The following is a 54680-nucleotide window of genomic DNA, read 5'->3' as shown; positions in this document are numbered from 1 at the left end:
GAACTTCAACCGCGGCTTCCCGATGCTGTACGAGCCGATCGCGGCGGCGGTGGAGGGCAGCCTGGGCAGCGACGGCGCGCACAACGTGCAGGTGATCCGCCGCGCGATGGCCGACGCCCTGCGCGCCAGCGTGCCGGCCAATCCGATGGCCTCGCTGCAGCAGACCCTGATGCTGCTGGCGCACGATGCCGACGTGGTGCTGGACCTGCACTGCTCGCGCGAGTCGCCGATGCACATCTACACCGGCGAGGCAATCTGGGCGGAAGTGGAGCCGCTCGCCCGCTACCTCGGCGCGAAAGCCAGCCTGCTGGCGCTGGACGCCGGCGGCCAGTCCTTCGACGAAGCCTTCAGCTATACCTGGTACCAGCTGCAGCAGCGCTTCGGCGCGCGCTTCCCGATCCCGCACGGCAGCCTGGCCACCACGGTGGAGCACCGCGGCCAGCGCGACGTGTCGTGGCAACTGGCGGAGCAGGACGCCGCCGCCATCCTGAACTACCTGACGCATGCCGGCGCGATCGCGGGCACGGCGCCGCCGCTGCCGCCGCTGCCGCATCCGGCCACGCCGCTGGCCGGCAGCGAATACGTCGCCGCGCCGGTCAGCGGCATCGTGGTGTTCCGCGCCGAGCCGGGCGCGGCGGTGCAGGCGGGCCAGGTCCTGTTCGACATCGTCGACCCGGTCAGCGGCAGCCGCACGCCGGTCGCCGCGAACACGGCGGGCGTGTTCTTCATGGGCCGCGACATCCGCTTCGCGCGGCACGGCGATCCGCTGGCCCGCGTGGCCGGCAACGCGCCGGCCCGCTCCGGCTACCTGCTGAGCGCCTGATCCCTTCGTCCTTCTTCCTCACCATCACTTACCGTCCGATCCATCATGCCTTCTGATTCCCGCCGCGCCACGCTCGCGGCCCTCGCCGGCCTTGCCTCGCTGTGCCTTTGCGCATGCCTGCCGCTCACCGCGGCGGCGCAACCGGCCTGGCCGTCCTCCAAGCCGATCCGCCTGATCGTCGCTTATCCGGCGGGCGGCGTGACGGATGCCGTCGCGCGCCTGGTGAGCGACCGCCTCGGCGCGCAGCTCGGCACCTCCATCGTGGTCGACAACCGCGCCGGCGCGGCGGGCCTGATCGGCATGGACGCGGTGGCCAAGGCCGCGCCGGACGGCTACACCTTCGGCATCTCCACGGTCAGCACGCTGACCCTGACGCCGCACCTGAACAAGATGCCGTTCGACCCCGCCCGCGACATCGCGCCGGTGGTCAGCATCGCGTATTCGCCGGTGGTGATGATGGCCACGCCGATCATGCCGGCGCGCGATTTCCGCGCGGTGCTGGCCGATGCCCGCTCGCGCCCCGGCGCGATCCGCTGGTCCACCTCGGGCCAGGGCTCGCTGGGCCAGATCATGCTCGAGCAGATCAAGCTCGCGGCCCACGTGGACATCACGCACATTCCCTATCGCGGCTCGGGCCAGCAGTTCAACGACGCGATGGGCGGCCAGCTCGAAATGGTGTCGATCAATGCCAGCCAGACCCTGCTGCAGCAGATCCGCAGCGGCAAGCTGCGGCCGCTGGCCATCGGCGCCGCGGCGCGCATGGCGTCGCTGCCCGACGTGCCGACGCTCGCCGAACTCGGCTTCCCGCAGGCCAACCGGTCGTCCACGCTGGGCGCCTTCGCGCCGGCCCGCACGCCGGCGCCGGTGATCGAGCGGCTCAACGCCGAGATCAACAAGATCCTCGCGCAGCCGGACGTGCGCAAGCTGCTGCTCGAAATGGGCAACGTGCCGACTGGCGGCACGCCGGCCGCGTTCGCGCAGGGCATCGCCGCGGAATCGGCCGATAATGCGCGCATCATCAAGGCCGCCAACATCCGCCTCGAATAAACCAGCGGCCGCCGGCCGCGCCGCGCTTTCCCCCGCACCTTAGCCACGGGACACCATCATGAGTCTGTCATCCACCGCCGCATCCGCCATCGTCGAACTCGAGGGCATCGCCCTGTCGCGGGCCATCCACCGGCGCGAAGTATCCTGCCTGGAAGTCATGCAGGCCTTCCTGGCGCAGATCGAGCGCTTCAACCCCGGGGCCAACGCCCTGGTGTCGCTGCAGCCGCCGGAGCTGGTGCTGCAGCAGGCGCGCGAGGCCGATGCCGCGCTCGCGCGCGGCGAGGGCCACGGCTGGATGCACGGCTTTCCGCAGGCGCCCAAGGACCTCACGCCGGTCGCCGGCATGGTGACGACGCGCGGCTCGCCCATCCACCGCGAGCGCGTCACCACCGTGGACGGGCTGTCGGTGGAGCGCATGCGGCGCGCCGGCGCCATCTTCGTGGGGCGCAGCAACTCGCCGGAATTCGGCCTCGGCTCGCACACCTACAACCAGGTGTTCGGCGTGACGCGCAACGCCTTCGATCCGGCGCGCAGCGCCGGCGGCAGCAGCGGCGGCGCGGCGGTGGCGGTGGCGCTGCGCATGCTGCCGGTGGCCGACGGCAGTGACATGATGGGCTCGCTGCGCAACCCGGCGGGCTACAACAACATCTTCGGCTTTCGCCCCTCGTTCGGGCGCGTGCCCAACTGGCCCGCCGACGACGTGTTCTTCGCCCAGTTCAGCACCTGGGGGCCGATGGCGCGCAGCGTGGCCGACATCGCCATGCTGCTCTCGGTGCAGGCCGGCTGGGACGCGCGCGTGCCGCTCTCCAGCCGCGAGCCGGCCGGCGTCTTCGCCAGCCCGCTGGAGCGCGGCTTCAAGGGCGCGCGCGTCGGCTGGCTGGGCGACCTGGGCGGCTACCTGGCGATGGAGCCCGGCGTGCTGCCGCTGTGCGAGGCGGCGCTCGGGCATTTCCGCGAGCTCGGCTGCACGGTCGAGGCCGCCGCGCTCGACTTCCCGCCCGAGACGCTGTGGCGCGCGTGGAACACGCTGCGCAGCGCCTCGGTGGCCAGCAACTACGCCGGCCACTACGAGAACCCGGCCGAGCGCGCGCTGCTCAAGCCCGAGGCGATATGGGAGATCGAGCAGGGCCTGAAGCTGTCGGCGCGCGACGTGCAGCGCGCCTCGGTGGAGCGCTCGTCGTGGTACCAGGCGGTGCTGCGGCTGTTCGCGCGCTTCGACTACCTGGTGCTGCCCACCGCGCAGACGTTCCCGTTCGCCGCCGGGCTCGACTGGCCGCGCAGCGTGGGCGGGCGCGAGATGGACACCTACCACCGCTGGATGGAAGTGGTGGTGCCCGCCACGATGGCCGGGCTGCCGGCGCTCAACGTGCCGGCCGGCTTCAGCGCCGACGGGCTGCCGATGGGCCTGCAGATCATCGGCCCCGCGCAGGCCGACCGCGCCGTGCTGGAGCTGGGCCACGCCTACGACCTGGCCAGCGGCCTGGCGCGCCGGCGCAGCCCGCTGCTGGACGCGGCGCGAGGGAGTTGAGGCATGGCCATCGACGAGACCGACCAGCGCCTGCTGGCCATGCTGCGCGCCGACGCGCGCGCCAGCGTGGCCGTGCTGGCGCACCGCCTGGGCGTGTCGCGCGGCACGGTCAGCAACCGCATCGCGCGGCTGGAGAAAGACGGGATCATCGCCGGCTACACCGTGCAGCTGCGCCCGGACGTGGACCCGCACGACATCGCCGCGTGGATGTCGATCGCGGTGGAGGGCAACCGCACGCGCGAGGTCATCGCCATCCTGCTGGGCGAGCCCGGCGTGGCGTCGCTGCACGACACCAACGGCCGCTGGGACCTGCTGGCCGAGTTGCGCGCCTCCACGCTGACGGACCTGGCCGGCGTGCTCGAGCGCGTGCGGCTGATCGGCGGCATCCGCGACACCGAGACCAGCATTCACCTGCAGACCTACAAGACCTGCTGAGCGGACCGGCTGCGCGGACCGGCCGGGCGGAGATTGCGTGGAGTGTCAGCGCGGGCTGGCAAAGCGGCAGAAAGCCGCGTTTTTCTCGCGGAAAATGGGCTTCTGGCTGACAGGCGGCGCTGCAACAATGTCTGCTGTCCCATTCATCCAACGGAGCACAGACATGACGCGTTTTCTTTCCCCCACCGACGTTTCCCGCATCGTGGCGATCCGCGGCCTGCCGCAGGTGCTCGAGCAGATGGCCCGCTACATCGAGGAAGATTTCCTGCGCTGGAACGACTTCGACAAGAGCGCCCGCGTGGCCAGCCATTCGCCGCGCGGCGTGATCGAGCTGATGCCGATCGCCGACGCGGATCTGTACAGCTTCAAGTACGTCAACGGCCATCCGGCCAACACCGCCGACGGCCTGCCCACGGTGATGGCGTTCGGCACGCTGGCCGCGGTCGCCACCGGCGAGCCGCTGCTGCTGAGCGAGCTGACGCTGACCACCGCGCTGCGCACGGCCGCCACCTCGGTGGTCGCCGCGCGGCGCCTGGCGCGCAAGGATGCCGCCGTCATGGCGCTGATCGGCAACGGCGCGCAGAGCGAATTCCAGGCGCTGGCCTTCCACCACCTGCTGGGCATCCGCGAGCTGCGCGTCTACGACACCGACCCCGCCGCCACCAGCAAGCTGGTGCGCAACCTGCGGCCGGTGCGCGGGCTGGACGTGCAGGTCTGCGCCAGCACCGCTGACGCGGTGTGCGGTGCCGACATCGTCACCACCGTCACCGCCGACAAGGCCTACGCCACCATCATCACGCCCGACATGCTGGCGCCGGGCATGCACCTCAACGCCGTGGGCGGCGACTGCCCGGGCAAGACCGAGCTGCATCCCGAGGTGCTGCTGCGCGCCAGCGTGTTCGTCGAATACGAGCCGCAAAGCCGCATCGAGGGCGACACCCAGCAGATGCCGGCGGACTTCCCCGTGACCGAGCTGTGGAACGTGCTGGCCGGCCGCGTGCCGGGCCGCGCCGGCGAGGCGCAGATCACGGTGTTCGACTCGGTGGGCTTCGCGCTGGAGGACTTCTCCGCGCTGCGCTACCTGCGCGACAGCGCCGAGGCGCTCGGCCTCGGCGTGCCGCTGGCGCTGGTGCCGGCGCAGGACGATCCGAAGGACCTGTTCGGCGTGCTCACCGGCGCCGGCGAGCCTGTCGCCGGCATGGATGCGGATGCGCGCCTGCCGGAGCGCGCCGCGGCACTGGTGGCGTGAGGCCGGCGCCGCGCCGGCGCCAGAACGCGGACACGGCGCGCGGCGGCATCGCGCGCCGTGTCCTTTTTTTTCGTTTCCGGCGACGCGGCGGGCAGGTGGAGGCACGTGGCGGTGCACTGCAATGGCGATAACGCGGCGGAAGCTAAAGTCCCCCGGCATCCTGCCGTAACCAGTGTCATCGTCGTGTCACTGCTGGTCAACCTTCCTCCCATGCTGAACAAACTCTCCATCCGCTTCCGCCTGAACCTGGCCTTGTCCGTGCTGGCCATCCTGCTTACCGTCATCGGCGTCATCGGCGTGCTTGGCATGCGCACCGCCAGCGCCGACCTCCAGGAGATCTACTCGAACCAGCTTGCCTCGATGGGCTTCGTCGCCAAGGCGCAGCAGCACCTGACCGTGATCCGGGTCGGGCTGGACCGCGTCATGTTCCATCCCGACGCCCCCGACGTGGCCGCCACGGTAGACAAGTCGCTGGGCTACAAGACCCGCTCCGATGATGCCTGGAAGGCCTACCAGGCGCTGCCCAAGACGCCCGAGGAGCAGCAACTGGCGGTCAAGATCGACGGCATGCGCACGGCGTACTTCAAGGAGGGCATCGAGCCCCTGGTGGCGGCACTGCGCGCCCACGACACCGCGGCCGCCGACAAGATCGTCATGGATACGCTGCCGCCGCGCAGCGCCGCGCTGCTGGCGGCGATGGAAGAGCTCGAGCACAGCCAGAGCCAGCAGGCCGCGGCGCTGCACGAGGCGGCGTCGGTGCGCTCGCAGGAATTCCTCTGGCTGGTCTCGGTGGCCATCGGCGTCGGCATCCTTGCCGCGCTGGGCTGCGCCATCGGGCTGCATCGCGCCATCTCGGTGCCGCTCAACCGCATGCTCGGCAACTTCGCCGAAATCTCGCGCGGCAACCTGACCGATGCCATCGAGGTGACGAGCGAGAACGAAATGGGCGCGCTCACGCGCGGGCTGCAGGAGATGCAGCAGGGCCTGATCAACACCATCCACGCCGTGCGCAGCGGCAGCGAGGCGATCGCCACCGCCACGCACCAGATCGCGGCCGGCAACGTCGACCTGTCGCAGCGCACCGAGGAGCAGGCCAGCGCGCTGGAGCAGACCGCCGCCAGCATGGAAGAGCTGACCTCCATCGTCAAGCAGAACGCGGACAACGCGGTGCAGGCCAATTCGCTCGCCGTGCAGGCGTCGGACACCGCCGCGCGCGGCGGCGAGGCCGTCAAGCGCGTGGTCGACACGATGGGCGAGATCGACGTCGCCTCGAAGAAGATCGGCGAGATCACCAGCACCATCGAAGGCATCGCCTTCCAGACCAACATCCTGGCGCTGAACGCGGCGGTCGAGGCCGCGCGCGCGGGCGAGCAGGGCCGCGGCTTCGCGGTCGTCGCCGGCGAGGTCCGCAGCCTGGCCCAGCGCACCGCGACCGCCGCCAAGGAGATCGTGCAGCTGATCGCCGACACGGTGCAGCGCGTCGAAGCGGGCGCGCGCCATGCCGAGCATGCCGGCGCGACGATGGGCGAGGTGGTGCAGGCGGTGCGCCGGGTCACGGACACGATGGGCGAGATCGCCGCCGCCTCGCATGAGCAGAGCGCGGGCATCGACCAGGTCGGCCAGGCGGTGAACCAGATGGACCAGGTCACGCAGCAGAACGCCGCGCTGGTCGAGGAAGCGGCCTCCGCCGCGCAGGCGCTGGAGGATCAGGCGGCCACGCTCAAGACGTCGGTGGCCTCCTTCCGCCTGCCGGCGCACGGCGGGCGGCTGGCGCTGGCCTGACGGCCGCGCGGCCGCGCGGCCGCGCGCGCAGGCAAAGACAAAGGGCCGCGCAACGCGGCCCTTTGCCATTGTGCCGGGGCACGATTCAGGCGCGCTCGTCGCGCAGGTGATACCAGCGATACAGCATGGCCTGGCCAAGGCGGCGGAACGGCGTGGCCCAGTGGCCCGGCAGTGGCGAGTCGTAGATCGGCAGCTTGCATTCCGCGCCGCCCTTGCCGGCCACGCGCTCGGCCATGCGCCGCCCCGCATGCGCGGAGAACGCGACGCCGTTGCCGCCGTAGCCCAGCGCGTAGAAGACCGATTGCAGCGGGTCCGGTTGCACGATGCGCGGCATCATGTCGTGGCTGACGTCGACCCAGCCCCACCACGAGTAGTCGATGCGGATGCCGCGCAGCGCCGGGAACTTGCGCGCCAGGCCGTCGACCAGCAACTGGTAGTGCCGCGGATGTTCCGCGTCGGCGCCCGCGATCGCGCTGCGGCTGCCGATCTGCACGCGGCGGTCGGGCAGCAGCCGGTAGTAGAAGCGCAGCGTGCGCGTGTCGGTCAGGAACGTGGTCGAGCGGAAGTTGGTCGCGGCGATCTCCGCGTCGGTCAGCGGCCGCGTGACGATGGAGTTCGACAGCACCGGGAAATAGCGCCCGCGCAGCAGCGGCGAGAGTCCCGGCGCGGTGTAGGCGCCGGTGGCGATCGCCACGGCGCGCGCGCGCACCGTGCCGCCCGGCGTGCGCAGGTGATGGACGCCGTTGCGGGTTTCCCAGCCGGTCACGGGGCTGGACGGATGGACCTTCGCGCCGAGCGCGCGGGCGCGGCGCAGGTAGCCGTAGGCCAGCTTGAGCGGATGCACGCCGATGCCGTCGGGCTCGAGCATGGCGCCGCAGGCATCGCGGTCGTCGCAGAAGCGCTCGCGCAGCTCGGCCTGGGTCAGCATCCTGGTGTCGTAGCCGAACACCTCGCGCATCACGCGCGCCTCGTTGGCGAGGAAGGCCATCTTGCGCGGGCGGTGCGCCGTGTACAGGTGGCCGCCGTCCTGCGCATCGCAGTCGATCTGCGCCACCAGTTCCCTGAAGGTCTCGAAGCCGCCGCGGATCTCCGCGTCGAGCGCCTTGGCCGTGTCGACGCCCCAGCGCTCGATCCACTGCGAGCGGTAGAGCCGCCCGCTGGCGTTCTGGCCCTGCCCGCCATTGCGGCTGGTGCAGCCCCACGCCACCTGGTTGGCCTCCAGCACGGTGGCCTTGATGCCGTGCTCCTGGGCCAGGAACAGCGCCGTCGCCAGGCCGGTGAAGCCGGAGCCGATCACGACCACGTCGGCATCGGTGTCGGCGGCGACGGGACCGTCGTCGGGCGGCGCCTCGCCCGCGCTGTCCACCCAGTAGGTCGGGGCGTAGGCGCGGCCGCGGCCGGGGCCGCGCGACACCAGCGGGTCGTATTGCGGATCGTAGGGGCCGTGCACGGTGGCGGGCGCGGATTCGGGGAGGTAGATCGGGTTCGCGGACATGGTGCGTGCTTGCTCAAAGGGGTTGCGGCAGGGCCGGCAGCAGCGCGCGCTGCTTGCGGTAGGCGCACTTGACGTGGATCTTGCCGTCGCGGAACGTGAACAGGTCCACGCCGTCGGCCTCCATGCGCCGGCCTTCGCCGTCGGTGCCGGTGAAGGTCCATTCGGACACGCCGCGCTCGCCGCTCACCAGGTGGCGGCCGTTGCGCCATTGCGCGTCGGGGAAGGCGCGCCACGCCGACGCGAACGCCTCGCGCACCGCTGCCCGGCCGACGTGGCGCGTGCCGCAGGCGGCGTCGCCGGCGACGGTGTCGAAGATGCAGTCGTCGGTCATGAAGGACATCAGTGCGTCGATGTCGTGGCGGTTCCATGCATCGCTGAACGCTTGCAGCGTGGCGACGGTAACGGCGGGATGGGACATGGTTGCGGCTCGGTGAGTGAACATGCCGCTACGCTAAACCTCGGCCGCGCCGCCGGTTAGAGCCAGCGCGGGGTCTTTGCTCAGGCCAGCCGTGCCGGCGCCGCACTGCGCGAACAGGCGCGCGAGCGCGGCCTTCGGCAGGTCGCCGCGCAGGCCGATGGCGACCACCATGCCGTGCGCCGGCATATCGGCCGCATTGGCCGCATTGGCCGGATTGGCCACATCGGCCACATCGGCTACATCGGCCACATCGGCCGCGGCGTCCGCCGGCAGTCTGCGCAGCGTGCCGCGGCGCCCCGCGAACTGCAGCTCCGTGACGCCGTAGCGGTCCGTGCGCACCACGCCCTTGACGCGCAATACGCCGGGCGGCATGGCGTTGAGCCGCGCGTGCAGGTCGGCCGCGCGCAATACCGCGCCGGCGCTGTCGAGCAGCCAGGTGTCGAACAGCTCGCCGTGGCTGACGGGCTCGCCGCAGCCGCAGCCCGCGTGGTGGCGGTGCGGCAGGCCGCCGGCATGGCCGCCGCGCCAGGCCACGCCGGTCAGCGCGGCCAGCGGCAGGTCGCCGTGGCATGCGTCGAGAATCGGCACGTGGCCAGCCAACTGCCGCAGCCATTGCCGCAGGTCCTCGCGTTCGTGCTCCGGCAGGGTTTCGGCCTTGCTGAGCACGATCAGGTCCGCGGCCCGGAGCTGGCGCGCGATGGTCTCGCCGAGGCGCGCGTCGGCCGCCTGCGCGCGGACGGCGCCGGCGTCGGCCAGCGCCACCACGCCGTCGAGCGAGAGCATCGGGTCGGCCAGTCCGACCTGCGCGATGCGCCACGGGTCCGACACGCCGCTGGCCTCGATCACGATCCATTCGGGCGGCTGCGGCTGTGTCATCACGCGGATCAGCGCGTCGGTCAGGTCGTCGCCGATCTGGCAGCACACGCAGCCGTTGGCCAGGCTGATGGTGTCGGCGCCGCGCCGTCGCACCAGCGCGGCGTCGATGTTGACGGCGCCGAAGTCGTTGACCAGGACCGCGATGCGCAGGCCCTCGGCCTGGCCCAGGATGCGGTTGAGCAGCGTGGTCTTGCCGGCGCCGAGAAAGCCGCCGATGACGGTCAGCGGAATGCGTGCCCGCGCGAGCGGGAGCGGCGCCGCGCTCATTGCCGCGGCGCCTCGAACACGCGGCCGCCGACCACCGTGCCCCACACGCCGATGTCCTTCAGCGCGGCCGGCGCCACGGCGAGCGGATCGTCGTCCAGCACGCAGAAGTCCGCGCGCTTGCGCACCGCGATGGAGCCGATCTCGTGGTCCAGCCGCAGCGTGAAGGCGGCGCCGAGCGTGATGGCCGACAGCGCCTGCGCCACCGTGATGCGCTCCGCTTCGCCCAGCACCACGCCGGCGGCGGTGGTGCGGTTGACCGCGCACCACGCGGTGAACAGCGGCGCCAGCGGCGTGATCGGCGCGTCGGAGTGGATCGCGAACGGCACGCCGAGCCGCAGCGCGGTGCCGCAGGCGTCCATGCGGCGCGCGCGGTCCGGGCCCATCGTGAGCGCCAGGTGCGCGTCGCCCCAGTAGTAGATGTGATTGGCGAACAGGTTGACGCACATGCCCAGCCGCGCCATGCGCGCGAACTGCGCCTCGTCGGCCATCTGGCAATGCTGGAGCGTGTGGCGGTGGTCGGCGCGCGGATGGCGCGTCAGCGCCTGCTCCACGGCGTCCAGCGCCAGCTCGGTGGCCTCGTCGCCGTTGGTGTGGATATGGAGCTGGAAGCCCGCCGCGTGGAAGGTCTGCACGGCTTCGTGGACCGCGTCCGGCGGCAGCACCCAGATGCCGTTGGGCGCGCCGTTGAAATAGCCGGGCCAGCGCACGCGCGCGGTGAAGCCCTGGATCGAGCCGTCCACCACCAGCTTGACCATGCCGGCGTGCAGCCGCTCGTGGTTGGCGCGCATGGCCGCGCGCAGGCGCGCCGGGCCTTCGTCGCCGCGCATCGCGTCGGGCGGCCGGAACGCGGGGACCAGGCGCAGCGGGAAATCCTCCTGCGCGCACACGCGCGCCATGCTGCCCACGCTGTCGTCGGAAAGGTCGTTGACCAGATCGGTGGCGGTGGTCACGCCGGCCTGCACGGCGACCTGGGCGAACATGCGCAGCCCGGTCTCGGACATGCCGACGCGGCGGAACAGGTTGCCGATCAGGCGCGTCACCGGGAACATCGCGGCGAACTCCTGCAGCTCGCCGGTGGGCTCGCCGCCGGGAAACCGCGCGATGCCCTCGATGTCGGTGTCGCGGTCGATGCCGGCGCGCGCCAGCGTCGCGCTGTTGACGTTCATCAGGTGCATGCTCGCGTGCATGATGACGATCGGGCGCGTGGCCGAGACGCGGTCGAGATGGCGTACGCTCATGCGCGCCTCGCCGAAGAAGATCGGGTCGAAGCCCCACGCCAGCAGTGGCGCGTCGTCCGGCACGCCCCGGGCGTCCAGCTCCCGCGCGGCGGCGGCGAGCCGCGCGACCACGGCATCGAAGCCGGTCAGGCCCTGCCACAGCGTGCCGTCCGGGCCGCGGCGCGGGTAGAAGCCGACGTAGGGAAACTGCCAGAGGCCGCCTTCCATCGCGTGCGAGTGGCCTTCCACCAGGCCCGGCATCAGCACCTTGCCGGCGAAGCGGTCGTCGCGCGCGCACGGGCCCCAGGCCTGCGCGTCGGCGGCGCTGCCGACCGCGAGGATGCGGCCGTCGCGCACCGCGACGTGGGTGGCCTCGGGCTGGGCCGGGTTCATGGTGAGGATCTTCCTGGCGGCGAAAACGATGGTGGTCATGGTTGGCGGTGGTGGAATCGCGGGGGGAACGAAAGGAGGCCGGCGGCGCCGGCGGATCGTGCGGTCGTGCGGTCATGCGGTCATGCGGGCATGGCCAGCGGCGGCACCGGCGTGCCGTCCGTCACGGTGACGAGATGGCAGCGCACGAAATGCCCGTCCGCCACCGGCCGCAGCGGCGGGCATTCGCTGTGGCAGACCGGTTGCGCGACGGGGCAGCGGCCGGCGAAGCGGCAGCCGGGCGGCGGATGGAGCGGGCTGGGCGGATCGCCTTCCAGGCGGATGCGCTTGGCCGCGCGCGCGCGGCCGCCGCGCACGGTGGGCACCGCCGAGTTGAGCGCCACGCTGTACGGATGCAGCGGGCGGTCGAAGAACGCTTCGCGCGGCGCGCGCTCGACGATCTGGCCGAGGTACATCACGGCGATGTCGTCGCAGATGTACTCCACCACCGACATGTCGTGCGAGATGAACAGGAACGCGACGCCGGTGTCGCGCTGCAGGCGCCGCAGCAGGTTCAGCATCTGCGCGCGGATGGCGATGTCCAGCGCGGACACCGGCTCGTCGCAGACGATCAGGTCGGGCTCGCTGGCCAGCGCGCGCGCGATGTTGATGCGCTGGCGCTGGCCACCGGAAAACTGGTGCGGGAACAACTGCATCTGCTCGGGCCGCAGGCCCACGGCGTCGAACAGCTCGGCCACGCGCGCCGCGCGCGCGGCGGGCGCGCCGAGCTGCATCAGGTCCAGCGGCGCGCGCACGATGTCGCCGGCGCGCTGGCGCGGATTGAGCGACGAATACGGGTCCTGGAACACCATCTGCACGCGCCTGCGCGCCTGGCGCAGCGTGTCGCCAGACATCAGCGTGAGGTCGCGCCCGCCCAGTCGCACGGTGCCGCCGGTGGCCGGCGCCAGCCGCATCACGGCAAGCGCCGTGGTCGACTTGCCGGAGCCGGATTCGCCGACCAGCGCCAGCGTGCGCCCGCGCTCGATCGAGAACGAGACGCCGTCGACGGCGCGCACCACCTGCGGCGCGCCGAACCAGCCGCCGCGCCGCCTGAAATGCACCTTGAGGTCATCCACTTCGAGCAGTTTCATGCGGCGACTCCCTGGACCGGCGCCGGCATGGCCGCCGGCACGGTGCCGGCTTCCAGCGCCCAGCACGCGGCGCGATGATGGTCGGCCACCGGCAGCAGGTCCGGCGCCGCGCGCGCACACGGCTCGGCCGCGTGCGGGCAGCGCGCGCGGAACGCGCAGCCGGTGCCCAGCTCCCAGATCGACGGCACCATGCCGGGAATCTCCGGCAGCGGCGGGCGCGTGCGCCGCGCCTCGCCCTCGAGCTCGGGCAGGCAGGCGATCAGGCCCCGCGTATAGGGATGCGCGGGGCGCTCGAGCACGTCGCGCGTGCGGCCTTCCTCGACCACGCGGCCGCCGTACATGACGATCACGCGGTCGGCCATCTCGGACACCGCGCCCATGTCGTGCGTGATCAGCACCAGGGCGGTGCCCTCGCGCGCCTGCAGCTCGCGCAGCAGATCGAAGATCTGCGCCTGCACGGTGACGTCCAGCGCGGTGGTCGGCTCGTCGGCGATCAGCACGGCGGGCCGGCACGCCAGCGCCACGGCGATCATCACGCGCTGCTTCATGCCGCCGGACATCTGGTGCGGGTATTCGTCGATGCGCGCCTCGGGCGCGGGGATGCCCACCGCGCGCAGCAGCTCGATGCTGCGCGCGCGGGCCTCGGCCCTGGACATCGCCAGGTGCAGCCGCAGCGATTCGCCGAGCTGGCGCCCGACCGTCATGACCGGGTTGAGCGAGGTCATCGGCTCCTGGAAGATCATGGCGATGCGGTTGCCGCGGATGCGGCGCATGGCGGGCTCGGACAACTGCAGCAGGTCCTCGCCGTCGAGGCGCACGCTGCCGGCGGTGATGCGGCCCGGCGGCGCGGGGAACAGGCGCATGATGGCGAGCGAGGTCATGCTCTTGCCGCAGCCCGATTCGCCGACGATGCACAGCGTCTCGCCGGCGTGGACCTGGAAGCTCACGCCGTTGAGCACGCTGGCCGCGCCGCGCGAGGTGCGGAACTCCAGCCGCAGGCCCGCCACGTCCAGCAGGGGAGGGGAAGAGGTCGACATCAGCGTTCTCTCAGCTTGGGGTTGAGGGCATCGTTCAGGCCGTCGCCGATCAGGCTGATCGACAGCACGCTGGCGAAGATGGCCAGGCCCGGGAACACCACGGCCCACCAGCAGGTCAGCAGGTAGGGGCGCGCCGAGCCGATCATGAGGCCCCAGCTCATGCGGTTGGGGTCGCCCAGGCCGAGGAAGGACAGGCCGGCCTCGAACAGGATCGCCGAGCCGATCGCCATCGTGCCCGACACCACCAGCGGCGGCAGCGCGTTGGGCAGGATCACGCGCCAGATGATGCGGGCATTGCCGGCGCCGATGGCGCGCTCGGCGCGCACGAAGTCGAGGTCGCGCAGGCGCATGAACTCGGCGCGCGTGAGCCGCGCGGTGGCGGTCCAGCTGGTGATGCCGATGGCCAGCGAGATGGTCGTGAGCGAAGGCGAGAACAGCGTCACCAGCACCATCGCGAACAGCAGCGCCGGCAGGACCTGGAAGAACTCCATCACGCGCGTCAGCGCCTCGTCGACGCCGCCGCCGTAGTAGCCGGCCAGCGCGCCGGCCGTCAGGCCGATCAGCGCGGACAGCACCGCGGCCACCACGCCCACGGCCAGGCTGGCGCGGCCGCCGTAGACCAGCCCGGCCAGCACGTCGCGCCCGAGCTGGTCGGTACCGAGCCAGGCGTCGGGGTCGCCCGGCGCGGTCTGCGGCGCGGCCACGATGGCGAACGGGTCGGCGTCGTAGACCATCGGGCCGAACAGCGCGACCGCGACGATGCAGGCCAGCAGCAGCGTGCCGGCCAGCGCGGCGCGGCTGCGCAGGAACATGCGCCAGGCGTCGCGCGCGGGATGGGGAACGGCGGCGGGCGCGGTAACCGGGGCTGCCGCCGGCGCCGTGGAAACGGGGCTGCTCATGCGCGGATCCTCGGATCGATGAGGCGGTAGAGGGCATCGGTGAGCTGGTTCATCAGCACCACGACGATGGCGGAGAACAGCAGCACGCCGAGCACGGTGGGATAGTCGCGCCGCAGGATCGAGTCGAACGCCAGCCGGCCCAGGCCGGGCCAGTTGAAGACGGTCTCGACCAGGATGGCGCCGGCCACCACGTTGCCGAACTGCAGGCCGAGCACGGTCACGACCGGCAGCAGCGCGTTGCGCAGCGCGTGGCGGTACAGCACGTGGTGCTCGGACAGGCCCTTGGCGCGCGCGGTGCGGATGTAGTCCGAGCCCAGCACCTCGAGCATGCTGGCGCGCGACAGGCGGCTGTACTGCGCCAGGTAGACCAGGCTCAGCGTGAAGGTCGGCAGCACCATGTGCCAGGCCACGTCGAGCACCGCCGCGAGGCCCTGGCCGTCGGACGTCATCGAGTGCATGTCGGAGACCGGCAGGATCGGCCAGACCGAGGCGAACAGGATCACCAGCATCATGCCGCTCCAGAACACCGGCGCGGCGTGGCCCGTCATCGACAGCACGGTGATGGCCTGCGAGAGCGGGCCATGCGGCTTGCGCGACGCCAGCACGCCGAGCGCGGTGCCCAGCACGAAGGCCACCGCCACCGACGCGAGCACCAGCAGCAGCGTGGCCGGCACGCGCTCGGCGATCAGCCCGCTGACCGGCAGGTTGAAGAAATACGAATAGCCGAGATCGCCGTGGAGCACGTGCTTGACGTAGGTCGCCAGCTGCACCGGCAGCGGCTGGTCCAGCCCGTACTGGCTGCGCAGTTGCGCGCGCAGCTCGTCGGTGATGCCGCCCATCGACCCGGCGATGGTTTCCACCGGGTCGCCGGGCGCCAGCCGGATCAGCAGGAAGTTGAGCACCACCACCGCCAGCGTCAGCAGCGCCGCGTGGCAGGCCTTTCTCAGCAGCGCGAGCAGATTGTCCATCGGTCGTCCCTACTTGAAGTAGACCTCGTCGAGCGGCGACGCCGGGCCCCAGATGGTGGTGGGCAGGTTGCCCAGCTTCTTGCTGGCCACGGTGTGGTACGGCGTGGTGTTGATGTAGAAGATCGGCAGGTCGTCGGTGACGATCTTCTGGAACGTCGCGTAGTAGGCGCGCCGCTTGGTGGCGTCGAGCGTGCCGGCCGCGGTGTTGAGCAGCTCGTCCACCTTCGGGTTGCGGTACGACTGCGTGTTGGTCCAGACCACCGGCTTGATGTTGGTGGACATGTAGGTGCGGGCCACGCCGATCACCGGGTCGCCCCAGTTGAAGACGTTGTCCATCGTCATGTCGAAATCATGCGCCGAGATGCGCTTGGCCCAGGAAGCGAAATCGGCCGAGGCGCGCACCTGCACCGTGACGCCGATCTTCTTCATCTGCGTGCGGATGTACTCGGCCACGTTCTTCTGCTGCTCGTCGGTGCCGGGCAGGTAGTCGATCGTCAGCGTCATGCGCTCGCCGCCGGCGTTGCGCTTGTAGCCGGCTTCGTCGAGCCATTGCTCGGCCTGCTTGAGGTCGTACGGATAGCGGTGCAGGTCGGTGGTGGCGAACGGGCTGCTGCTCACGATGGGGCCGTCGGCGACCTGGGAGAAGCCGCTGTGCAGCGCCTTGACGATGAAGTTGCGGTCGATCGCGCTGGCGATGGCGTGGCGCACGCGCACGTCGGACAGCGGCTTGCGATCGAGGTTGAAGGCCAGCCAGTTCAGCGCGCCCACGCCTTCGTAGCCCTTGCGCGTGAGCGTCAGGTTGGGGTTGTTCTGCAGGCGCTTGAGGTCGGTCGAGACGGACTCGTAGGGCAGCAGCTGGATGTCGCCGCGCTCCATGCCGAGCGCCAGGCTCTGCGCGTCCGAGTTGACCGTGATGACGATCTTGTCCAGGTACGGCTTGCCGGGCAGGAAGAACTTGTCGAAGCGCGTGAGCACGATGCGCTGGCCCGGCACGAACTCGGCGAAGCGGAACGGGCCCGAGCCCACCACGCCGGCGGAGTTGGCCGGGTGCGTGGTGATCTCGCGGCCGTCGCCGTAGATGTGCTTCGGCAGGATCGGGCACAGCGCCGGCGACATCGCCAGCAGGATCGCCGGGTGCGGCTGGCTCATGCGGATGACGGCGGTGTAGGCGTCGGGCGTGTCGACCTTCTCCACGGGCGCCAGCATGCTCTGGAACGGATGCTTGGCCTTGATCGTCATGATGGAGAACGCCACGTCCTCCGAGGTGATGGGCTTGCCGTCGTGGAACACGGCGTTGTGGCGCAGGTTGAGCGTGAGCGACTTGCCGTCCTCGGCGAGCTTCCAGGACTCGGCCAGGTACGGTTGCGGATTCCATTTGTCGTCGAAGCGCAGCGGGCTGGCGAACAGCTGCGTCGAGGGCACGGCGGTGGCGATGCCGGACTGCACGGCGCCGTTCAGGTGGCGCGGCGACTGCGTGGTGCCGATCACCAGCGTGCCGCCGGGCTTGGGCGTGTCCGCGGCGACGGCCTGGCACACGGCCACGGCGGATAGCGCGCAAGCCATCAGCGCGTGGCGCAACCTGGGTAGGAAGGGGGCAAATCCGGTCATGTCGCTTTTTCTCCGTTGGATAGGTGGCAGGGTTCACGATAAGAGAGGCGATTGCCTCCGACGTAGAGCCAACGCGGAGGATCGATGGCTCCAGCACCGGCGCGCGCCGCGTGCACCGGATGCGCGCTCAGCCAAGCACCGAAAACGCGCCGATCGTTATCAGTGCAAGCTGCACCACGCGGGCGAACACCGCGGACGGCAGGCGCGCAAACAGTGCTTCGCCGGCGACCGCGCCGGCGCAGAAGAACGGCACCAGCAGCGCGCCGGCGCGCACCGTGGGCAGGTCCAGCCGCCCCTGCGCGAGCAGGCCGAGCGAGGCGCCGGCGAACAGCAGCATGAAGTAGGCGAGCAGGTTCGCGCGCACCGAGGCGTCGATGGTGCCCTGGCCGCTGAAGTAATAGACCACGGGCGGGCCGCCCAGCCCGCCCAGCGCGGTGAACACGCCGCTGGCCACGCCCGCCAGCCCGGTGGCGACGGCGCCGCCGCCGTGGCGGATGCGCAGCCCGAGCAGCGCCATCACGCCCATGACCAGCACCAGCGTGCCGATGCCACGGCGCAGCAGGTGCGGCTCCACGCGGCCGAGGCCGAGCAGCGCCAGTTGATGCGCGCACAGCGCGATGGCGGCAAGCACCGCCACCTTGCGCCAGGCCACGCGGCGCCGGCACGCGCGGATGCCCTGCCAGGCGGTCAGGCCGTGCAGCAGCACCGTCAGCATCGCGGCCTGCGCGGGCGCGACCACCAGCGCGAACAGCGGCGTCATGATCAGCGCCGCGCCGAAGCCCGTCAGCCCCTTGGCGATGCCGGCGACGGCGGTGACCGCCGCCAGCACGGCAAAGGCGGAGGCGTTCATGTCAGCGTTGCGCGTCGGGCGCGCGCGCGATGGCGAAGTTGGCGAACGCCTGGCAGGTCGGCATCAGCTCCATCGTGTTGACGTTGACGTGCGCGGGCTGCGCCAGCACCCAGCTGACCGCGCTGGCGATGTCCTCGGCCGTCAGGGCCTGGGTGCCGGCGTAGACGCCGGCCGCGCGCTGCGCGTCGCCGTGGAAGCGCGTGAGCGAGAACTCGGTGCCGCCGCTCAGGCCGGGCTCGATCGAGGTCACGCGCACGTTGCGCCCGACCAGGTCGGCGCGCAGGTTCAGGCTGTACTGGTGCACGAACGCCTTGGTGCCGCCGTACACGTTGCCGCCGGGGTAGGGGTAGGTGCCGGCGATGGAGCCGAGGTTGACGATGGTGCCGAGATCGCGCGCCACCATGCCGGGCAGCACCGCGTGCGTGAGGTACAGCAGCCCCTTGATGTTGGTGTCGATCATGGTCTCCCAGTCCTCGAGGCTGGCCTCGTGCGCCGGGCCCGCGCCCAGCGCCAGGCCGGCGTTGTTGACCAGGGCGTCGATGGGGCCGACGGTCTCGGTGACGTAGGCCACCGCGGCGAAGACCTCCGCCTTGTAGCGCACGTCGAGCGCGAGCGGATGCAGCCTCGGGCCGCAGCGCGCGGCCAGCGCCGCGAGCTTGTCGGCGCGGCGCGCGGTGGCCACCACGGTGTGTCCGTCGCGGCACAGGCGCTCGGCGATGGCCTCGCCGAATCCGGCGGAGGCGCCGGTGATCAGCACGATCATCGCGGCACCTCCGCGCGTGCCGGACGGGATGGCGTGCCCGCGAAGGCGGGGTGATGCGGGGAAATCGGCGGCATGGGCTCACTCGGTAACGATGTGGCGCCATGTTGCCGCGCGTCCGGCTGGCATGGTTAATGCCAGTGGTGGTTTTCGATCGTACCAGTCGGGGTTGTGATGCGCAGTGCTGTCGTTCACCAGTTGATGTGGCACCAGTTGTTCCCCGCGCCCGAGCGCGAGGGGCCGACCTTGCAGAGCCAGCTGCGCACGCACCTCGTCAACGCGGTGCTCGACGGCCGCGTGACGCCGGGCACGCGGCTGCCGTCCAGCCGCGAGCTGGCCGACATGCTGGGCATTTCCCGCAATACCGTGGTGCTGGTCTACGAGCGGCTGGCCGAGGACGGCTACCTCGAGAACCGGCCGCGCAGCGGCTACTACGTGACCCATCGCTACGCCTCGCCGGCGGTGGAGGCGCTGCCCCGCGACGGGGACGGCGCGCCCGCCGCGGCGCCGGGCGGCACCAGCGCAGTGCAGTGGCAGGCGCGCATGCACGGCGTGGCCGCCGACGCCAAGTGGCTGGAGAAGCCGCACGACTGGCAGCGCTACCGCTACCCGTTCCTGTACGGCCAGTTCGATCCCACGCTGTTCCCGATCGCCGACTGGCGCGAGTGCAGCCGCCACGCGCTCGACGTCGGCGCGATCCGCGGCTGGGCGCCCGACGCCATCGACAACGACGACAACTCCCTGGTCGACCAGTTGATCCGCCGCGTGCTGCCGCGGCGCGGCATCGCCGCCAAGCGCGACGAGATCCTGATGACCGTGGGCGCGCAGCAGGCCCTGTTCCTGCTGGCCGAGCTGCTGATCCGGCCGGGCACGCGCGTGGCCGTGGAGGACCCCGGCTACATGGACGCGCGCAACATCTTCCTGCGGCGCGGCGCGGTCCTTGCCGGGCTGCCGGTGGACGCCGACGGCGTGGTGCCCGACGAGGCGGCGCTGCGCGACTGCCGCTATCTGTACTGCACGCCGAGCCACCAGTGCCCCACCGGCGTGACGCTGACCACCGAGCGCCGGCTCGCGCTGCTCGACTGGACGCGCCGCTGCGACGGCGTGCTGATCGAGGACGACTACGATGCCGAGACCCAGTACGCGGGACAGCCGCTGCCGGCGATCAAGGCCATCGACCGCGACGAGCGCGTGATCTACGTCGGCAGCCTGTCCAAGACGCTCTCGCCGGGGCTGCGCATCGGCTACGTGGTCGCGCCCGCCGCCGTGATCGTGCAGCTGCGCCGGCTGCGGCGGCTGATGATCCGGCATCCGCCGGCCAACAACCAGCTCGCGGCGGCGCTGTTCATCGAGCACGGCCACTACGACCGGCTGATGCACCGCATGCGCGAGGCCCTGGCCACGCGCGCGGCCACGCTGTGCGACGCGGTCCGGCAGCACCTGGGCGACATGCGCTTCGCCGCGCCGCCCGGCGGCTCCGCGCTGTGGGGCATGCTGCCCGGGCACGTCGACACCGGCCAGCTCAGGCGCACCGCGATGGCGCACGGCATCCTGATCGAATCGGGCGAGCCGTTCTATCTCGCCGACGCGCCGCCATGCAACAGTCTGCGGCTCGGCTTCTCGTCGATTCCGCTCGAGCGGATCGAGCCCGGCATCCGCGAACTCGCGCGGCTGGTGTCGCCGCAGGGCCGCGTGCGCGAGATCGGGCTGCGCGGGGCGGCATGACGCCGGCGCGCTGCATCGATGCCGTACGGCCTGCTTCGTGCGGAGGCGCCGATAGTTGATGCAGATGGAACGGAGTTGAAAGGATGCGATGAATGATCTTTTTCCCGGCGCAGGGCATCATGTCCGCCTTCATCCAACCACTCATGAGGCACATGCCGTGGCCACAGCCAGGAATGCAGGCATGGCGCCGCTCGCCCGCGGCGGTCTTGCCGTTTCGCCGGAGCGCGGCCCGGGCGTGACGGCAACAGGCGGGCGGGCCGCGGCTGCCGGGCGCGGCCCACGATGAAGGTACTGATCCTGGGGGCGACCGGGCTGGTCGGCCGGAACGCGCTGCGGCAGGCGCTGGAGCACGGCAGCATCGAAACGGTCATCGCGCCGACGCGCCGTGCCTTGCCCGCCCATCCCAAGCTGGACAATCCGGTCTCGTCCGATCTGCAGGCGCTGTTGCCGGAAATGGCGCGGTGGCCGGTGGACGCGGTGATCTGCGCGATGGGCACCACGATCGGCAAGGCCGGCTCGAAGGCGGCATTCCGGCATGTCGACTACGTGCTGCCGGTGGCCTTCGCGAAACTGGCCCGCCAGCAGGGGGCCGGCGCCTTCGCGCTGGTTTCCTCCCCGGGCGCGTCGCTGTCCATACCGCTGTTCTATTGCCGGACCAAGGGCGAGGTCGAGAGAGACATCCGGGCGATCGGCTTCGAATCGCTCACGATCGTGCGCCCGGGCATGATCGGCGGCGAGCGCGACGAGTTTCGCCTTGCCGAGCGCATAATATTCCCGCTCGCGGCGCTGCTTCGCCCGGTGCTGCCGCGGGGCCTGCGCATCAATCCCGCGGCCAATATCGCCAGGGCGCTCGTGGCTGCGGTCGCCGCTGCGCTGCCCGGCGAGCGCATGATCACGTCGCGGGACCTGTCGTGACCGCGCCGCGCGGCCGGCGACCATGAAAAAAGCACCTTCGCGAAGGTGCTTTTTTCTTGGCCCGGCCGATATGTCGACGCGCCATGCGGGTCGACGCGCCATGCGGGCCGATGCGCCAGGCGGGAAAAAGGGATCCGAACCGGGTCGGCAAACGCACCAGGATCCGGTTCGGACGTGCAGGCCTAATCGGCCTGCTCGGCCTTGCTGCCTTGCTGGCGAGCGTGGCCATTCTCCGACCTACCTTCGCTTTGCTGCGGCGTGTCTCAGTCGGCAGACCTTCAGTATAGGACGGCGGTGGCGCGGGTCAACCGGAGTTTGGGCGGGCGCGCCCGCGTGCTACGATCCCGCTGAAAACCGGGAAGAGACAAATACGTGAGTCATGAGAATGCCGCGGCACGCTTCGATGCCGAGTTCGCCCCCCGCATCGCCGAGACGATCGCCGGCCTGTTCAGGCACCGCATCCACGCCGAGCTCGACGGCGGCCAGAGCCCCGCGCGGCTGCACGTCTACGGCGAGCCGTTCGAAGGGGTGCGGCGCTTCGCCCATCCGCTCAACATCTACCTGTCGTGGGACAGCCTCGAGGTGGAGGCGCTGTTCGCCACCGGCGGCGAGGAGAAGTTCGCGCTGTACCTGGCCGCGCTGCCCGGCAAGCTGCATGCGTGGCAGGCGCCGCGGCAGATCGATCTCGGCACGCGCTCCCAGGCCGAGGAGACCGTGCTGCTGGGCGGCCTCGATTTCGAGCATTGAGCACGCCGCGCGCGCGGCCACCGGCGGGCGCTCGTGCTACAGTTGCCGGATGCGTTCTCCGGAGGAGCATCATGTCCAAGGATTCCACGCCGCATCTGCAGGCCATCGTCCAGACCGCGCCGCAGGCCGGCCGCTATGTATGGGTGATCACGCTGGTCGATTTCGATGCGCGTCTGGTCAAGCGCAATATCGTCTCCGACGATACTTTCACCACTTCGGACGCCGCGCGCGTGGCTGGCGACGCCCAGCTCAAGGCGATGGCGGAAGACCGATAGCGGCCGTCCGCGGTACGGGCAATCGTGCCCGCGCCGGTCGCGCCGGCCGCCCTGGCCACGCGCACCGGGCGCGGGAGCAACGATGACGCTTTGCGATGCGTGCGCGCAGATCCGGCCCGGTTCGACCGGCGGCACCGGACACCCGCGGCTGCTGCTGACGGACACGCAGCGCATCAAGCCGCGCGGAGAGCCCGCGATCACCTTCGCCACCTACACCTGCGCGGACTGCGGCTGCCGCTGGCGCCACGAGAGCGACAAGAACGGCAAGGGGCCGGGCTGGTCCATCGAGCCCGCCTGAGTGGCCTGCCGGCCATGCTACGATCCGGACAACGCATCGGAGGCGAAGATGGCAAAGCACGTGTTCACACGCAGCCAGTACCTGGCAATCCTCAACGAGAGCCTGAAGAGCGATCCGCGCTGGCGGCCCGGCATGGCCTTCGTGTTCCTGCCGCCCGGCGCCGATGCCGCGGGCGCGAGCGGGGTGGGCTGCACCGGACCCGATGCCGCGCTGCCCGTGTACGCCGAGATCGAGCGCGTGGCGGCGGAGCTGATCGAGGTGCGCGGCGAGGCATAGCGCTGCCCGTGGCGTTTCCCGCGGCTGCCGTCCGGTCCCGCCGGCGCCGAGGTGCGTACAATACCGCCCCAGACCGACTCTAGCGAACCTGCCGTGAAAAAGACCGACCTCGAAAAGAACAAAGGGCTGAAGCTTGCCAACAGCCTGAAGCACAGTGCCGCCGTCCGGGCCGCGCGCGAAGGCGCCCAGCCGAAGGTCGACCGCCGCGAGCAGCGCCGCCTCGACCAGGAACTCGGCCTGGTGCCGTTCGCCTGCAAGCTCGACGGCGAGCTGGTCAAGCGCCTGCAGGCGCTGGCAGTGGCGCATCCGGACGGCATGAGCGGACTGCTGAAGGAAGCGCTGGAGCGCGGCCTGCCCGCGCCGTCCGCTTCGGCCGAGGCCTGAACTGCTGCGCCGCGCGGCCACGCGGCCGGCACGTGTGATGGATCGAACGCGCTGGCCACCGGCCCGCCCGCAATGAAAAACGCCCGCTGCATTTCAGCGGGCGTTTTTCATTGGTCGATGCGGCACAACCCCGGGTGCGGGGCCATCGGCCTGACGGCAGCAATCCCTGGCCGGGCAGCGCGGGCAGCGTCGTCCTTGCGCGCGACTTGCCAGCGACGCCGCGCGAGCCGACGCGGGCCGCGAGGGACATTGCCGCCGCAACCGGATTGCCCGGCTTCCGGGCGTTACCGCGAAACTGCCTGGATCTCCTGGTGATAGCCGCTCGCGCGGCTGCGGTTCAACGAGTCGTATCCCGTAAGCAGGACAAGGACGAGCGCCATGCCAAGGCCGACGCCGGTCAGGATGGGTGTCTCACGGATATGCCCGGCCAATGCGAGGATGATGCCAGTGAGTGCGATGAGCATTTCACCGTAGATCACCCTGCGCAGACTCTCGATGGCGCCCGTCAGGTGGGCGCTTTCCTGCACAAGAAACTGTGAAGGATCGGTGCCCAGCAGGGCGGAGAACCTGGCGTGATTGCTGCCCAGGCCCGCAAAGTACGCTCCGCTTGCCAGCAGAACGAGTCCTCCCGCGATCAGAAGCGACCATCCCATGCCGTAGAGCATGCCGACCGATGTTCTCGCCAGGTATGCGCCGGATCCCACCGCAACCAGTGACAAACCGAAGCAGATCGCCGCGCCCATGCGCTCGGAGCTGTAGTAGCCATCGACAACGTCGATCATCTCTTTCCTCCCTGGGCATCGCTTGACTTCAACGCGGCCGTGACCGTTTCGATGAGTGCGGCAATCATCCTGCGCATTTCCTTGCCGTCCTTGGCGACATCCTTGAATCCTTTCATGCCGAAGACGATGACGCGGGCCAGTTCGGGCGCCTTTACCTTCAATCCGGAGAGTTCGACGGACGTCCCCAGGATGTCGGCCAGGAGTTCCTCGAAGGCGAAATAGCTTTCAAGCACCGGGGGGAAGCCGATGTCGAACATGTCCTTGGCGTCGGGATTGGCCAGGACCATCTCGAAGCCCTCCGCACCCCAGCTCTCGCACGCAAAGCGCAGCTTTGCCTCAAGACCCGAGCGTTTCCCCAGCCCGGTCTTGATGTCCTCGAACTTGGCTGTGACCATCGTTTCGATGACGGCCCGGAAGACGCTCTCCTTGTCGGGAAAGGACAGGTAGAGATTGGGGCGCGAGAGCCCGGCCGACTTGGCTATGTCGGCCATCGTCGTGCGCACGTAGCCATAGCGAAGGAACACGTCGATCGCGGCCTGAATGACCTGCCGGGTACGCGCGGGGTCTGTCGGGGCGGTTCTTTTCATGGAGGAGGACTCAGGATCAATGGCTGTATTCTGACATATTGACAAGTAATGTCAATATAGTAAACTGACACTTGGACCGAAAATGTCATCATGTTCGATGGCGCGGTCAACCCTGACCCAACCAAGGAGTTACCCATGTCAGCGTCGAAAGTCTGGTTCATCTCAGGAGCTTCCCGCGGTTTTGGCCGTATCTGGACGGAGGGCGCGCTGCGGCGCGGAGACCGGGTGGCGGCAACCGCGCGCGACGCCAACGCGCTCGCGGACCTCAAGGAAAGGTTTGGCGACGCCTTGTTGACCTTGACGATGGATGTCACGCGTCAGCAGGAAGTCGTCGCCGCCGTCAACAAGGCGCATCAACACTTCGGAAAGATCGACCTCGTGATCAGCAATGCGGGCAATGGGTTGATGGGCGCGGTTGAAGAGACCGCTCTCGATGAAGCGAGGGCGAACTTCGAAACCAATGTCCTTGGCACGCTGGCCGTCATTCAGGCGGCCTTGCCGTTGCTTCGTGCCCAAAAGCACGGACACATCCTGCTCGTCACCAGTGTCGGCGGGCTGATCACATTCCCGCTGGGCGGCATCTACCAGGCGACGAAATTCGCCGTCGAGGGCCTGGGCCAAACGCTGGCCCAGGAAGTCGCGGAATTCGGCATCAAGGTCACGATGATCGAGCCCGGTCCGTTCAACACCGAGTTCATGAGCCAGTCTTCGATGAAGCAGGCCAGGCCCATGCCTGAATATGACGCCATGCGGGCGCAGCTCGCGGCAACCCTTACCCCGGCCATGTTCGGCGATCCGTCGGCGACGGTTGAAGCACTGTTCAAGGTCGTCGACGCGGAGGATCCGCCGCTGCATTTCATCATGGGCGGTCTGACGCCGCTGGTACGCCAATGCTATGCCGCGCGGCTGGATGGCTGGACGAAATGGGAGACAGTCTCCGCCGCCGCGCAGGGCTGAGATCCGCCTCGCCAGGATAACGAGTCGGCGGAGACGCTGGCGCGGGCGAGCCCGTCGGCATCCTATCGACGAAAGCGCAGCGCGCGCGGGTGCCCGTTGGCATGCTCCTACCCATTATTTGGCTCCAGGCGCTCGCGCCAGCCCCGGATCTGCTGCGCCACGTGATCCATGAATGCTCGGATCCGGCCGGAGTGCCGCAGATGCGGGTGCGTCAGCAGCCACAGGCTGGGCGAAAGCCGCCGGGGCGGAAATTCCAGCAATTCCAGGCCCGTGCCGTGCGCCATGAAGCAGGGCAGTGCGGTCGCTCCGGTTCCGTTTTCGGCAAGCCGGCGCAGCGCCACGAATGAATCGGCAGTGGCGGCGACGGCGGCATTGCCGATACGCTCGCGCAGCCATGTGCCGATCGGCCCTTGCGCGAGATGGCCGTCGGGCAGCAGCCACGCCTGGCCGGCGGGTTCATGGCCGCGTGCCCGGATAGAGGCCGGCGCGGCATACAAGCCCCAGTCCATGCGCGCCAAAGGCTTGCCGACCCAGGCGGGCGGCGGCTCGTGCGTGGGGCGCAAGGCCACGTCGGCCTCGCGCCGGTCCAGATCCAGCCGGGCATTCGTGATGCGCATTTCCACCGTGATTGCCGGGAACCGTTCGTGGAAGGCACGCAGGATGTCCGGCAGGATGCCGTCGGCGAGGGAATCCGTTGTGGTGAAGCGTACCGGGCCGGCCAGGCCCGCGGCCTGTCCTTCCACCTCGCGCCGGGCCCCGGTGAGGGCGCGTTCGAATGCCTCGCCGATGTCGATGAAACGCTGGCCCGCGTCCGTGGGGACGTAGCCGGTTTGCAGGCGGTCGAAGAGCGCCGTGCCGACCTCCTGTTCGAGCACGTGCAGGCGCCGCAGCACGGTGGCGTGCGATACCCCCAGCGCGCGCGCCGCGCCCGCCGCCGATCCGCCGCGCGCCATGGCCAGCAGGTGGCGCAGATCATTCCAGTCGAGGTCTTTCATGGGGAGTCGCCGCGCTGGGCAGGACTTGCCGGGTGGCTGTTCATTTTTGTGTGGTCGATGTCCAAATATAGCTATATTTGAACATATTGGGACGGTTCACTATGACGGCATCTTCTTCATCAAGATGCCATTCATCATGTTGGACAACAAAACAGCTCCATACGGGGCGCTATTGCTCCGCCTCCTGCTTGGCGCGTCTTTCCTGGCCCACGTCAGCGTGAAGCTATTCGTCTTCACGGTGCCCGGTTTCGTCGGCTATTTCGGCTCGCTGGGATTGCCGCCGCTGATGGCCTATCTGGCGATCGCGCTGGAGCTGCTGGGCGGCCTGGCGCTGATCTTCGGCGTCTATGCGCGCTGGGTGGCCGTACCACTGGTGTTCGAACTGCTGGGCACCATTGCCGTGGTGCATGGCAAGCTCGGCTGGGAGTTCAACAACAAGGGCGGCGGCTGGGAATATCCCGCGTTCTGGGCGACCGCCCTGGTCGCCTTCATCTTGCTGGGCGATGGCCCCTGCGCTCTGCGTCCGTCGCGCCGGGTGCGCTGAACGCGCAGGCCGAAGGCTAAACGGTCGATGCGGCGGCGTTGCTCCCGCGCCTGCCGGGGGTGTCCGTTGGTCCGTTGCGGAGGCTCGGGGATTCGGGAAAGGGACGACCACCACCGAGGCTTGATCGCCAAAACGGCAAGCCCACTGGCAAAAAGCGCAGCCCGCGGGCTGCGCTTTCGTTTTCAGGGGCTGGCCGCTTCATGTCGCGGCAGGCCGCGCGCGCCGGCGCGCGATCAGTGCACGAACAGCCAGATCAGCAGCAGCACGAAGGCCGGGACACCGAGCAGCCAGGCGAGAACGTAGGGCATGATTTCCTTCCTTTTTCGCTGTTTCCACGACTCCACTGTAGGGGGCGGGTCTCGCGGGCGGTGTCCGGCGGTTTCCCCTTGCCATGTAGGAGGGGGCTGACTTGCCGGGAGGCGGGGAAATCCGGGGCGGCGGAAGGCGGCGGAAGGCGGCCGGAGGGGGATGGCGGCGGGCGTGGCGCCGGCAACGGCGGCCGGGAGGCCGTCATTGCCGGTCGAGGCAGGCGCTCGCCGGCGGCGAGGCCCGGTCCTTCAGTCCTCTTCGTCTTCCTCGGATTCGAGGAAATCGCGGCGCAGCAGCCAGTTCGTGATGGCTTCGTCGCAGACCTTCTTGAGCTTGTTCTTGTCCGGCAGGCTGTCGAACAGTTCGAAGTTCACCAGCGCCAGGCCGGCGTCGGTGATGTAGAACAGGCGGCCGGGCTCGTCGTAATGCACGATGCGCCCGTCGATGCCGTTTTCCTCGCTGTCGGCCGGCATGTCTTCCAGTTCCACCACCCGGCAGGTGAAGCGCGGGCTGCGGGTATGGGTCAGATATTCAAACTCGTCATGCATCACCTCGCCGCCCTTGGGCGTGAAGATGGCGAAACCCCAGATGAAGCGGGGCATCGGCAGATCGGACAGATCGTCAATCTCGTCCATGGTGTTCTCCCTGATTCGATAAGCCGCATTATCGCTCAGCGGGAGCCCCGGCGACCAATGTCGTGCGGCGGGAGGCTTATTTCACCGCCTTGCAGTTGGCGTAGGCGGGCGGCGCGTCGTCGCCCCGGGTCAGGTCCTGGAGCCGGCCTTCGTCGCCCTTGGTGATCCATTGGTGGATGCCGTGCGCGTAGCGCGCGCCGGAGCCGGTCAGCACGCTGACGAACAGCAGCGGCGGCTCGCCGTCGAGGCGCAGGATGGCGATCTGGTTGTCCGCGCCGTTGAAATAGCGGGCAGTGAGCTGCCTGCCCTCGTCGCAGCGGTAGCGCACCGTGCGCGGGGCATCGAAGCGCACGCCGTCGATGCCGGGCCGGGCCTGCGCCGGAAGCGCCGCCAGGCCGAGCGTGCAGGCCAGGGCAGCGGCGAGGCAATGCTTTGGAAAGCGCGGCGGCATGGCGGCTCCTGGCTGGCGTGCGGGCGTCACGACAGCATATAACCGCTGGCCAGCGAACGGAAGCTCTCCACCTCCGCGGCCTGCCAGGCGGCGTCGTGGCCGTGCTCCTCGGCCAGGATCTGCGCCACGCGCGGCGCGGCGGCGCTGGCGGCGCCGGCTTCGAGGAACAGCGCGCGGTTGCGCCGCGCCAGCACGTCTTCCACGCGCCGCGCCAGCTCGAAGCGCGCGGCGAAGCGTACGTGGGCGGCGCTCAGGCCGGAGCCGGGCACGAGGATCTCGTCCGTGCCGGGCAGCGCGCGCAGCATGGCGAGCTCGTTGCCGTAGTAGCGGTCGGGCGAGCCGGTGCCGGCCGCGGGCAGGTCGGCGGGCAGGCCCCGCGCGCCGTGCAGCGGCAGGTCGGCGGTCACGCACGGCGCGGCCGGCAGCATCTTGCGCTCGATGGCGGTGCCGATCACGTCCTGCGCCATGCGCCGGTAGGTGGTCCACTTGCCGCCGGTGACGGTGATCAGGCCGCCCCGGGACACCAGGATGGTGTGCTCGCGCGAGAGCGAGGCGGTGGAGGCCTCGCCGGTGGCCTTGACCAGCGGGCGCAGGCCGGCCCACACGCTGGTCACGTCGGCGCGCGTGGGCGTGCGCGACAGGTAGCGCGCCGCGGTTTCCAGGATGAAGTCGACGTCGTCGGCGCCCGCGCGCGGCTCCAGCGGCAGGTCCTTGCGCGGCGTGTCGGTGGTGCCGACGATGGTGTGGCCGTTCCACGGCACCACGAACAGCACGCGGCCGTCGTCGGTCTTGGGGATCAGGATGGCGCGCTCGCCCGGCAGGAAGCTGCGCGGCAGCGTCAGGTGCACGCCCTGGCTCGGCGCCACCATGCCGCGCGCCTGGCCGTCCTCCATCTGGCGGATGGCATCCACCCACACGCCGGTGGCGTTGATCACGCAGCCGGCCTCGAGCGCGAAGCTGGCGCCGCTGAGCACGTCCTGCACGGTGACGCCGGCGATCACGCCGTTCTTCTGCGACAGGCCGGTCACGCGCATGTAGTTGACGGCGGTGCCGCCCACGTCGAACAGCGTGCGCATCAGCGCGATGGCCAGGCGGGCATCGTCGAACTGGCCGTCGAAGTACAGGTTGCCGCCGCGTAGCGGGCGCCCGCCCACGTGCTCGGCCAGCGTGGGCGCGGCGGCCAGCGTCTCGCGGTGGTTGAGCCAGCGGCTGCCGGACAGGTTGAGGCCGCCGGCCAGCAGGTCGTAGACCTTGAGGCCGATGCCGTAGAAGGGCTGGTCGAACAACTGGTAGGCCGGCACCACGAAGCCCAGCGGCCACACCAGGTGCGGCGCGTTGCGCGCCAGCAGCCCGCGCTCGTGCAGCGCCTCGCGCACCAGGCTGATGTTGCCCTGCGCCAGGTAGCGCACGCCGCCGTGGACCAGCTTGGTGGCCTTGCTCGAGGTGCCCTTGGCGAAGTCGGCGGCTTCCACCAGCAGCGTGCGGTAGCCGCGCGAGGCGGCGTCCACCGCGGTGCCCAGGCCGGTGGCGCCGCCGCCGATGACGATCACGTCCCACCTGGGTTCGCGCTCGAGCGTGGCGAGCAGCGCGGCGCGGTCGGGCGGCAGGGCGGGGGAGGACAGTGTCTGCATGATTCCTTGTCTGATGCGGTTGCCTGGGGCGGTTCGGCCCGGTGTGGCGATGTGGCGATGTGGCTCTGGGTTGTCCGGGCGGGCCGGTCAGCCGGCGGCGTGCGGCGGCGCGCCGTCCTCGCGCGCCCAGTCGCGCGCGCGCTCCACCGCGCGGTGCCAGCGCCACAGGCGGTAGGCGCGCGCGTCGGCGGACAGGTTGGGTTCGAAGCGGTGCTCCACCTGCCACTGGCTGGCGATTTCTTCCTCGCCGCTCCAGTAGCCGGTGGCCAGCCCGGCCAGGTAGGCGGCGCCCAGCGCCGTGGTCTCGGTTACGCGCGGGCGCACCACCACCGTGCCGAGCAGGTCGGCCTGCATCTGCATCAGCAGGTCGCTGCGCGAGGCGCCGCCGTCCACGCGCAGTTCGGCCAGCGCGATGCCGGCGTCCTTCTGCATGGCGTCCAGCACGTCCACGCTCTGCAGCGCGATCGACTCCAGCGCCGCGCGCGCGATATGCGGGCGGCCGGTGCCGCGCGTGATGCCCACCAGCGTGCCGCGCGCGAACGGGTCCCAGTGCGGCGCGCCGAGGCCGGCGAAGGCCGGCACCAGCACCACGCCATCGGTATCCTCGCACTGGCGCGCGAGCGGCTCCGCCTCGGGCGCGCTGTTGATGATCTGCAGGCCGTCGCGCAGCCACTGGATGGTGGCGCCGCCCATGAACACGCCGCCTTCGAGGCAGTATTGCGTGCGCGCGGCGGAGGGCGCGGCGCCGCCGAGCTGCCAGCCGATGGTGGTGAGCAGCCGGTTGTGCGAGGCGACCGGCTGCGCGCCGGTGTTCATCAGCAGGAAGCAGCCGGTGCCGTAGGTGTTCTTGGCCATGCCCGGCGACAGGCAGGCCTGGCCGTAGGTGGCGGCCTGCTGGTCGCCGGCGATGCCGGCGATCGGGATCTCCGCGCCGAACCAGCGCGCCGCCGTGCGCGCCACCTCGCCGCTGGACGGCGCCACCTCGGGCAGCAGGCTGCGCGGGATGTCGAGCACGCCGAGCAGGGCATCGTCCCAGGCGAACGTGTGGATGTTGAACAGCAGCGTGCGCGAGGCGTTGGAGACGTCGGTGACGTGGCGCCTGCCGTCGGTGAGCTGCCAGATCAGCCAGCTGTCCACGGTGCCGAAGGCGAGCTCGCCGCGCGCGGCGCGTTCGCGCGCGCCTTCGATGTTGTCCAGCATCCAGCGCAGCTTGGTGCCGGAGAAATAGGCGTCGATGATGAGCCCGGTGCGCGCGCGGAACAGCTCGCCGTGGCCCTCGGCCTGCAGCGCCTCGCACAGCGGCGCGGTGCGGCGGTCCTGCCAGACCAGCGCGCGCCCGACCGGCTCGCCGGTCTTGCGGTCCCACAGCACGGTGGTCTCGCGCTGGTTGGTGATGCCGATGGCCTGCACCTGGCTGGCGGCCACGCCGGCGTCGCCGAGCACTTCGTGCGCCACCGCCAGCTGCGACTGCCAGATCTCGTAGGGATCGTGCTCGACGTGGCCGGGGTGCGGGTAATATTGCCGGAATTCGCGCTGGGCGACCCGCACCACGTTGCCGGCGTGATCGAACAGGATGGCGCGCGAGCTGCTGGTGCCCTGGTCCAGCGCGAGCACGTAGCGGGGCTGGCCGGGCGACTGGCCGCGGGGCTGGCCCGTGGGCTGGGTTTGCGTCATGCCTTTTTTCCTGGATTTCCTGGATGCCATGCGACGGGCGCGCCATCGTGGCGGCCCGCAATATTCATGTCCGATACTTCGTTTCTCTCCCGCATCGCCGCGTCGCTGGCGGCGCGCAGCCGCTTCGACGCCGGGGCCCACCTCAAGCTGACCGTGGATGGCCGGCAGGTCGGCTGGCTGCCGCGCGCGCATGCGCGCATCCTGCGCGCGCAGGATGCGGTGCCCGCGGTGCTGGCCAATGAGGTGGCCGGCACGGTGGCGCTGCTCCCGGGCCGCGCGGAGCCCGCCGCGCGCAGCGAGGCGCTGGTCACGCTGGCGCGCTGGCTGGCGGAGGCCGGCCACGTGCGCGGCTGGCGCGACGAGCTGTTCGCGGTCACGCCGGCGCTGGAGGCGCCCGCGTTCGCGGTGATCGAGCGCGCCGCGGCGCGTTTCCTCGGCCTGCTGACCTTCGCCTCGCACATGAACGGCGTGATCGCCGGCGAGCGCGCGCTGTGGATCTCGCGGCGCAGCGCCGCCAAGGCGGTCGACCCCGGCATGTGGGACAACCTGGTGGCCGGCGGCATGCCCGCCGGCAGCGATCCGCTCGCCACGCTGGTGCGCGAGTGCGACGAGGAGTCCGGCATCCCGCCCGCGCTGGCGCGGCGCGCCGAGGCGCACGGCGTGATCGAGGTGCTGCGCGAAATCCCCGAAGGCGTGCAGTGGGAGGCGGTGTACGTGTACGACCTGCCGCTGCCGGCGGACTTCACGCCGCACAACCGCGACGGCGAGGTGGCCGAGCACCGCCGTATCGAGCCCGAGGCATTGCTTGCTATCATGGCGGATGGCGCCATGACCGTCGACGCGACGCTGGTGACGCTGGATACGCTCGCGCGGCGCGGCTGGAGCCCCGCCGCGGGCGAGGCCGGCACCCGCAGCGCATGATCGGCGCGCACTCGACAGAACCACACACGATGAGCAATACCGGATTCATTCTCACCATTTCCTGCCCGGACCAGCCGGGCATCGTCCATGCCGTCTCGGGCCTGCTGTTCCAGCACGGCTGCAACATCGTCGACTCCGACCAGTTCGGCGATGAATTCACCGGCCGCTTCTTCATGCGCGTGCATTTCACGCCGAGCGCGGGCGGTCCCGACCTGGCCGCGCTCAAGGCCGCGTTCGCCCCGATTGGCGACCAGTTCGGCATGCAGTGGGAATTGTTCGACGCCAGCGTCAAGCCGCGCGTGATGATCATGGTGTCGAAGATCGGCCATTGCCTCAACGACCTGCTGTTCCGCGCCAAGGCCAGCGGCCTGCCGGTGGAGATCGCCGCCATCGTGTCGAACCACCGCGACTTCTACCAGCTCGCCGCGTCCTACGACATCCCGTTCTTCCACCTGCCGCTGATGAACAGCTCCGCCGAGCAGAAGGCCGCGCAGGAAGCCAAGGTGTTCGAGGTGGTGCGCGAGCAGAACATCGACCTGGTGGTGCTGGCGCGCTACATGCAGGTGCTCAGCGACGACCTGTGCCGCAAGCTGGCCGGGCGCGCCATCAACATCCACCATTCGTTCCTGCCCAGCTTCAAGGGCGCCAAGCCGTACTACCAGGCGCACGACCGCGGCGTGAAGCTGATCGGCGCCACCGCGCACTACGTCACGGCGGACCTCGACGAAGGCCCGATCATCGAGCAGGAGATCGAGCGCGTGGACCACAGCATGGCTCCCGAGCAGCTCACCGCGGTGGGCCGCGACGTGGAGTGCGTGGCGCTGGCGCGCGCGGTCAAATGGCACGCCGAGCACCGCATCCTCATCAACGGCCACAAGACCATCGTCTTCAAGTAAGCCCGCTCGCGCATGGCCGGCGCGTCCCGCGCCCGGCCCGCGCGCATGGCGCGCGCGCCGCAGGCCGCCGCGTTCAGTCCCGGGCGACCACACAGCTCACTCCGCTGTCTTCCAGCATCTGCCCGAACGGCGGCTTGAGCGGCTCGTCGGTAAACAGCCGGTCGATCTCCGACAGGTGCGCCAGCTCCACCATCGCCTGGCGGTTGAACTTGCTGGCGTCGGCCGCCAGCCAGATCTCGCGCGAATGCTCGATGATGGTCCGCGCCACCTTCACTTCGCGGAAATCGTAGTCGCGCAGCGTGCCGTCGGCCTCGATGCCCGAGATGCCGATCAGGCCGATGTCCACCTTGAACTGGCGGATGAACTCCACCGTGGCCTCGCCCACGATGCCGCGGTCGCGCGAGCGCAGCACGCCGCCGGCCACGATGACCTCGCAGTCGGGGTTGTCGGCCAGGATGCTGGCCACGTTCAGGTTGTTGGTGATCACGCGCAGGCCGCGGTGGTGGATCAGCTCGCGCGCGATCTCCTCCACCGTGGTGCCGATGTTCAGGATCAGCGAGCAGCCCTCCGGCACCGCGCCGGCCACCGCGCGCGCGATGCGCGCCTTGCCCTCGGCGTTGAGCACCTGCCGCTGCCGGTAGGCGATGTTCTCCACGGTCGACCCCTCCACCCGCACGCCGCCGTGAAAGCGCGCCAGCATGCCGTTGCCGGCCAGCAGGTTGACGTCGCGGCGGACCGTCTGCAGGGTCACGCCGAACTTGCGGGCGAGTTCGTCGATGGAGGCGAAGCCCTGGCTGCGTACCTCTTCGAGCAGGGCGGTCTGGCGTGGATTCAAGGTCATGCCGGCATTCTAGTTCAAACACAAACGAAAACAAATGATGCGGTGCATGATTGTTTTATGTTCGTTTTTGCACTAAAACGAGCGGAAAGCAAAAGTTTGTGCGTCCGCATCATCGCTGTTCATGTGATGCGGTGAGCATACGAATCCGGAGACCCGATGCAGCTCAGATTGGAAGGCATCGCCCAGCACGCAGGTTCGCAGGCGTATCTGTATCCCATGTCGCTGGCGCCCGTGCCGGGCGCCGTGACCATCCTGCTGGGCGCCACGCAGGCCGGCAAGACCTCGCTGATGCGGGTCATGGCGGGGCTGGACCGGCCCAGCGCCGGGCGCGTGGAGGTGGACGGCGCGGACGTGACCGGCGTGCCGGTGCGCGAGCGCAACGTGTCGATGGTCTACCAGCAGTTCATCAACTATCCCTCGCTGAACGTCTTCGACAATATCGCCTCGCCGCTCAGGCTGCGCCGCGCGAAGGACATCGGCGCCCAGGTGCGGGCGCTGGCGGCGCGGCTGCACATCGACCACCAGCTCGATCGCCTGCCGGCCGAGCTGTCGGGCGGGCAGCAGCAGCGCGTGGCGCTGGCGCGCGCGCTGGCCAAGGGCGCGCCGCTGATGCTGCTCGACGAGCCGCTGGTGAACCTGGACTACAAGCTGCGCGAGGAATTGCGCGAGGAGCTCACGCAACTGTTCGCGCATGGCGACGCCACCGTGATCTACGCCACCACCGAGCCCGGCGAGGCACTGCTGCTGGGCGGCCACACCGCCGTGCTGGACGCGGGCGAGCTGCTGCAATACGGCCCCACGCCGGACGTCTTCCACTATCCCGACTCACTGCGCGTGGCGCGCGCGTTCAGCGATCCGCCGATGAACCTGATGGCCGGCGACCTGCGCGGCGGGATCGTGACCCTGCCGGGTGGCATCGCCGTGCCGCTGCCGGCGGCCGCGGCCCACGCCGGCCCGGTGACGGTGGGCGTGCGCGCCGGCGCGCTGCGGCTGGACGCCGCGTCCGGCATGGTGCCGGTGGCGGGCACGGTGGCGCTGGCCGAGCTGTCTGGCTCGGACACCTTCGTGCACATGGACTCGCCGGTCGGCAACCTGGTGGCGCAGTTCCCGGGCGTGGTCGACCTGCAGCTGGGCGCGCCGCTCACGCTGCAGCTCGACCCGGCGCAACTGTATCTGTTCGACGCGGCCGGCAAGCGCATCCATGCGCCGGCGCGGCCGCAGCGCGCGGCGGCGCCGCTGGCCGCGGGGCGGGGAGCCTGACATGGCGCGCATCGACCTCGACCTGTCCCATTCCTACCGCCCGGACCCGCAGTCCGACGAAGACTACGCGCTGCTGCCGCTGAAGTTCACCTTCGAGGACGGCGGCGCGTATGCGCTGCTGGGGCCGTCCGGCTGCGGCAAGACCACGCTGCTCAACTGCATCTCCGGCCTGCTGCGGCCGTCGCACGGCACCATCGCGTTCGACGGGCGCGACGTGACCGCGGCCACGCCGCAGGCGCGCAACATCGCCCAGGTGTTCCAGTTCCCGGTGATCTACGACACCATGACGGTGGGCGAGAACCTCGCCTTCCCGCTGCGCAACCGCGGCGTGGCCCCGGCCCAGGTCAGGCAGCGCGTGGGCCGCGTGGCCGAGATGCTGGACCTGTCCGCGTCGCTGGACCGGCGCGCCAGCGGGCTGGCCGCCGACGCCAAGCAGAAGATCTCGCTGGGCCGCGGGCTGGTGCGGCAGGACGTCTCGGCGATCCTGTTCGACGAGCCGCTGACGGTGATCGACCCGCACCTCAAATGGCAGCTGCGGCGCAAGCTCAAGGAGATCCACCACGAGTTCCGCCTCACGCTGATCTACGTCACGCACGACCAGACCGAGGCGCTCACCTTCGCCGAGCAGGTGCTGGTGATGTCGCGCGGCAAGGCGGTGCAGGTGGGCTCGGCCGACGCGCTGTTCGAGCGGCCCGCGCATACCTTCGTCGGCAACTTCATCGGCTCGCCCGGCATGAATTTCCTGGACGCGCAGTGGCGCGACGGCGCCATCGAGATCGCCGGGCGGCGCTACATGCCCGAGCTGGCCGCGCCGGCGGCCGTCGCGCTGGGGGCCGCCGGCGGCTTCAAGGTGGGGGTGCGCCCGGAATACCTGCGGCTGGCCGCCGGCAACGATCCGCAGGCGCTGCCGGCGCGCGTGGAGCGCGCGCAGGACATCGGCACCTACTGGCTGGTCACGGCCACCGTGCAGGACGCCGGCGGCGCGCCCGCGCTGGTGCGCGCGCGGCTCGGCAACGAGGCCGCCGGGCTGGCGCCGGGCCAGACCGTGTGGCTGTCGGTGTTCAACCGCCATACCTGTTATTACGTCAACGAGGAGCTGGTGGCATGAGCACGCTGAAGCCCGTCAACCAGAAGGCCTGGCTGCTGGTGATCCCGGTGGTGCTGTGCGTGGCGTTCTCCGCCATCCTGCCGCTGATGACCATCGTCAACTACTCGGTGCAGGACATCATCTCGCCCGAGCGGCGCGTGTTCGTCGGCACCGAGTGGTTCCGCACCGTGCTGCGCGACGGCGAGCTGCACGACGCGCTGCTGCGCCAGCTCGGCTTTTCGCTCGCGGTGCTGGCGGTGGAGATCCCGCTGGGCATCCTGCTGGCGCTGTCGATGCCGGCGAAGGGGTGGAAGGCCTCGGCGGTGCTGGTGGTGATCGCGCTGTCGCTGCTGATCCCGTGGAACGTGGTGGGCACCATCTGGCAGATCTTCGGGCGCACCGACATCGGCCTGCTCGGCGCCGCGCTCGCCGGACTGGGCTTCGACTACAACTACACCGGCAGCGCGGTCGACGCCTGGGTCACGGTGCTGGTGATGGACGTGTGGCACTGGACGCCGCTGGTGGCGCTGCTGTGCTACGCCGGCCTGCGCGCGATTCCCGACGCCTACTACCAGGCCGCGCAGATCGACGGCGCCTCGCGCCTGGCGGTGTTCCGCTACATCCAGCTGCCCAAGCTGCGCGGCGTGCTGATGATCGCGGTGCTGCTGCGCTTCATGGACAGCTTCATGATCTACACCGAGCCGTTCGTGCTGACCGGCGGCGGGCCCGGCAACGCCACCACCTTCCTGTCGCAGTACCTGACGCAGAAGGCCGTGGGCCAGTTCGACCTGGGCCCGGCGGCGGCGTTCTCGATCGTCTATTTCCTCATCATCCTGCTCATGTGCTTCGTCCTCTACAACTGGATGCAGCGCGCGGGTACCGCCGGTAGCGCCGGCAGCGAGGACATGCCCCATGCGTGACGCCCAGCGGCGCGCGGCCTATGGCCGCGCCATCTTCCTCGTGGCCTACCTGGTGTTCGCCGTGCTGCCGATCTACTGGATGCTGAACATGTCGTTCAAGTCCAACGAGGAGATCGTCTCCACGCTGTCGCTGTGGCCGAACGACTTCACGCTGGACCACTACAAGACCATCTTCACCGATGCGTCGTGGTACTCCGGCTATGTCAACTCGATGATCTACGTGGCCATGAACACCGTGATCTCGATCACGGTGGCGCTGCCCGCGGCCTATGCGTTCTCGCGCTATCGCTTCATCGGCGACAAGCACGTGTTCTTCTGGCTGCTGACCAACCGCATGACGCCGCCGGCGGTGTTCCTGCTGCCGTTCTTCCAGCTCTACACCACCATCGGCCTGATGGACACGCACCTGGGCGTGGCGCTCGCGCACCTGGTGTTCAACGTGCCGCTGGCGGTGTGGATCCTGGAAGGCTTCATGTCCGGCGTGCCGCGCGAGATCGACGAGACCGCGTACGTGGACGGCTACTCGTTCCCGCGCTTCTTCCTGACCATCTTCCTGCCGCTGATCAAGGCGGGCGTCGGCGTGGCGGCGTTCTTCTGCTTCATGTTCAGCTGGGTGGAGCTGCTGCTGGCGCGCACGCTGACCTCGGTCAACGCCAAGCCCATCGTCGCCACCATGACGCGCACGGTGTCGGCCTCGGGCATGGACTGGGGCGTGCTGGCCGCGGCGGGCGTGCTGACCATCGTGCCGGGCGGCATCGTGATCTGGTTCGTGCGGCACTACATCGCGAAGGGCTTCGCGATGGGGCGCGTTTAAGACGTCGTTTCAAAAAGATCCTGGCGTCGTTGCGCGGCCTTGTCGTACCGGTTGTACTGCCCGCGGCCGCGCGCCTGGCCAGGACCGCTTTGCTTCATTTTGAAACGACCTCCAAGGAGAGGCAATGCTGAGCTGGATGGTGTGGACCACCCCGGTGGCCGTGTTCTTCGTCTGCGTGGTGCTGATGCTGATCGGCATGACCGTGTGGGAGACGCGCGCGCCCACGCTCGAGCGCAAGGGTTTCCTGCCGATCGCCACCACGCGCGGCGACCGCCTGTTCATCGGCCTGATGTGCGCCGCGTGGATCAACCTGGCGTGGGTGGGGCTGGGCGAGAAGATGATGGCGTGGTTCTCGCTGGCCGAGGAACCCTCGATCTGGATCAGCTTCGTGGCGTCGATGCTGGTGCTGGCCCTGGTGATGCGCAAGGGCTGAGAAAGCATAAAGCGACGGCAATCTCGTCGATGGGCATGGCGGCCTGTACCTTCCCGGGCCGCAGCCCAGACAAAGAGCAGGGAGGGGGATTCTCGAGGAGACGTTCATGAAGGTGCACGTGAAACTGGGCATGACGGCCCTGGCCTGCGCGGCTGCGCTGGCCTGCGGCCACGCCGCATGGGCAGGCGAGGCCGAGGCGAAGAAGTGGGTCGACGGCGAGTTCCAGCCGTCGTCGCTGTCCAAGGACAAGCAGCTCGCCGAAATGAAGTGGTTCATCGACGCCGCGGCCAAGCTCAAGGCCAAGGGCATCACGCAGGTCAACGTGGTCTCGGAGACCATCACCACCCACGAGTACGAATCCAAGACGCTGGCCAAGGCCTTCGAGGAAATCACCGGCATCAAGGTCAACCACGACATCATCCAGGAAGGCGACGTGGTGGAGAAGCTGCAGACCTCGATGCAGTCCGGCAAGTCCATCTACGACGGCTGGATCTCCGACTCCGACCTGATCGGCACGCATTACCGCTACGGCGCCATCCTGCCGCTGACCGACTACATGGCCGGCGCCGGCAAGGAATGGACCAATCCCGGCCTGGACGTGAAGGATTTCATCGGCACCAAGTTCACCACCGCGCCCGACGGCAAGCTCTACCAGCTGCCCGACCAGCAGTTCGCCAACCTGTACTGGTTCCGCGCCGACTGGTTCGCGCGCAAGGACCTGCAGGACAAGTTCAAGGCCAAGTACGGCTACGACCTCGGCGTGCCCACCAACTGGTCGGCCTACGAGGACATCGCCAGCTTCTTCTCCAACGACGTCAAGGAGCTCGACGGCAAGAAGGTCTACGGCCACATGGACTACGGCAAGAAGGACCCGTCGCTGGGCTGGCGCTTCACCGATGCGTGGCTGTCGATGGCCGGCGCCGCCGACAAGGGCCTGCCCAACGGCATGCCGGTGGACGAATGGGGCATTCGCGTGGGCACGGACAAGTGCACGCCCGAAGGCGCCTCGGTGTCGCGCGGCGGCGCCACCAACAGCCCGGCCGCGGTCTACGCGCTCACCAAGTACATCGACTGGATGAAGAAGTACGCGCCGCCGCAGGCGATGGGCATGACCTTCTCCGAGGCCGGGCCGGTGCCGGCGCAGGGGCAGGTGGCGCAGCAGATCTTCTGGTACACGGCCTTCACCGCCGACATGACCAAGAAGGGCCTGCCGGTGGTCAACCCCGACGGCACGCCCAAGTGGCGCATGGCGCCGTCGCCCTACGGCCCGTACTGGAAACAGGGCATGCAGAACGGCTACCAGGACGTGGGTTCGTGGACCTTCTTCAAGAACACCGATCCCAACCGGCTCGCGGCGGCGTGGCTGTACGCGCAGTTCGTGACCTCGAAGACGGTCTCGCTGAAGAAGTCGCTCACCGGCCTGACCTTCATCCGCGACAGCGACATCCACCACGAATACCTGACCAAGAACGCGGCGCAGTACGGCGGCCTGATCGAGTTCTACCGCAGCCCGGCCCGCGTGGCCTGGACGCCGACCGGCACCAACGTGCCGGATTACCCGAAGCTGGCCCAGCTCTGGTGGAAGAACGTGGCCACCGCCGTGACCGGCGAGAAGACACCGCAGTCCGCGATGGACAACCTCGCCGAGGAAATGGACCAGGTCATGGCGCGGCTGCAGCGCGCCGGCATGAGCAACTGCGCGCCCAAGCTGAACGCCAAGAGCGATCCGGCCAAGTGGCTGTCGGACGACCACGCGCCGTGGAAGAAGCTGGCCAACGAAAAGCCGAAGGGCGAGACCATCGCCTACGACAAGCTGCTGCAGGCCTGGAAGGAGGGCAGGGTGCGCTGAGCGCGTGCAGGGCGTGTCTCGTACCCGATTGCCGGGCACGTCCCGCCGCGCAGCCCATTCCCGCGTTGCCCGGGGGTTTGCTCCTCTCTCCCACTTGTGGGAGAGAGGAGACCACAGGCAGCAAGCCGGCTTCATCGGCAGCCCGAACGCAACCGTTTCTCGGTTGTTTCCTGCGATCCCGGCGCCAGCACAGCCGGCACCCCCATCGAGTGCAGCAATACCGACATCCAGACCTCCTCAACGATTTTTCGGAAAATTCCTTGACTATCTATCTACCAGTAGATAATATTCGGGTCATGGAAGCCGCTGCTCCGCCCCAGCCAGAACGCTGAAGCAGGAAAGAGGATCCAGCGCAGTACCCGGGGACTCCCCGTTTTTTTTGCCCAAGTCATCTATCTACTAGTAGATAACAGCAAGAGAAACGCCGGACTCCAGCGCGCCTTACCGATTCGATTCCGCCCCAGCGCGGATCCTCAATGTGAAATGGAGAAGATCATGAACGCCAAGCTCATCGCCAAGACCGTCATCACCGCCGCCACCCTCGCCGCCGCCTTCGTGGCTGGCCAGGCACAAGCCTCGGGCCCCAAGGACAGCAGCTTCGCCGGCGACAAGTACGGCTACGTGTTCCGCACCGATGCCCGCGACGCCTACACCGACGGCGCGCGCATCAGCAACCGCGATGGCTATACCGACGGCGCCCGCACCGGCAACCGTGATGCGTACACCGACGGCGCCCGCACCGGCAAGGCCGACCCGTTCACCGACGGCGCGCTGGTCGCGGGTCTTGACCGCAGCGGCGTGTCGGCGACGCCGGCGCGCAGCGGCAACCGCGATGCCTTTACCGACGGTGCCCGCATCGGCAACCGTGATGCGTACACCGATGGCGCGCGCACCGGCAAGGCTGACCCGTTCACCGATGGTGCGCTGGTAGCCGGCCTCGACCGCAGCGGCGTGTCGGCGACGCCGGCGCGCAGCGGCAACCGTGATGCCTTTACCGACGGTGCCCGCATCGGCAACCGTGACGCCTACACCGATGGCGCTCGTACCGGCAAGGCCGACCCGTTCACCGACGGCGCGCTGGTCGCGGGCCTGGACCGCAGCGGCGTGTCGGCAACCCCGGCGCGCAGCGGCAACCGCGACGCCTTCACCGACGGCGCCCGCACCGGCAAGTTCGACGTCTTCACCGAAGGCGCCAACGCCTGAGCGGCATGACGGTTCCCCGCTCCCGCGACCCGGGGCGGGGAAGGGCGCAGCGAGGGGCCGCCATCCGCGGTCTTTCGCTGCGTGATTGGCTTTGACAGTCGAGAGGGTCCGCCCAACAGCGGACAAATGCCAGATGAAAACCCTATCCGTACGCGAACAACTGCTCGAGCACACCCTGGTGCTGGTCCGGCAGCGGGGTTTCAATGGTTTCAGCTATCGCGACCTGGCCGAGCGCGTGGGCGTCAAGACGTCCAGCATCCATTACTACTTCCCGACCAAGGAAGACCTCGTGCAGGCGGCGGTGACGGAGTACAGCGCCCGCATCTGCGACCACGTGCGCCATATCGACACCGGCCTGCCGCCCGAGGACCAGGCCCGCGAATTCCTCCAGCCGTGGCTCGATTCGGCGGGCGGGGACCGCATCTGCCTGGTCGGCATGCTGTCGACCGAGGCGCTGCTGCTGCCCGAGCCGGTGCACCGCGTGCTCAAGGAGTTCTACCGCGTGAACGAGACGTGGCTCACGCGCCTGCTGGAAAGCGTGCAGGCCGCGCAGCACAAGCCCGCGGCGCTGGCGCCGCAGACGATGGCGCAGGCCGTGCTCGGCGCCTTGCAGAACGGGCTGGTGGTGGCGCGGCTGTTCGGCGCGCCGCAGCGGATCAAGGCCGCGGCCGACCTGCTGACGGTGGCGGTGTCGGGCCCCGTGGCCGAACCCGTGCCGGCCTGAAGCCCGGCCTTGCGCAGTACCGGCGCCCGCCACCCGGCGGGCGTCGTGCGTGGCGTGCCGGCGTGGCGCTCACGGACATTCCGCGAGCGCGCGCGCCAGCCAGTCGATCACCGGCCGGAAGCGCGACGCGCCGCGGAACTCGCGCGGATAGGCCAGCCAGATTTCCCTGACCACTTCGGGCACGTCGCGCACCAGTTCCAGCCGCGCGTCGCCGCGCGCCAGATGGTGCGGCAGCAGCCCGATGCCGAGCCCGCCGCAGACCGCCTCGTGCACGGCCAGCATGTTGTTGGACTGGAAGCCGGCGCGCGCGCCGGCGCGGCGCGTCCATTCCGATTCCGGCAGCGCCAGCCCTTCGTCGAGCAGGCCGCACAGCGGCGCCGCCGCCAGTGCTTCCTCCGGCCACGGTCCGCTGCCCGGCGGCCGCGCCGGCGCATAGAGGCCGTAGCCCATGCTGCCCGCGCGCTGCGCGATCACGTCGCTCTCCTGCGGGCGCGCCAGCCGCACCGCGATGTGCGCGCGCCGCCGCGCCAGGCTGGCCACGCGGTTGTCGGTCTCCAGCCTGACCTCGAGCTGCGGATGCGCGCGGTACAGCGCCGCCAGCCGCGGCGTGAGGAAATGGCTGCCGAGCGCCGCCGTGCAGGCAATGCCGACCACCCCCGAGACGCCGGCGCCGGCGTCCTCCACCGCGCGCAGCAGGCGCTCGGCCGAATGCTCCATCTGCTGCGCCGCCGCCAGCGCCGCGCGGCCCGCGGCCGAGAGCGCGAAGGCGCCGTCGGTGCGCGTGGCCACCGGCTTGCCGAGCGCGCTTTCCAGCCGCCGCACGCGGCGGATCGCGGTGGCGTGCGTCACGCCCAGCTCGCGCGCGCAGGCCGAGTAGTTGCCGGTGCGGATCAGCGTGGACAAGGTCAGCAGGTCGTCCCAATGCAGTGAACGTTTTTGCACGGCGGATGTGAGCGGATTGAGAATTGCCGGACAGCATAGCGCGCCCTATCATCGCCTGCACACCGACCATCCCGGCGGCACCGGCAAGCCGCCCGGACCCCGTCGCGACCGGACTGCCGGCGCGGCCACATCAAAAGGAGCCACCATGCCCGCACCCTTCACCCTGCTCGACCTCGCCGGCGCCAGCCGCGCCCCTTCGGCCTGGCAGGCAGCCACGCTGGTGCTGGTCGACCACCAGCGCGAATACGTGGACGGCAAGCTGCCGCTGGCCGGCATGCCCGCCGCCGTCGCGGCCTGCGCCGAACTGCTGGCGCTCGCGCGCCGCCACGGCAGCCCGGTGGTGCACGTGGTGCATCACGGCCGCGCCGGCAGCGGCGGCGCGTTCGACCCGGAAGGCCCTTATGCCGCGCTGATCGAAGGCCTCGACGCGCGCGACGGCGAGCACACCGTGGCCAAGGGGCTGCCCAACAGCTTCGCCGGCACCACGCTGGCCGCGCTGCTCGCGCAGCTTGGCCGCAAGGAGCTGATCGTGGGCGGCTTCCAGACCCATATGTGCATCAGCGCCACGGTGCGCTCGGCGCTCGACCACGGCTATCGCAGCACCGTGGTCGCCGCGGCCTGCGCCACGCGCGACCTGCCCGATCCGCTCGGCGGCGCGCCGCTGGCGGCGGCCGAGGTCCACCGCGCGGCGCTGGCCGCGCTGCACGACCGCTTCGCCACCGTGGTGGCCGGCCCGGCGGCCTGGGACTGAAGCGCGCGGGCGGCGGAGGTGCGCCGGCGGGGCGGGCTGGTGCATACTACGGCCTCGCCGGCCCCCCTCCGGCCCCATTCCTCAGCCATTCCGACCGCCCCATGAAACGCATTCTCGTCATCAAGATCACCTCGCTGGGTGACATGGTCCACACGTTGCCGTTGGTGTCCGACCTGCGCCGCGCCTATCCCGAGGCCAAGATCGACTGGGTGGCGGACGCCTCCTGCGCGGACATCCCGCGCTGGGCGGTGGGCGTGGACCGCGTGATCGCGCCGCCGCTGCGGGGTTTCAAGAAGTCGCGCAGCTGGGCCGACCTGCGCGCCATCATCGGCGCGCTGTGGCAACTGCGCCGGGAAAAGTACGACGTGGTGGTGGACGTGCATGGCGTCTACAAGAGCGCCATCGTGGCGTGGCTGGCGCGCTCGGGTCGCCGGCTCGGCTACGCCGCCGAGTATCTCGGCGAGGCGCGCGCCGTGTTCGCCTACACCCAGATCTTCGGGCCGCACGGCGACGCCACGGCCCGCTACAAGATGCGCATGGTGGTGGCCAACGCGCTCGGCTACCCGATCGAGCCGGCCGAGCACTACGCCCTGCGCGTGCCGGCGCCGGCCACGCCGCTCAACGCCGACGGCCAGCCGCGCGCGATGCTGTTCCACGCCACCTCGGTCGAAGCCAAGAAATGGCCGGCGCAGCGCTGGATCGCGGTCGGCAGGGAGCTGACGGCGCGCGGCTACAGGATCCAGTTGCCGTGGGGCTCGCCGGCCGAGCGCGCGGAATCCGAGGCGCTGGCCGCCGAGATCCCGGGCGCGGAAGTGCTGCCGCGCATGACCATCACCGAATGCGCGCAGCGCGTCGACGCCGCCGCGCTGGTGGTCGGCACCGATACCGGCTTCGTCCATCTCGCCGACGCGCTCGGCAAGCCCTCGGTGATGTTGTTCACGGTGACGGACAGCCAGCATTTCGGCATCAATACGCCGGGCCAGTCCGTCTCCGTGGGCGCGAAAGGCATGGTGCCGGAAGTCGCGGAAGTGCTCGACGCCATCGATCATGTCACCGCGGGCGAGCGCAGCCGTCAGGCAGGCGCCGCGCACACGGCCTGAGCGCTTGCCCGGGCCGCGCCGGCCCCGCGCTTGCGTTGTGTATCGTCCGATATATAATCGATCCGTACCGGCTGCCGGGAAACGACCATTTCTTGGGGCGGATGCAGCAGACGACGCAAACGGCAAGGAACCCTCATGGCGCGACCCCGCGAATTCGATGAACGGCAGGTGCTGGAAGCCGCGGGAGACGCTTTCTGGGCCCGCGGCTTCGAAGCCACCTCCATGCGCGACCTGGTCCGGCTCACGGGCCTGACGCAACCCAGCCTCTACAACGCCTTCGGCGACAAGCGCGGCCTCTACCGGCGCGCGCTGGACCACTACCTCACCCGCACGCTGCACGAGCGCATGCGCCGCGTCGAATCCGTGCTGCCGCCGGGCGCGGCCATCACCGCCTTCATGTCCGAGGTGATCGAACGCTCGCTCTCGGACCAGCAGCATCGCGGCTGCATGCTGGTCAACGCCGCGGTGGAATCGACGCCCGACGACGAGGACCTGCAGGCCGCCATCGTCGCCGAGCTGGATCAGATGCGCGCGTTCTTCCGGCGCTGCATGGTGGCGGGGCAGGGCAGCGGCGAGATCCCGCCGCTGCTGCCGCCCGAAGCCGCCGCCACGCACCTGCTGGCCGTGCTGCTGGGCCTGCGCGTGCTGGCGCGGATCGAGCCGCGGCGCGCGCTGCTCGAAGGCGCGGTCAGCCCGACGCTCGGCCTGCTGGGGCTGCCGCCGCTGCCGGCCGCGGATGGCGGGCAGCGCCCGCAATAGCGGCAGGACCCGTTGCGGCAAGACCCGTTGCCGCGTCCGGCGCGAAACGCGCAGGCGTCCTAGAATGGTCGGCATTCCCGCACGCGAGCACCGTGCATGCCCCAGACCACAAGGACCCCATCCCATGAGTCAACTTTTCCAGCCGCTCTCCATCGGCAACCTGCGGCTTGAAAACCGCATCACCATCGCGCCCATGTGCCAGTACTCGGCCGAGGACGGCTCCGCCGGCGACTGGCACATGATTCACCTCGGCCAGCTCGCCATCTCCGGCGCGGGGCTGCTGATCATCGAAGCCTCCGCGGTCTCGCCGGAAGGGCGCATCACGCCGCAGGACCTCGGCCTCTACTCGGACGCCAACGAAGCCGCGCTGGGCAAGGTGCTCGCCGCCGCCCGCGCGCACGCGCCGATCGCCATCGCCATCCAGCTCGCCCACGCCGGGCGCAAGGCCTCCAGCCACGCGCCGTGGGACGGCGGCCTGCAGATCCGCCCCGACCAGCCGCGCGGCTGGAAGACGGTGGCGCCCTCCGCCGTGCCGCACGCCGAAGGCGAAGACCCGCCGCACGCGCTCGACCGCGCCGGCATGGACAAGGTCCGCGACGACTTCGTCGCCGCGGCGAAGCGCGCCGCGCGCCTGGGCCTCGACGGCATCGAGATCCACGCCGCGCACGGCTACCTGCTGCACCAGTTCCTCTCGCCGCTGGCCAACAAGCGCGACGACGAATACGGCGGCAGCCTCGAAAACCGCATGCGCTTCCCGGTCGAAGTGTTCGACGCGGTGCGCGCCGCGTTCCCGGCCGACAAGCCCGTGTGGGCGCGCATCTCCGCCACCGACTGGGTGCCGGGCGGCTGGGACATCGAAGGCACGGTGGCGCTGTCCAAGGTACTCAAGGCGCGCGGCTGCGCGGCCATCCACGTCACCACCGGCGGCGTCTCGCCGGCGCAGGCCATCAAGCTCGGGCCGGGCTACCAGGTGCCCTACGCCCAGCGGGTCAAGGCCGAAGTGGGCCTGCCCACCATCGCCGTGGGCCTGATCACCGAACCCGAGCAGGCCGAAGCCATCATCGCCAACGGCGAGGCCGACGCCGTGTCGCTGGCGCGCGCCATGCTCTACGACCCGCGCTGGCCGTGGCATGCCGCCGCCAAGCTCGGCGCGCAGGTGCACGCGCCCAAGCAGTACTGGCGCTCGCAGCCGCGCGAGTACAAGGACTTGTTCATCGATGCGAGCTTCGGGCAGCGTTGACGAGGCGGCGTTGCTGGCCGGCATGCGCGTTCAGTCCAGGCTGTTGAGGAACGACAGTATCCAGATCGTCAGGATGGGCGCGCCGGCCAGGCAGCGCAGCCACAGGTCGCGCCGCGTGGCCCACAGCGCCCACAACGCCGACAGGGCCGCGGCCAGGATGATCGCGCAGGCGGCGAAATAATGCTCGCGCGAGCGGTGGGCGTGGAGCGCGCTCACCGGGCCGAGCACGCCGCCGGCCTGGTCCGGCGGAAAAGCGCTGCCCCAAAGCTCGGCGATCATCAGGAGGCTGATAAAGCCGAGGAGCAGCGTCAGCAGCCATCTGGCCGCGAGCATCCATCGAGATGTTTTTTTCATTCCGGATCGTCGTCATGCATGCGCCTTCGGCGCGACGGTTCCAGATTTACGGCAGGTGGCGGGCGGATTCAGGCGGAAAAATCTGAACCGGGGGTGGGGGATTTCTGGAAAGACAGGCGGGCGGCGGCGCGGCAATGCCACGGGCCATTGACTTGCGCATGCGCGCGGCGCACCGGAGACGCACCAAAGAAAAAAGGACTTGGGCTGTCGCCTCAAGTCCTTCGTTCTTCACCGAATTCTGGTGGGTGGTACAGGGATTGAACCTGTGACCCCTGCCGTGTGAAGGCAGTGCTCTACCGCTGAGCTAACCACCCCTGCTGCTGCGTTGTTGCTGCCGTGCTGCAGAGAAACGAAATTATGCCGGCACCTCTGTATCTTGTAAAGCCCTTTCTTGGAAATTTCTTCAAGAAAGTGGTGCGGCACATCCACGGGGCTGCCGCTGCCCTTGCGTGGGGCGCCCCATGCCGGTCTACGCGGCCTGGACGGCATCGGTTTCGGGCGGCGGTTCCTTCCATACCACCTTGCCGCCGCTGGCCTTGTCGAGCTGCTTGAGCACGCCGAGGTGGGCTTCGATTTCCTCGTCGCTGGCCATCAGCACGGGCAGCGCCAGGCGGGAGAGGTCGGCGGCGGCCACCGCGCCGCTTTCCTCGCCGCCGCCTTCGAGCATGTCGATCACCAGCGAGTTCTGGCCGCGCGTCATGGCGAGGTAGACCTCGGCCAGCAGTTCCGCGTCGAGCAGTGCGCCGTGCAGCGTGCGGTGCGCGTTGCTGACGCCGAGGCGGTCGCACAGCGCGTCGAGCGAGTTGCGCTTGCCGGGGAACATCTGGCGGGCTTCGCGCAGGGTGTCGATCACGCTGCCGGCGTGTTCGCGGAACGGCGGCAGGCCGACCAGCTTGAATTCCATGTCGAGGAAGCCAAGGTCGAACGGCGCGTTGTGGATGATCAGCTCGGCGTCCTGGATGAAGTCGCGGATCTCGAGGGCAACCTCGGCGAACTTGGGCTTGTCGGCCAGGAATTCGAGCGTGATGCCGTGCACGGCGATCGCGCCTTCGTCGATGTCGCGCTCGGGGTGGACGTAGAAGTGCAGGTGGCGGCCCGTGAGGCGGCGGTTGAGCAGCTCCACGCAGCCGATTTCAATCAGGCGGTCGCCGCCGGCGGCGTTGAGGCCGGTGGTTTCGGTGTCGAGTACGATCTGTCGCATGGCGGGCATTCTAACCGGTGGGGCGCGGCGGCCGGCCGCCGCCGCGTGGGTTACTGTTGCTTGAGCGAGGCCACGCCGCGGTTGGCGAGGGCGTCGGCGCGTTCGTTGCCGGGGTGGCCGTTGTGGCCGCGCACCCAGTGCCAGGAGATGTCGTGGCCCTGGGCGAGCTTGTCCATTTCCTGCCAGAGGTCGGCGTTCTTGACCGGCTTCTTGTCGGCGGTCTTCCAGCCGCGCGCCTTCCAGCCGGGCAGCCATTCGCCGATGCCTTTCTGCACGTATTGCGAGTCGGTGTAGACCGCCACGCGGCAGGGCCGCTTGAGCGCGCGCAGCGCTTCGATGACGGCGGTCATCTCCATGCGGTTGTTGGTGGTGTTGTGCTCGCCGCCGAACAGTTCCTTTTCGTTGCTGCCGGCGACCAGCACGGCGCCCCAGCCGCCGCGGCCGGGATTGCCCTTGCAGGCGCCGTCCGAGTAGATGATGACGTCTTCGATTTCGTTGCTTGACATGGAGTTCGCTGCTGGGGCGGGCGGCCTGTGGCGGCGCCCGCCGGGTTGTTCGGTAAAGAGTCGGTGGCGTTCAGTGCTCGTCGCCGGGCGACTTGCCGTGGGTGCCGGTGGGCGTGGCCACCGGCGCGGCGACCGGCGACAGCGCGGGCTTGGTCTTCCACGCGGGGCCGACCAGGCGGATGTTGCGCACGCGCTTGACCGCCGAGATCATGTAGACGGAGCCGAAGATCGGCCACCAGCGGTCGCCGGCCTTTTCCATGAAGGCGGCGCGCTGCAGCCAGCGCTCGGTGCGATAGGGCGGACAATAGCAGCCGAAGCGGCCGCGGATGATATCGAATCCGAGCAGCTTGAGCCAGTCCTTGATGCGCACGAAGCCGATCGACTGGCTGTCGTGCGGCAGGAACGGGTCGGCGCCGAGCCGCTTGAGGCCCTGGCGCGCGCCCCACAGGCTCATCGGGTTGAAGCAGGTGACGACCACGCGGCCTTCGGGCATGAGCACGCGGGAGACCTCGCGCAGCACTTCGTGCGGGTCTTCGGAGAATTCCAGCACGTGCGGCAGGGTGACGAGATCGATGCTTTGCGTCTCGAACGGCAGTTCGTCGAAGCGGCACAGCAACTGGCGCGCGTCGGCCTGGGCGCGCGGGCCGTGGGGGCCGCTGCCGGGCGCGAGCGCGAGTGCGGAGAACGGCATGCGGTTCTCGCGCAGGGTGTCGATGTGGGGCAGGCCGAGCTGCACGGCGTGGTAGCCGAAGATGTCCGTGACGGTCCGGTCGTACTGGGTCTGCTCCCATTGCAGCATGTACTGCCCGGGTGGCGAGGCAAGCCAGTCTTCCCAACTTATAATCGGACGCTTGGACATAGGAGCACGCATGTTGAAGGTGGAGCCGATTCCCGCATTCCAGGATAACTATATCTGGGCGATCCACGACGGTCACTGCGCCGCCGTGGTGGACCCGGGCGAGGCTGCGCCGGTGGAGGCTTACCTGGCGCGCCACGGGCTGGCCCTGGGCGCTATTGTAATCACCCACCATCACGGCGATCACCAGGGCGGCGTGGCGGAGCTGCTGGCGGCACACCCGGCGGCGCCGGACGGCGCGCCGCTGCCGGTGATCGGGCCGGCCGGCGAGCGCATCGGCGGGCGTACCGTGGCCGTGCGCGAGGGCGACACGGCGGACGTGGCCCATCCCGCCATGCGGTTGCGCGTGCTGGACGTGCCGGGCCACACCGCCGGCCACGTCGCCTACGTGGCCGACCTGCCGGGCGCGGGCCGCGCGGTGTTCTGCGGCGACACGCTGTTCGCCAGCGGCTGCGGGCGCCTGTTCGAGGGCACGCCGGCGCAGATGCTGGCCTCGCTCGACAAGCTGGCCGCGCTGCCTGGAGGCACGCGCGTCTACTGCGCGCACGAGTACACTCGCAGCAACGTCCGCTTTGCCCGCGCGGTGGAGCCGGACAATGCCGCGCTGGCGGCGTGGGAGGCGCGCGTGGAGGCGCTGCGCGCGGCCGGCACGCCGACCGTGCCGACCACGGTGGCGCAGGAGCGCGAGGTCAATCCGTTCCTGCGCTCGCGCGAGCCCGGCGTGCGCCGGGCGGTGGCCGCCCACGCGGGCGGTCCCGCCGGCGACGACGCGGCGGCCTTCGGCGCGCTGCGCGGCTGGAAGGACAATTTCCGCTGATTGCGCGCGGCGCCCGCCAGCCTTTGCCTGGCCTGCGCCCGCCGCATCCATTGCCCGCCGCGCCGGCCTGCCCGCCGCCGCGGCGGGGAGAATTTCATTGACGCGAAAGCCGGATTTTTTTAGCATCAGGCAAATTTTTAGCGTCACGATTTGAGAACTTAATGAAAATTGGTCGATTACTGGCGGTATTTGCGTGTGCCACGCTGCTAGCAGCGTGCGCCAGCACGCCAACGCCGCCTGAAGCCGCCGACGGCGGCACCGCGACCGCCTCCGCAACCAGACCGGCTGTCTCGAAGCCCGATCCGCTCAACTCGATCAACAGCGCTTCCGTCATCAACGTCGACAGCGACAGCCTCGACTGGCTGCGCGGCCCGTCGAACGACATCTGGGGCCGCATCCGCCGCGGCTTCGCCATGCCCGACCTGGAAGGCACGCTGGTCGACGACCGCACGCAGTGGTACGCGCAGCGGCCGGACTACATGGAGCGGATGGTGGGGCGCTCGAGCCGCTACCTGTATCACATCGTCGAGGAGCTGGAGCGGCGCAAGATGCCCACCGAGCTGGCGCTGCTGCCGTTCGTGGAGAGCGCGTTCAACCCGCAGGCCGAGTCCACCGCCAAGGCCGCCGGCATGTGGCAGTTCATCCCGAGCACCGGCAAGACCTACAACCTCAAGCAGAACATGTTCCGCGACGAGCGGCGCGACGTGCTGGCCTCCACCGACGCCGCGCTCGACTACCTTGCCCGGCTGTACGACATGTTCGGCGACTGGCAACTGGCGCTGGCCGCCTACAACTGGGGCGAGGGCGCGGTCTCGCGCGCCATCGCGCGCAACCAGGCGCGCGGGCTGCCGACCGACTACGCCAGCCTGAGCATGCCCAACGAGACGCGCTACTACGTGCCCAAGCTGCAGGCGGTCAAGAACATCATCGCCAACCCGCAGTCGTACGGGGTCAAGCTGCCGGACATCCCGGACCACCCGTACTTCGTCACGGTGACGACCTCGCGCGACATCGACGTCACGCTGGCGGCCAAGCTGGCCAACCTGCCGCTCGACGAGTTCAAGGCGCTCAACCCGTCGTTCAACCGGCCGGTGATCCTGGGCGCGGCCAACCCGCAGATCCTGCTGCCCTTCGACAACGCCGAGCGCTTCCAGTACAACCTCAACACCTACCGGGGCGGGCTGTCGAGCTGGACCGCGGTGACGGTGGACAACCGCGAGCGCATCGAGTCGCTGGCGGCGCGGCTGAACATCGACGCCGACACCATCCGCGACATCAACCGCATTCCCAAGGGCATGCGGCTCAAGGCCGGCTCCACGGTGGTGGTGCCGCGCTCGGGCGAGCACAACCAGGACATCAGCGCCACGCTGGCCGAGAGCGCCATGATGGCGGTGGAGCCGGACGTGCCGGACGCGCGCCGCATCGTGGTGCGCGCCGGGCGGCGCGACACGGTGGCCACGGTGGCGCGCCGCTATGGCGTGTCGGCGGGCCAGGTGCAGTCCTGGAACAAGCTGTCCGGCACCAAGCTGGTGGCGGGGCAGAGCCTGGTGGTGATGGTGCCGGCGGCGAGCCGCTTCGCCAGCGCGCCGGCGCTGCCGTCGACCGCGTCGGCGCTGGTGCCGGTGCGCGCGGTCGAGCCGGTGCGCGCGTCGGCGCCCGGCAAGGGCGGCCGCGGCGCGCGTCAGCGCGTGGAGGTGCAGGCGGTGCCGCGCAAGGGCGCGGCCGTGGCGGCCAAGGCGCCGGCGCGGGCATCGTCCGCCAAGGCCGCGCCGGCGGTGGCAGCGGTGGCGACGACCAAGGGCGCCGCCGCCAAGCCCGCCGCCCGGACGGCGGGCCCGGCCAAGGCCTCGGGCAAGGCGCACACGCGCTGAGGGCGCGGGCCTGGCCCGCACCGGGTTTGCGCTATATCAAGGGCGTGCCGCGCAGGCACGCCCTTTTTGTTTGCCGCGCGGCGGCCGGTAAGTCTTGCGTAAGGCGGCATGGCCAGACTGCAAGCGCCGCCGGTGGTGGCAAACTAGTGCTTTGCATCGCGAATTCGTCGATCGAGCCCGCCGGCAAGACATCACACAACCCGCGACAAAGCGGAGGAGACAAGCCATGACGGCAACCCGTGCCTTTCACGCCCGGTCGCTGAGCGATCCCGCCGGTTTCTGGGCCGAACAGGCCCGCCGCATCGAATGGGAGACCCCGTTCGACACCGTGCTGGACGACAGCCGCGCGCCATTCACCCGCTGGTTCGTGGGCGGGCGCACCAATCTCTGCCACAACGCCGTGGACCGCCACCTGGCGGAGCGCGCGGCCCAGCCGGCGCTGATCTACGTGTCCACCGAGACCGGCGAGCACCGCAGCTACAGCTACGCGGAACTGCACGACGAGGTCAACCGCATGGCGGCGATCCTGCAGCAGATGGGCGTGGTCAAGGGCGACCGCGTGCTGATCTACATGCCGATGATTCCCGAGGCCGCGTTCGCCATGCTGGCCTGCGTGCGCATCGGCGCGATCCATTCGGTGGTGTTCGGCGGCTTCGCCTCGGTCAGCCTGGCCGCGCGCATCGACGACGCGCGGCCGCGCGTGGTCATCAGCGCCGATGCCGGCTCGCGCGCGGGCAAGGTGGTGCCCTACAAGCCGCTGCTGGACGCGGCGCTGGAGTTGGCCGCGCACAAGCCCGAGCGCGTGCTGCTGGTGGACCGCCAGCTGGCGCCGATGACGCTGGCCGCGGGCCGCGACGAGGACTACGCCGCCTGGCGCGAACGCGTGGGCGCGGCGCGGGTGCCGTGCACGTGGCTGGAATCGAACGAGCCGTCCTACGTGCTCTATACCTCCGGCACCACCGGCAAGCCCAAGGGCGTGCAGCGCGATACCGGCGGCTACGCCGTGGCGCTGGCCGCGTCGATGGAATACATCTTCTGCGGCAAGGCCGGCGACACCATGTTCTCCAGCTCGGACATCGGCTGGGTGGTCGGGCACAGCTACATCATCTACGGCCCGCTGCTGGCCGGCATGACCACGCTGATGTACGAGGGCACGCCGGTGCGCCCGGACGGCGGCATCCTGTGGCAACTGGTGGAGCAGTACCGCGTGAACCTGATGTTCAGCGCGCCCACCGCCATCCGCGTGCTCAAGAAGCAGGACCCGGCCTGGCTCACGCGCTACGACCTGTCCAGCCTGCGGCTGCTGTTCCTGGCCGGCGAGCCGCTCGACGAGCCCACCGCGAGCTGGATCCAGCAGGGCATCGGCAAGCC

56 protein-coding genes and 1 tRNA gene (2 of these 57 cut by a window edge) are annotated in these 54680 nt (G+C 69.9%); 32 read left to right on the top strand and 25 right to left on the bottom strand.

Annotated features, from left to right (window positions below; translation table 11 throughout):
- The 6 genes from ACWTPI_RS12830 to ACWTPI_RS12805 form a co-directional block, all read left to right on the top strand.
- Positions 1-823: the 3' portion of a succinylglutamate desuccinylase/aspartoacylase family protein gene (locus tag ACWTPI_RS12830; protein WP_454731810.1), read on the top strand. 296 nt of this gene lie to the left of the window's left edge; 823 of the gene's 1119 nt are visible here — the last part of the coding sequence; the start codon falls outside the window, past its left edge; it ends in the stop codon at positions 821-823.
- Positions 824-868: 45 nt separating this feature from the next.
- On the top strand, positions 869-1870 hold the full coding sequence (locus ACWTPI_RS12825; RefSeq protein ID WP_197090409.1) for a Bug family tripartite tricarboxylate transporter substrate binding protein: 1002 nt from the start codon (positions 869-871) through the stop codon (positions 1868-1870).
- 58 nt (positions 1871-1928) lie between these two features.
- Positions 1929-3398, top strand: a complete 1470-nt coding sequence (locus ACWTPI_RS12820; RefSeq protein ID WP_454731809.1) for an amidase — start codon at positions 1929-1931, stop codon at positions 3396-3398.
- A gap of 3 nt (positions 3399-3401) precedes the next feature.
- Entirely contained in the window at positions 3402-3833 is a 432-nt protein-coding gene (locus tag ACWTPI_RS12815) for an Lrp/AsnC family transcriptional regulator (RefSeq protein WP_020202298.1), read from the top strand.
- Between the two features lie 163 nt (positions 3834-3996).
- Positions 3997-5082 carry an ornithine cyclodeaminase gene (locus tag ACWTPI_RS12810; protein WP_454731808.1) on the top strand — a complete coding sequence of 362 codons (1086 nt, stop codon included), beginning with the start codon at positions 3997-3999 and terminating at the stop codon, positions 5080-5082.
- Between the two features lie 210 nt (positions 5083-5292).
- Positions 5293-6864: a methyl-accepting chemotaxis protein gene (locus ACWTPI_RS12805; RefSeq protein ID WP_454731807.1), complete on the top strand. Its 1572-nt coding sequence runs from the start codon at positions 5293-5295 to the stop codon at positions 6862-6864.
- Between the two features lie 85 nt (positions 6865-6949).
- Here the strand turns inward: ACWTPI_RS12805 and ACWTPI_RS12800 are convergent, their stop codons facing one another.
- The 11 genes from ACWTPI_RS12800 to ACWTPI_RS12750 all read right to left on the bottom strand — a co-directional run bounded on the left by ACWTPI_RS12800 (position 6950) and on the right by ACWTPI_RS12750 (position 18782).
- Positions 6950-8359 carry an NAD(P)/FAD-dependent oxidoreductase gene (locus ACWTPI_RS12800; protein WP_454731806.1) on the bottom strand — a complete coding sequence of 470 codons (1410 nt, stop codon included), beginning with the start codon at positions 8357-8359 and terminating at the stop codon, positions 6950-6952.
- 13 nt (positions 8360-8372) lie between these two features.
- The gene (locus ACWTPI_RS12795; RefSeq protein WP_020202302.1) at positions 8373-8777 is read right to left on the bottom strand and encodes a nuclear transport factor 2 family protein; all 405 of its coding nucleotides are present in this window, start codon (positions 8775-8777) and stop codon (positions 8373-8375) included.
- Positions 8778-8810: 33 nt separating this feature from the next.
- Positions 8811-9920 (bottom strand): CobW family GTP-binding protein, encoded by a 1110-nt coding sequence (locus ACWTPI_RS12790; RefSeq protein ID WP_454731805.1) that lies wholly within the window; start codon positions 9918-9920, stop codon positions 8811-8813.
- Positions 9917-11569, bottom strand: a complete 1653-nt coding sequence (locus tag ACWTPI_RS12785; protein ID WP_454731804.1) for an amidohydrolase — start codon at positions 11567-11569, stop codon at positions 9917-9919. Before ACWTPI_RS12785 ends, ACWTPI_RS12790 begins: the two co-directional genes overlap by 4 nt.
- An 80-nt stretch (positions 11570-11649) precedes the next feature.
- A complete protein-coding gene (locus ACWTPI_RS12780; RefSeq protein ID WP_454731803.1) occupies positions 11650-12657 on the bottom strand; it encodes an ABC transporter ATP-binding protein in 1008 nt (335 codons plus the stop codon).
- Positions 12654-13694, bottom strand: coding sequence for an ABC transporter ATP-binding protein (locus ACWTPI_RS12775; protein WP_454731802.1), 1041 nt, complete (start codon positions 13692-13694; stop codon positions 12654-12656). Before ACWTPI_RS12775 ends, ACWTPI_RS12780 begins: the two co-directional genes overlap by 4 nt.
- Positions 13694-14593, bottom strand: coding sequence for an ABC transporter permease (locus tag ACWTPI_RS12770; protein ID WP_454731801.1), 900 nt, complete (start codon positions 14591-14593; stop codon positions 13694-13696). The genes ACWTPI_RS12775 and ACWTPI_RS12770 overlap by 1 nt, the downstream gene beginning before the upstream one ends.
- On the bottom strand, positions 14590-15561 hold the full coding sequence (locus ACWTPI_RS12765; protein WP_020202308.1) for an ABC transporter permease: 972 nt from the start codon (positions 15559-15561) through the stop codon (positions 14590-14592). The genes ACWTPI_RS12770 and ACWTPI_RS12765 overlap by 4 nt, the downstream gene beginning before the upstream one ends.
- Positions 15562-15570: 9 nt before the next feature.
- Complete coding sequence (locus tag ACWTPI_RS12760) at positions 15571-17169, bottom strand: ABC transporter substrate-binding protein (RefSeq protein ID WP_454731800.1); 1599 nt, start codon at positions 17167-17169, stop codon at positions 15571-15573.
- A gap of 127 nt (positions 17170-17296) precedes the next feature.
- Positions 17297-18019 (bottom strand): TSUP family transporter, encoded by a 723-nt coding sequence (locus tag ACWTPI_RS12755; protein ID WP_454731799.1) that lies wholly within the window; start codon positions 18017-18019, stop codon positions 17297-17299.
- A 1-nt stretch (position 18020) separates the two neighbouring features.
- Entirely contained in the window at positions 18021-18782 is a 762-nt protein-coding gene (locus tag ACWTPI_RS12750; RefSeq protein WP_454731798.1) for an SDR family NAD(P)-dependent oxidoreductase, read from the bottom strand.
- A 171-nt stretch (positions 18783-18953) separates the two neighbouring features.
- On the opposite strand from ACWTPI_RS12750, the gene pdxR reads away from it, so the two are divergent.
- From pdxR to ACWTPI_RS12715, 7 genes are all read left to right on the top strand, one after another.
- Positions 18954-20504, top strand: coding sequence for a MocR-like pyridoxine biosynthesis transcription factor PdxR (gene pdxR, locus ACWTPI_RS12745; RefSeq protein ID WP_059413305.1), 1551 nt, complete (start codon positions 18954-18956; stop codon positions 20502-20504).
- Between the two features lie 282 nt (positions 20505-20786).
- Positions 20787-21419 (top strand): NAD(P)H-binding protein, encoded by a 633-nt coding sequence (locus ACWTPI_RS12740; RefSeq protein WP_454731797.1) that lies wholly within the window; start codon positions 20787-20789, stop codon positions 21417-21419.
- A 372-nt stretch (positions 21420-21791) separates the two neighbouring features.
- Positions 21792-22166, top strand: coding sequence for a DUF5594 family protein (locus ACWTPI_RS12735; RefSeq protein ID WP_020202315.1), 375 nt, complete (start codon positions 21792-21794; stop codon positions 22164-22166).
- A 71-nt stretch (positions 22167-22237) separates the two neighbouring features.
- Positions 22238-22441 carry a hypothetical protein gene (locus ACWTPI_RS12730; protein ID WP_020202316.1) on the top strand — a complete coding sequence of 68 codons (204 nt, stop codon included), beginning with the start codon at positions 22238-22240 and terminating at the stop codon, positions 22439-22441.
- 82 nt (positions 22442-22523) lie between these two features.
- Entirely contained in the window at positions 22524-22739 is a 216-nt protein-coding gene (locus ACWTPI_RS12725) for a hypothetical protein (RefSeq protein WP_020202317.1), read from the top strand.
- A gap of 48 nt (positions 22740-22787) precedes the next feature.
- Positions 22788-23015: a hypothetical protein gene (locus ACWTPI_RS12720; RefSeq protein ID WP_029043449.1), complete on the top strand. Its 228-nt coding sequence runs from the start codon at positions 22788-22790 to the stop codon at positions 23013-23015.
- A 93-nt stretch (positions 23016-23108) separates the two neighbouring features.
- Positions 23109-23399, top strand: a complete 291-nt coding sequence (locus tag ACWTPI_RS12715; RefSeq protein ID WP_059413307.1) for a hypothetical protein — start codon at positions 23109-23111, stop codon at positions 23397-23399.
- 284 nt (positions 23400-23683) lie between these two features.
- Here ACWTPI_RS12715 and ACWTPI_RS12710 read toward each other — a convergent pair whose 3' ends face one another.
- A complete protein-coding gene (locus ACWTPI_RS12710; RefSeq protein ID WP_454731796.1) occupies positions 23684-24181 on the bottom strand; it encodes a hypothetical protein in 498 nt (165 codons plus the stop codon).
- Entirely contained in the window at positions 24178-24768 is a 591-nt protein-coding gene (locus ACWTPI_RS12705; protein ID WP_454731795.1) for a TetR/AcrR family transcriptional regulator, read from the bottom strand. Before ACWTPI_RS12705 ends, ACWTPI_RS12710 begins: the two co-directional genes overlap by 4 nt.
- A gap of 135 nt (positions 24769-24903) precedes the next feature.
- On the opposite strand from ACWTPI_RS12705, the gene ACWTPI_RS12700 reads away from it, so the two are divergent.
- Positions 24904-25725 (top strand): SDR family NAD(P)-dependent oxidoreductase, encoded by an 822-nt coding sequence (locus ACWTPI_RS12700; protein ID WP_059413310.1) that lies wholly within the window; start codon positions 24904-24906, stop codon positions 25723-25725.
- Positions 25726-25832: 107 nt separating this feature from the next.
- Here ACWTPI_RS12700 and ACWTPI_RS12695 read toward each other — a convergent pair whose 3' ends face one another.
- A complete protein-coding gene (locus tag ACWTPI_RS12695) occupies positions 25833-26720 on the bottom strand; it encodes a LysR family transcriptional regulator (RefSeq protein WP_020202323.1) in 888 nt (295 codons plus the stop codon).
- Between the two features lie 136 nt (positions 26721-26856).
- Between ACWTPI_RS12695 and ACWTPI_RS12690 the strand changes: the two genes are divergently transcribed.
- On the top strand, positions 26857-27264 hold the full coding sequence (locus ACWTPI_RS12690; protein WP_454731794.1) for a DoxX family protein: 408 nt from the start codon (positions 26857-26859) through the stop codon (positions 27262-27264).
- Between the two features lie 557 nt (positions 27265-27821).
- Here ACWTPI_RS12690 and ACWTPI_RS12685 read toward each other — a convergent pair.
- From ACWTPI_RS12685 to glpK, 4 genes are all read right to left on the bottom strand, one after another.
- A complete protein-coding gene (locus ACWTPI_RS12685; protein ID WP_020202326.1) occupies positions 27822-28208 on the bottom strand; it encodes a hypothetical protein in 387 nt (128 codons plus the stop codon).
- Between the two features lie 76 nt (positions 28209-28284).
- Positions 28285-28659: an MliC family protein gene (locus ACWTPI_RS12680; RefSeq protein WP_454731793.1), complete on the bottom strand. Its 375-nt coding sequence runs from the start codon at positions 28657-28659 to the stop codon at positions 28285-28287.
- A gap of 26 nt (positions 28660-28685) precedes the next feature.
- The gene (locus ACWTPI_RS12675; protein ID WP_454731792.1) at positions 28686-30290 is read right to left on the bottom strand and encodes a glycerol-3-phosphate dehydrogenase/oxidase; all 1605 of its coding nucleotides are present in this window, start codon (positions 30288-30290) and stop codon (positions 28686-28688) included.
- A gap of 87 nt (positions 30291-30377) precedes the next feature.
- Positions 30378-31964 (bottom strand): glycerol kinase GlpK, encoded by a 1587-nt coding sequence (gene glpK / locus ACWTPI_RS12670; protein ID WP_454731791.1) that lies wholly within the window; start codon positions 31962-31964, stop codon positions 30378-30380.
- A gap of 66 nt (positions 31965-32030) precedes the next feature.
- On the opposite strand from glpK, the gene ACWTPI_RS12665 reads away from it, so the two are divergent.
- Both ACWTPI_RS12665 and purU read left to right on the top strand, forming a co-directional pair.
- Positions 32031-32885 (top strand): DUF4743 domain-containing protein, encoded by an 855-nt coding sequence (locus ACWTPI_RS12665; protein WP_454731790.1) that lies wholly within the window; start codon positions 32031-32033, stop codon positions 32883-32885.
- A gap of 29 nt (positions 32886-32914) precedes the next feature.
- Positions 32915-33781, top strand: a complete 867-nt coding sequence (gene purU, locus ACWTPI_RS12660) for a formyltetrahydrofolate deformylase (RefSeq protein ID WP_020202331.1) — start codon at positions 32915-32917, stop codon at positions 33779-33781.
- Between the two features lie 73 nt (positions 33782-33854).
- On the opposite strand, the gene ACWTPI_RS12655 is transcribed toward purU, so the two are convergent.
- Complete coding sequence (locus tag ACWTPI_RS12655) at positions 33855-34622, bottom strand: DeoR/GlpR family DNA-binding transcription regulator (protein WP_020202332.1); 768 nt, start codon at positions 34620-34622, stop codon at positions 33855-33857.
- Between the two features lie 156 nt (positions 34623-34778).
- Here ACWTPI_RS12655 and ACWTPI_RS12650 point away from each other — a divergent pair, with 156 nt between their 5' ends.
- From ACWTPI_RS12650 to ACWTPI_RS12615, 8 genes are all read left to right on the top strand, one after another.
- The gene (locus tag ACWTPI_RS12650; protein WP_454731789.1) at positions 34779-35882 is read left to right on the top strand and encodes an ABC transporter ATP-binding protein; all 1104 of its coding nucleotides are present in this window, start codon (positions 34779-34781) and stop codon (positions 35880-35882) included.
- Position 35883: 1 nt separating this feature from the next.
- The gene (locus ACWTPI_RS12645; RefSeq protein ID WP_059413415.1) at positions 35884-36990 is read left to right on the top strand and encodes an ABC transporter ATP-binding protein; all 1107 of its coding nucleotides are present in this window, start codon (positions 35884-35886) and stop codon (positions 36988-36990) included.
- A 5-nt stretch (positions 36991-36995) separates the two neighbouring features.
- Entirely contained in the window at positions 36996-37889 is an 894-nt protein-coding gene (locus tag ACWTPI_RS12640) for a carbohydrate ABC transporter permease (protein WP_029043452.1), read from the top strand.
- Positions 37882-38703: a carbohydrate ABC transporter permease gene (locus tag ACWTPI_RS12635; RefSeq protein WP_020202336.1), complete on the top strand. Its 822-nt coding sequence runs from the start codon at positions 37882-37884 to the stop codon at positions 38701-38703. The genes ACWTPI_RS12640 and ACWTPI_RS12635 overlap by 8 nt, the downstream gene beginning before the upstream one ends.
- 124 nt (positions 38704-38827) lie before the next feature.
- Positions 38828-39136 carry a DUF2160 domain-containing protein gene (locus ACWTPI_RS12630; RefSeq protein WP_020202337.1) on the top strand — a complete coding sequence of 103 codons (309 nt, stop codon included), beginning with the start codon at positions 38828-38830 and terminating at the stop codon, positions 39134-39136.
- Positions 39137-39254: 118 nt separating this feature from the next.
- On the top strand, positions 39255-40985 hold the full coding sequence (locus ACWTPI_RS12625) for an ABC transporter substrate-binding protein (RefSeq protein WP_454732476.1): 1731 nt from the start codon (positions 39255-39257) through the stop codon (positions 40983-40985).
- 495 nt (positions 40986-41480) lie between these two features.
- Complete coding sequence (locus tag ACWTPI_RS12620; protein ID WP_059413416.1) at positions 41481-42188, top strand: hypothetical protein; 708 nt, start codon at positions 41481-41483, stop codon at positions 42186-42188.
- A gap of 133 nt (positions 42189-42321) precedes the next feature.
- On the top strand, positions 42322-42912 hold the full coding sequence (locus tag ACWTPI_RS12615) for a TetR/AcrR family transcriptional regulator (RefSeq protein WP_020206654.1): 591 nt from the start codon (positions 42322-42324) through the stop codon (positions 42910-42912).
- A 69-nt stretch (positions 42913-42981) separates the two neighbouring features.
- Here ACWTPI_RS12615 and ACWTPI_RS12610 read toward each other — a convergent pair whose 3' ends face one another.
- Positions 42982-43854 carry a LysR family transcriptional regulator gene (locus ACWTPI_RS12610; RefSeq protein ID WP_454731788.1) on the bottom strand — a complete coding sequence of 291 codons (873 nt, stop codon included), beginning with the start codon at positions 43852-43854 and terminating at the stop codon, positions 42982-42984.
- A 145-nt stretch (positions 43855-43999) separates the two neighbouring features.
- Between ACWTPI_RS12610 and ACWTPI_RS12605 the strand changes: the two genes are divergently transcribed.
- From ACWTPI_RS12605 to ACWTPI_RS12590, 4 genes are all read left to right on the top strand, one after another.
- The gene (locus ACWTPI_RS12605) at positions 44000-44605 is read left to right on the top strand and encodes a cysteine hydrolase family protein (protein ID WP_059413316.1); all 606 of its coding nucleotides are present in this window, start codon (positions 44000-44002) and stop codon (positions 44603-44605) included.
- A 101-nt stretch (positions 44606-44706) separates the two neighbouring features.
- Positions 44707-45705, top strand: a complete 999-nt coding sequence (waaC, locus tag ACWTPI_RS12600; RefSeq protein WP_454731787.1) for a lipopolysaccharide heptosyltransferase I — start codon at positions 44707-44709, stop codon at positions 45703-45705.
- 135 nt (positions 45706-45840) lie between these two features.
- A complete protein-coding gene (locus ACWTPI_RS12595; protein ID WP_454731786.1) occupies positions 45841-46464 on the top strand; it encodes a TetR/AcrR family transcriptional regulator in 624 nt (207 codons plus the stop codon).
- 124 nt (positions 46465-46588) lie between these two features.
- Entirely contained in the window at positions 46589-47704 is a 1116-nt protein-coding gene (locus ACWTPI_RS12590) for an NADH:flavin oxidoreductase/NADH oxidase (RefSeq protein WP_020206649.1), read from the top strand.
- A gap of 30 nt (positions 47705-47734) precedes the next feature.
- Here the strand turns inward: ACWTPI_RS12590 and ACWTPI_RS12585 are convergent, their stop codons facing one another.
- The 5 genes from ACWTPI_RS12585 to ACWTPI_RS12565 form a co-directional block, all read right to left on the bottom strand.
- On the bottom strand, positions 47735-48058 hold the full coding sequence (locus ACWTPI_RS12585; protein ID WP_454731785.1) for a hypothetical protein: 324 nt from the start codon (positions 48056-48058) through the stop codon (positions 47735-47737).
- Between the two features lie 239 nt (positions 48059-48297).
- Positions 48298-48372 (bottom strand) — tRNA-Val (locus tag ACWTPI_RS12580).
- Between the two features lie 155 nt (positions 48373-48527).
- Positions 48528-49259, bottom strand: a complete 732-nt coding sequence (gene dnaQ, locus ACWTPI_RS12575; RefSeq protein ID WP_454731784.1) for a DNA polymerase III subunit epsilon — start codon at positions 49257-49259, stop codon at positions 48528-48530.
- Between the two features lie 50 nt (positions 49260-49309).
- Positions 49310-49750: a ribonuclease HI gene (gene rnhA, locus ACWTPI_RS12570; protein ID WP_029044381.1), complete on the bottom strand. Its 441-nt coding sequence runs from the start codon at positions 49748-49750 to the stop codon at positions 49310-49312.
- An 85-nt stretch (positions 49751-49835) separates the two neighbouring features.
- The gene (locus ACWTPI_RS12565) at positions 49836-50624 is read right to left on the bottom strand and encodes a class I SAM-dependent methyltransferase (protein WP_029044380.1); all 789 of its coding nucleotides are present in this window, start codon (positions 50622-50624) and stop codon (positions 49836-49838) included.
- A 10-nt stretch (positions 50625-50634) separates the two neighbouring features.
- Between ACWTPI_RS12565 and gloB the strand changes: the two genes are divergently transcribed.
- The 3 genes from gloB to ACWTPI_RS12550 form a co-directional block, all read left to right on the top strand.
- On the top strand, positions 50635-51438 hold the full coding sequence (gloB, locus tag ACWTPI_RS12560) for a hydroxyacylglutathione hydrolase (protein WP_454731783.1): 804 nt from the start codon (positions 50635-50637) through the stop codon (positions 51436-51438).
- A 161-nt stretch (positions 51439-51599) separates the two neighbouring features.
- A complete protein-coding gene (locus ACWTPI_RS12555) occupies positions 51600-53309 on the top strand; it encodes a transglycosylase SLT domain-containing protein (RefSeq protein ID WP_454731782.1) in 1710 nt (569 codons plus the stop codon).
- Between the two features lie 226 nt (positions 53310-53535).
- Positions 53536-54680: the 5' portion of a propionate--CoA ligase gene (locus ACWTPI_RS12550; RefSeq protein WP_059413321.1), read on the top strand. It continues 748 nt past the right edge of the window; only the first 1145 of its 1893 coding nucleotides appear in the window; it begins with the start codon at positions 53536-53538; its stop codon lies off the right edge, out of view.

The sequence above is a fragment of the Cupriavidus ulmosensis genome (assembly GCF_977008105.1).
The sequence above is the reverse complement of the archived record's forward strand: the minus strand, read 5'-3'. Positions and strand labels throughout refer to the sequence as shown.

Excerpts from the sequence above, each read along its gene's own strand:
- ACWTPI_RS12825 (WP_197090409.1), top strand. The coding sequence starts at position 869 with ATGCCTTCTGATTCCCGCCGCGCCACGCTCGCGGCCCTCGCCGGCCTT.
- ACWTPI_RS12820 (WP_454731809.1), top strand. The coding sequence starts at position 1,929 with ATGAGTCTGTCATCCACCGCCGCATCCGCCATCGTCGAACTCGAGGGC.
- ACWTPI_RS12815 (WP_020202298.1), top strand. The coding sequence starts at position 3,402 with ATGGCCATCGACGAGACCGACCAGCGCCTGCTGGCCATGCTGCGCGCC.
- ACWTPI_RS12810 (WP_454731808.1), top strand. The coding sequence starts at position 3,997 with ATGACGCGTTTTCTTTCCCCCACCGACGTTTCCCGCATCGTGGCGATC.
- ACWTPI_RS12805 (WP_454731807.1), top strand. The coding sequence starts at position 5,293 with ATGCTGAACAAACTCTCCATCCGCTTCCGCCTGAACCTGGCCTTGTCC.
- ACWTPI_RS12800 (WP_454731806.1), bottom strand. The coding sequence starts at position 8,359 with ATGTCCGCGAACCCGATCTACCTCCCCGAATCCGCGCCCGCCACCGTG.
- ACWTPI_RS12795 (WP_020202302.1), bottom strand. The coding sequence starts at position 8,777 with ATGTCCCATCCCGCCGTTACCGTCGCCACGCTGCAAGCGTTCAGCGAT.
- ACWTPI_RS12790 (WP_454731805.1), bottom strand. The coding sequence starts at position 9,920 with ATGAGCGCGGCGCCGCTCCCGCTCGCGCGGGCACGCATTCCGCTGACC.
- ACWTPI_RS12785 (WP_454731804.1), bottom strand. The coding sequence starts at position 11,569 with ATGACCACCATCGTTTTCGCCGCCAGGAAGATCCTCACCATGAACCCG.
- ACWTPI_RS12780 (WP_454731803.1), bottom strand. The coding sequence starts at position 12,657 with ATGAAACTGCTCGAAGTGGATGACCTCAAGGTGCATTTCAGGCGGCGC.
- ACWTPI_RS12775 (WP_454731802.1), bottom strand. The coding sequence starts at position 13,694 with ATGTCGACCTCTTCCCCTCCCCTGCTGGACGTGGCGGGCCTGCGGCTG.
- ACWTPI_RS12770 (WP_454731801.1), bottom strand. The coding sequence starts at position 14,593 with ATGAGCAGCCCCGTTTCCACGGCGCCGGCGGCAGCCCCGGTTACCGCG.
- ACWTPI_RS12765 (WP_020202308.1), bottom strand. The coding sequence starts at position 15,561 with ATGGACAATCTGCTCGCGCTGCTGAGAAAGGCCTGCCACGCGGCGCTG.
- ACWTPI_RS12760 (WP_454731800.1), bottom strand. The coding sequence starts at position 17,169 with ATGACCGGATTTGCCCCCTTCCTACCCAGGTTGCGCCACGCGCTGATG.
- ACWTPI_RS12755 (WP_454731799.1), bottom strand. The coding sequence starts at position 18,019 with ATGAACGCCTCCGCCTTTGCCGTGCTGGCGGCGGTCACCGCCGTCGCC.
- ACWTPI_RS12750 (WP_454731798.1), bottom strand. The coding sequence starts at position 18,782 with ATGATCGTGCTGATCACCGGCGCCTCCGCCGGATTCGGCGAGGCCATC.
- pdxR (WP_059413305.1), top strand. The coding sequence starts at position 18,954 with ATGCGCAGTGCTGTCGTTCACCAGTTGATGTGGCACCAGTTGTTCCCC.
- ACWTPI_RS12740 (WP_454731797.1), top strand. The coding sequence starts at position 20,787 with ATGAAGGTACTGATCCTGGGGGCGACCGGGCTGGTCGGCCGGAACGCG.
- ACWTPI_RS12730 (WP_020202316.1), top strand. The coding sequence starts at position 22,238 with ATGTCCAAGGATTCCACGCCGCATCTGCAGGCCATCGTCCAGACCGCG.
- ACWTPI_RS12725 (WP_020202317.1), top strand. The coding sequence starts at position 22,524 with ATGACGCTTTGCGATGCGTGCGCGCAGATCCGGCCCGGTTCGACCGGC.
- ACWTPI_RS12720 (WP_029043449.1), top strand. The coding sequence starts at position 22,788 with ATGGCAAAGCACGTGTTCACACGCAGCCAGTACCTGGCAATCCTCAAC.
- ACWTPI_RS12710 (WP_454731796.1), bottom strand. The coding sequence starts at position 24,181 with ATGATCGACGTTGTCGATGGCTACTACAGCTCCGAGCGCATGGGCGCG.
- ACWTPI_RS12705 (WP_454731795.1), bottom strand. The coding sequence starts at position 24,768 with ATGAAAAGAACCGCCCCGACAGACCCCGCGCGTACCCGGCAGGTCATT.
- ACWTPI_RS12700 (WP_059413310.1), top strand. The coding sequence starts at position 24,904 with ATGTCAGCGTCGAAAGTCTGGTTCATCTCAGGAGCTTCCCGCGGTTTT.
- ACWTPI_RS12695 (WP_020202323.1), bottom strand. The coding sequence starts at position 26,720 with ATGAAAGACCTCGACTGGAATGATCTGCGCCACCTGCTGGCCATGGCG.
- ACWTPI_RS12690 (WP_454731794.1), top strand. The coding sequence starts at position 26,857 with ATGTTGGACAACAAAACAGCTCCATACGGGGCGCTATTGCTCCGCCTC.
- ACWTPI_RS12685 (WP_020202326.1), bottom strand. The coding sequence starts at position 28,208 with ATGGACGAGATTGACGATCTGTCCGATCTGCCGATGCCCCGCTTCATC.
- ACWTPI_RS12680 (WP_454731793.1), bottom strand. The coding sequence starts at position 28,659 with ATGCCGCCGCGCTTTCCAAAGCATTGCCTCGCCGCTGCCCTGGCCTGC.
- ACWTPI_RS12675 (WP_454731792.1), bottom strand. The coding sequence starts at position 30,290 with ATGCAGACACTGTCCTCCCCCGCCCTGCCGCCCGACCGCGCCGCGCTG.
- glpK (WP_454731791.1), bottom strand. The coding sequence starts at position 31,964 with ATGACGCAAACCCAGCCCACGGGCCAGCCCCGCGGCCAGTCGCCCGGC.
- ACWTPI_RS12665 (WP_454731790.1), top strand. The coding sequence starts at position 32,031 with ATGTCCGATACTTCGTTTCTCTCCCGCATCGCCGCGTCGCTGGCGGCG.
- purU (WP_020202331.1), top strand. The coding sequence starts at position 32,915 with ATGAGCAATACCGGATTCATTCTCACCATTTCCTGCCCGGACCAGCCG.
- ACWTPI_RS12655 (WP_020202332.1), bottom strand. The coding sequence starts at position 34,622 with ATGACCTTGAATCCACGCCAGACCGCCCTGCTCGAAGAGGTACGCAGC.
- ACWTPI_RS12650 (WP_454731789.1), top strand. The coding sequence starts at position 34,779 with ATGCAGCTCAGATTGGAAGGCATCGCCCAGCACGCAGGTTCGCAGGCG.
- ACWTPI_RS12645 (WP_059413415.1), top strand. The coding sequence starts at position 35,884 with ATGGCGCGCATCGACCTCGACCTGTCCCATTCCTACCGCCCGGACCCG.
- ACWTPI_RS12635 (WP_020202336.1), top strand. The coding sequence starts at position 37,882 with ATGCGTGACGCCCAGCGGCGCGCGGCCTATGGCCGCGCCATCTTCCTC.
- ACWTPI_RS12630 (WP_020202337.1), top strand. The coding sequence starts at position 38,828 with ATGCTGAGCTGGATGGTGTGGACCACCCCGGTGGCCGTGTTCTTCGTC.
- ACWTPI_RS12620 (WP_059413416.1), top strand. The coding sequence starts at position 41,481 with ATGAACGCCAAGCTCATCGCCAAGACCGTCATCACCGCCGCCACCCTC.
- ACWTPI_RS12615 (WP_020206654.1), top strand. The coding sequence starts at position 42,322 with ATGAAAACCCTATCCGTACGCGAACAACTGCTCGAGCACACCCTGGTG.
- ACWTPI_RS12605 (WP_059413316.1), top strand. The coding sequence starts at position 44,000 with ATGCCCGCACCCTTCACCCTGCTCGACCTCGCCGGCGCCAGCCGCGCC.
- waaC (WP_454731787.1), top strand. The coding sequence starts at position 44,707 with ATGAAACGCATTCTCGTCATCAAGATCACCTCGCTGGGTGACATGGTC.
- ACWTPI_RS12595 (WP_454731786.1), top strand. The coding sequence starts at position 45,841 with ATGGCGCGACCCCGCGAATTCGATGAACGGCAGGTGCTGGAAGCCGCG.
- ACWTPI_RS12590 (WP_020206649.1), top strand. The coding sequence starts at position 46,589 with ATGAGTCAACTTTTCCAGCCGCTCTCCATCGGCAACCTGCGGCTTGAA.
- ACWTPI_RS12585 (WP_454731785.1), bottom strand. The coding sequence starts at position 48,058 with ATGAAAAAAACATCTCGATGGATGCTCGCGGCCAGATGGCTGCTGACG.
- dnaQ (WP_454731784.1), bottom strand. The coding sequence starts at position 49,259 with ATGCGACAGATCGTACTCGACACCGAAACCACCGGCCTCAACGCCGCC.
- ACWTPI_RS12565 (WP_029044380.1), bottom strand. The coding sequence starts at position 50,624 with ATGTCCAAGCGTCCGATTATAAGTTGGGAAGACTGGCTTGCCTCGCCA.
- gloB (WP_454731783.1), top strand. The coding sequence starts at position 50,635 with ATGTTGAAGGTGGAGCCGATTCCCGCATTCCAGGATAACTATATCTGG.
- ACWTPI_RS12555 (WP_454731782.1), top strand. The coding sequence starts at position 51,600 with ATGAAAATTGGTCGATTACTGGCGGTATTTGCGTGTGCCACGCTGCTA.